Below are 56099 nucleotides of genomic sequence, written 5' to 3'. Positions count from 1 at the left end.
ATCGGGCAGGAAGCGCTGGTCCGCACGCTGCGCAACGCCTTCGCGCGCGGCCGCGTGCACCACGCCTTCCTGCTGACCGGCGTGCGCGGCGTGGGCAAGACCACCACCGCCCGCATCATCGCCCGCGCGCTGAACTGCGTGGGCGTGGATGGGAAGGGCGGCCCCACCGCCGACCCTTGCGGCGTCTGCCCCGAATGCGTCGCCATCCTGGCCGACCGCCACCCCGACGTGGTGGAGATGGACGCCGCCTCCAACCGCGGCATCGACGATGTCCGCGAGCTGCGCGAGGCGCTGCGCTTCCGCCCCGCGCAAGGGCGCCAGAAGGTCTTCATCCTGGACGAGGTCCATATGCTGACGGAGCAGGCCTTCAACGCCCTGCTCAAGTCGCTCGAGGAGCCGCCGCCCAACATCACCTTCATCCTCGCCACCACCGAATTGCGGAAGGTGCCCATCACCATCCGCAGCCGCTGCCAGACCTTCTCGCTGAAGCGCGTGCCCGAAGAGCGGCTGCGCGGGCATTTTCAGAACATCGCGGCGAAGGAGCATGCGAGCCTGGAGGAGGGGGCCGTCGCGATGCTGGCCCGCGCCGCCGATGGCTCGGTGCGCGACGGGCTTTCGCTGCTGGACCAGGCGATCGCGCTCGCCGGCGATTCCGGCGCGGTGACGACCGAATCCGTGCGGGACATGCTGGGCCTCGCTGATCGCGCGCTGGTCTTCGACATCCTGGAAGCGGTGATGAACGCCGATCTGCCGCTCGCCATGCAGCGCATGGCCGAGGGGCATGAGCGCGGGGCCGAGCCGCTGACCATCATGCAGGATCTGCTCGAGCAGACCCACATGTTGACGCGCTTCGCCGCCATCCCGGCGCTGGCCGAGGATATGGGCCTGCCGGAAAACGAGCGCGTGCGCGGCGCGGCGCTGGCGGCCCGCCTTTCCGTGCCCATGCTGACCCGCGCCTGGCAGATGCTGCTGAAGGGCCTGGAAGAAGTCATGGCCGCGCCCGACCGGCGTGCGGCGGCCGAGATGGTGCTGATCCGCCTCGCCCATGTGGCAGAGCAGCCGACGCCGGGCGAGATCCTGAAGCGCCTGGAATCGGGCGGCGCCGTGCCGGCGGGCGGTGGCGCGCCCGCACCGGGACCGAATGGCGGCGGCGTGCGGATGGTGGCGGGCGGCGGCGCCGTGGCGGCCGTCGCGACCGCGCCGCTGCCGACGCAATGGCGGGAGATCGCCGCCATCGCCTCAGCCGCCAACCAGGCGCTGCTGCACGCGCATCTGCTGCATGACGTGCATCCCGTGCGTATCGCGCCGGGGCAGGTGGAGATCCGCGTGCGGCCCCAGGCGCCGCGCGATTTGGGCGCGCAGCTCAAGGCGCTGCTGGAGGAACGGACCGGCGCGCGCTGGACGGTGGCGCTCAGCAATGCCGAGGGCGAGCCGACGCTCGCCGAACAATCCCGCGCCGCCGAGACCGACCGGCGCAGCGCGGCACAGAGCCACCCCATCGTCCAGGCCATCCTGCTGGCCTTTCCCGGCGCGCAGATTGATACCGTGCGCGACGAGACCGTGGATGAATACGGCCTCAAGCCGATCATCCGGGACGAAGAACCCGATTTCCCCGAATTCGCGCCGCCCGAGGCGGAATCCGCGGGGTTTGACCTTCCAGAGGAGGATTGAGTGAAGAATCTCGGCAATATGTTGAAGCAGGCCCAGCAGATGCAGACCCGCATGGCGGAGATGCAGGCCAAGCTCGAATCCACCGAGGTCGAGGGCCAGGCGGGCGCCGGGATGGTGAAGGTGAAGCTGACCGGCAAGGGCGAACTGCGCCGCATCCAGATCGATCCCTCGCTGATGACCGCCGATGATCGCGAGGTGCTGGAAGACCTGATCGTCGCCGCCCATGGCGATGCCAAGCAGAAGGTCGAGGCGATGATGGCGGAGGAGATGCAGAAGGCCACCGCCGGCATGAGCCTGCCCGCCGGCCTGAAGCTGCCCTTCTGATACTCCCCCAAAAAATCGCTGCGCGATTTTCCGGGGGCCCCGGCTTTGGTCTTGATCCTGGGAGGTGGGCTCTGCCCTCGCGGCGGAGCCGCTTCGGGGCACCGGGGGGCGGAAGGCGGGCCTGGCCCGCGGTGAGGGTTCGGAGGTTTCGTGCGGCCGAATGATCCTGTTGAGCATCTGATCCAATTGCTGGCGAAGCTGCCCGGCCTGGGCCGGCGCAGCGCGCGGCGGGCGGCGTTGCGGATGCTCATGGCGCCGGAGACGCGCATGCTGCCGCTGGCCGATGCCCTGCGCGCGGCGGCCGAGGCGGTGAAGCCCTGCTCGCGCTGCGGCAATCTCGACGCCAGCGACCCCTGCCGCATCTGCACCGAGCCCGACCGGGACCAGGGGCTGATCTGCGTCGTCGAGGGCGTGGGCGAGCTCTGGGCGCTGGAACGCGCGCATGCGCATCACGGCCTGTACCACGTGCTGGGCGGCACGCTCTCGCCGCTGGCGGGCATCGGCCCCGAGGAACTTTCCATCACGCCGCTGCTGGAACGCGCGAGCGCGCCCGGCATCCGCGAGGTGATCCTGGCCCTGCCCGCCACCGTCGAGGGAGCCAGCACGGCGCATTACCTGGCGGACCGGCTGCGGCCGCTCGGCGTGCCCGTCACCCGCCTCGCCCAGGGGTTGCCCATGGGCGGCGCGCTGGATGTGCTGGATGACGGCACCCTCGCCGCCGCCTTCAAGGCGCGGCGCTGACCCCGCCTTCCTGAATTGTCCTGACAATCAAAGCGGGTCTATGCTCCGGGATGGTCGCGCCGCGCGCGCACCAGGAAGGATGCGGCGATGGATATCGGGCCGGCTGATCGCGGAACGCGCGACAGCGTCGGGCAGGTCAGGGGGAGGACGCTGCGCCAGCGGGCGCGGCTCGCGGGCGCCTCGCTCGCCCTCCTCGTCGCGCTCGGCTTCGGCGCGCGCTGGCTGCATTTCCAGTTCACCCATGTCGTCCTCGACGATGCCCGCGTCGCCTCCGACATGGTCATCCTGGCGAGCCGCGTCCCCGGCTGGGTGCAGGCCCTGCCCGTCACCGCCGGCGATTCGCTGCGCGAGGGCGATTTGCTGGTGCAGATCGACGCGCGCGAAGCCACCCTCGCCGTGGAAGAACTCAACGCCCGCCTGGCCGGCATCGCCGCCCGCCGCGGCGAGTTGCAGGCGCGCCTTACCCTGGTGGACCGGCAGAGCGAAAGCCAGCACGCCGCCGCCCAGGCGCGGCTTGACGCCGCCCGCACCACGCTGCCCGCCGCCGAGGCCGAGCGCGACTTCGCCGAAGCCGAACTGGGCCGCGCCGAACGCCTGATCCAGACCGGCGCCGGCACCCGCCAGCGCTTCGAGATGCTGAACGCGGCGCTGCATGCCGCCCGAAGCCGCGCCATCGCCGCCGCCGCCGAGATCCGCAATGCCGAGGCGCTGATGGCGCTCGCCCAGGCCGCGCGGGAGGAGATGCAGGTCATCACCCGCCAGCTCGAAGCCCTCGGCCCGCAGGAGCGCGAGCTCACCGCCGCGCGCGACCGCGCGGCACTCGACGTGGCCGACCGCACCATCCGCATGCCCTTCGACGGCGTGGTGGACCGCATCTTCATGGACCCGGGCGAATATGTGCTGGCCGGGCAGCGCATCATCATGGTGCACTCGCCCGCGCAGATCCGCATCGAGGCCAACGTCAAGGAAACCGACGTCCGGCATTTCCGCCCCGGCGTGCCCGTGACCGTCACGGTGGATGCCTGGCCCGGCCAGGTCTTCACCGGCGTGGTGGACCGCATGGTGGAGGCCGCGACGAGCGAATTCGCGCTGCTGCCCAGCGCCAACCCGTCCGGCAATTTCACCCGCATCACCCAGCGCCTGCCCTTGCGCGTGCGGCTCGACCCGCCGCCCCCGCCCGGCCTTCTCCGCCCCGGCATGCTGGTCCGCGTCACGGGCGAAGCGCGCGGGTGAGGGACGGCGCCACCGTCGAGGCGCTCTTCGCCCGCTTCGGGCCGAATTACCGCTGGTGGGTGACGCTGACGGCGCTGACCGGCACCATCTCCACCATCCTCTCCTCCACCATCGTCGTCGTCGCCCTGCCCGACATCGTGGGCGCGCTGGGCATGGGGCACGAAGAAGGCCAGCTTCTCTCCACCGGCTTCCTCGCGGCGAACACCGGCTTCATGCTGCTGAACGCCTGGGCGGTGGAGCGCTTCGGCTTTCGCCGCACCTATGGCTTCGCCATCAGCGTCTTCATCCTCTCCTCCATCCTCGCCGGCGTGGCCACCTCCACCGCTGTCATGGTCACCTGCCGCGTGGCGCAGGGCGCGGCCGCGGGGCTGCTCCAGCCCCTCTCCATGCAGGTGATCTTCCTCGTCTTCCCGCCCGAGCGGCGCGGCACGGCCATGGGCCTCTTCAGCTTCGGCGTCGTCATGGCGCCCGCCACCGGCCCGGCGCTGGGCGGCTTCCTGGTGGATGAATTCTCCTGGCACGCCGTCTTCTTCCTGAGCCTGCCCACCGCCGCCCTTGGCCTTCTCATGAGCTTCTTCTTCATGCCCGGCCGGCTGGCCACCGGCGCCGCGCGGCAATTCGACTGGCTGGGCTGCGCGCTGCTCGCCATCGCCATCGGCACGCTGCTCTCGGGCCTCACCGACGGGCAGCATGATGGCTGGAACTCCAACCGCGTGGTGGGCCAGCTCAGCGTCGCGGCGCTCGCCACCCTCGCCTTCCTGATCTGGCAGGGCATCACGCCCGCGCCGCTGATGAACCTGCGCGTCTTCCGTCATGGCGGCTTCGCGGCCGCGGCCCTCGTCGCCTTCATCTATGGCGGCGCCATCTTTGGCTCGACCTACCTGCTGCCGCTCCTCGTCCAGATCGTGCAGGGCTACACGCCCACCCGCTCGGGCCTGATCATGATGCCGGGGGGCCTGGTCGTCGCCTTCGTCTTCCTCATGGCGGGGCGCATGGCGGATTTCATCCCGCCCTGGATTCCGGTCTGCCTGGGCCTCGGCATCTTCGCCCTCTCGTGCTGGCTGATGCGCCTGGTGGGCACCGATACGCCCTTCTGGGAATTGGCGATCTGGATCCTGATCGGCCGCGTGGGCCTTGGCCTCACCATGCCCAACATGAATGTGGGCGCCATGCGGGCGCTGCCGCCGGCGCTGTTCGGCCAGGGCGCGGGGACCATCAACTTCTGCCGCATGCTCGGCGGCGCCTTCGGCACCAACCTCATCGCCGTGCATCTCGAACGGCAGACGCAATTCCACGCCGAAACCCTCGGCCCGCTGGTGGATGGCGGCAGCGCCAGCCTCGAAACCCGGCGCCTGCTGGAAAACCTCTACGCCCAGGGCGGGCTGCCGGAGGTGATCCGGCGCGACGCCGCCCACGACTTCATGATGCGGATGGTGGAAGCCCAGGCACAGATGCTGGGCTTCCGGGACGCCTTCCTGATCGTGGGCATCCTCTGCCTGCTCGCGGTGCTGCCGGGGCTGACGCTCAGACAGAAACCGCCGGGGTACAGGCAATAAGGGGCTTTGCCCCTTAGACCCCAGCAGGAAACTCAGTTTCCTGCACCTCCATCAGTCAGAATCCGGGGCGATCACGTTGGTGCGAAGGCCGCGGACCAGCACGTCGCGCATCGTCTCCGCACTCTTCAAACGAATGTCATCCCAGGCCTCGGGGCTGTGGAAGGCGATGTGGGGCAGGATGATCAAACGCCCGCGCAGCCAATCCTCGCCGGCGCGATAGGCCTGCAGCAAAGGCGGCTCCGGCACGGGCGGCTCCACCGGCAGCACGTCCAGCCCCGCCGCGGCGATGCGGCCGGAGCGCAAGCCGGCCTCCAGCGCATCGAGGTCGAGGATCGGGCCGCGCGCGGTGTTGATCACCACCGCCCCCTCCTTCAGCCGCGCGAGCTGCGCGGCACCCACCAGGCCGCGCGTGTGGCGGGTGAGCGGGGTGTGGATGGAGAGCACGTCGCTCGCCTCCATCAGCGCCTCCAGGCTCTCCAGCCGCGTCACGCCGATCGCGCGGTCGGCGCCATTGGGCAGATGCGGATCGTAGAAGACCACGCGGAAGCCGAGCGCCTTGGCCCGCAGCGCCGCCGCGGTGCCGATGCGCCCCAGGCCCAGCACGCCGAAGGTCTGCACGTCGAAGCGGCGGACGATGGGGTTCTGGATCACGCCCCAGGCGCAGGGCGCGGGGCCGCGCATCGCATCGTGATAGAGCGGAATGCCCCGGCGCAGCGTGGCGGCGAGTGTGACGGCCGTATCCGCCACCTCCTGCGTGCCGTAGTCGGGCACGTTGCAGACGGTGATGCCGCGCTCGGCGCAATAGGCGCGGTCCACGCGGTCATAGCCCACGCCCATGCGGATCACGACCTTGAGCTTGGGGAAGCGCGCCAGCGCCTCCTTCGGCACGGCCAGGCGCAGCGTCATCAGGCCATCGGCCTGGGCGCAGAGCTCATCCGGCAGCTCTATCAGGGCCTTTTTGGCCTGGCCCTGGAGGATGCGGACGCCGGGGCCCATCACGCGCTGCTCCAGCAGCGTGTCGGGGTAGAGGGATTCGGGTTCGAGGACGGTGAGTTGTTCGGTCATGTGGCGAGGCTGGCGTGGTGAGGCACTGATGTCTAGACAGCTTGTCGAATTTACGCAGTCTAATTCCAACAAGAAACATCTACATGCTTGGCGACATTATCAAACATTATCTGATCCAAGGCGCGGCCAAGTTTGAGCGTAGACCACAATATGTCCCGCACGTCGATGAATGTCATTTGACCCGCAAATGAATGCGCTAAAGCGGTGCGAGCACTCTGTATCTTTTCAACCAGAGTTTCGGCATCAACTCGAAGTCTAGCGCTTATCTGATTAATTCCTCCCGAAACACCAATTCGCTTCAAAAGACGATCTATATTTTTTGCAGACGGATAAGCAACGTCTTTATGTATAATAGAAACCGCAAATGGAAAATTAATTTCCGATGGTCTACTTAGTATAGGTCTTGCCTTGTGTGTTTTTACAATGTTATTACACAATTCAAGTTCATTTCCGCTAAACGCGTGCTTTCGAAAAGACGTCGAAAAGGCTTCTGCTGCAATATAACCAACGAGCGGATCTGGGATTTTATGCGCAAGTTTATTCTTGTGAGCTTGTTGTAGCCAAGTTTCATTTTGTATTTTTATGAGTATTTCAAGTTCAGCGCTTGCACGAAATATAGCTGCCTGGAATACCATATCACGGAGACGAGTTTGCTGCGACAAATTGCACTCGGCATCTTCGATCGAGCGAAATAATTCCATTATTTGCTGCTGAAATCTCTTGCGAGATGAGCTTTTTTTGTATTGCATTATCTAGCACGATCAAGAATCTGACGAAATAACGCGACACGCGTCTCGACTGCCTGCTCATCACTAGTGGCTCGCGTAACCGCCAAATGAAATTTTTCGTCACTAAATAGTCTAACGATTCGATTTTTTAATTTAGATTTTGGAAATGAGCCATCAATAATTGCCTTGTTTGTTGTTGTTGCAAACGCGATCATCTGAGCGTCGTAAACCGCAGCGTTAAATTGCCCACCAAACTGGCCACTAGAAAGAAGTAGACGAAATGCATCTTTCCCCAAAAAGGAATTTACTCTCTCTAATATTTCAATAAATTCATTTTCCCATTTTTCATCGATACCTCTTTTGACACTTTGATGTACTTCAGCAAATCGATCTAGAAAGCTACTAAGTGGCTTTTTGTAATTCTCTTTCCAGTGCCGAAAAGCAAAATATCTGAGGGCAAGCTCTTGCAGCCTCATGCGCTTGTCGTTCTGAACCCCGGTCATTTCAACAAAAAGATGATTCTTTGCTACCCGATCTAGCAACTTCATTAGCCGTCCATTACTTATTCCATACCTGAGTTCTTGCGCATTTAATTTGACAGAGCCCGTATTTAATCTCTCAAACACATCATATTTGATCTGACTATGAGTATCCCTCAAAATTGTGATGCATCGTAAGGTTCTATTATTTATATGATCTCGAAATCTAGGGTCAAGCTCTGACCAACGGAGGCCATTAAGCTCCGGATAAGTCGTGAGTCCTTGAAGTTGATAGGCATTGGCAAGGAATAGTCTTATACTTTGCAGTCTCTGATTTCCATCAATAACCTGAAGTTTATTATCCGATGTTTGATTGAGATATATAACTGGTATCGGACATTGAATGATAAGCGATTCAATAAGCCTAGAAGCCTGCCCCCTAGTCCAAACGAAGTTCCTTTGAAAATCAGGTACCTGTATTTTATTTTCGCTTAGATAAGAATTGATCGTCGAAATTGTATAATCAGCCGCTTCTGTGTGGAGGCGACGTTGCTCTGGAGGAATATTATGAACTTCAATGTCTTCTTCCTTTGAAATAGGGAAGAGTTTATCTGCGAGTTTTTGCTGAATATCGGTCATTTAAGTCCTCAATCCGTCATCTACTTGACAGAGACAGCAAGCGGCTTGCTCGATGTTCTACATCGTTGCTCCCAACACCCAAGGCGCGAATTCCGCATCACCAAACCCCAGCGCCTCGCTCTTCGTCGGCTCGCCGCTGGCCGTCGCCAGCATATGCCGAAAAATACGTTCACCGCATTCCAAAACGCTCTCCGTCCCGTCCAGCACCGTGCCGCAATTGATGTCCATATCCTCCTCCATGTGGCGGAACATGGCGGTGTTGGTGGCAAGCTTGAGCGAAGGCGCGGGCTTGCAGCCAAACACGCTGCCGCGCCCGGTGGTGAAGCACATCAAATTCGCCCCACCGGCCACCTGGCCCGTCGCCCCCACCGGGTCGTAGCCCGGCGTGTCCATGAAGACGAAGCCGGGTGCCGTCACCGGCTCGGCATAGCGCACCACATCCACCAGATTGGTCGTCCCCGCCTTGGCCATGGCGCCGAGCGATTTTTCCAGGATCGTGGTCAGCCCGCCCGCCTTGTTCCCGGGCGAGGGGTTGGCGTTCATCTCCGCCCCCTCGCGCTCGGTATAGGCCTCCCACCACTTCATCACATCCACCAGCTTCTGCCCCACCTCGGGCGAGACGGCGCGGCGCGTCAGCAGGTGTTCCGCCCCATAGGTCTCGGGGCTTTCGGAGAGGATCACGGTGCCGCCATGCCGCACCACCAAATCGCTCGCCGCGCCCAGCGCCGGGTTGGCGGTGATGCCCGAATACCCGTCCGAGCCGCCGCATTGCAGCGCCACCTTCAGCGCGCTGGCCGGCACCGGCTCGCGCTTCACGGCATTGGCCTCGCCCAGCACCTCCTGCACGAAGGAAATGCCGGCCTCCACCGTGCGCCGCGTGCCGCCGCTCTCCTGGATGTTCAGCGTGCGCAGCCGGCCGGCCAGGCGCTGCTCCTCCAATAATCCGCCCAGCTGGTTCACCTCGCAGCCCAGGCCGATGGCGATGACGTGGGAGAAGTTGGGGTGCCGCGCGAAGCCCGCCAGCACGCGGCGCAGCACGCGCAGGGGCTCGCCCTCCGTCATGCCGCAGCCGGTCTTGTGCGTCAGCGCCACCACGCCATCCACGGCGCCGTAATCCGCCAGCGGGTCATCGCCCGGGCGGAAGGGGTTCTTCGTGAAGCTGCGCGCAATCAGGTCCGCCACATGGGCCGAGCAGTTCACGCTGGTGATGATGCCGATGTAGTTGCGCGTCGCGATCTTCCCATCGGCGCGGCGGATGCCCATGAAATGCTCGGGCACGGAAACGGGCTCGGTCGGCTTCGCATCCACGCCCCAGGCATAGTCGCGGGCGAAATCGCCCATGGCGCAGTTCTGCGTGTGGACCCATTCCCCGGGCGCGATGGGCTGCGTCGCGAAACCGATGATCTGGCCATAGCGGCGGATCTCTTGCCCCGGCGCATGGCCGCGCACCGCCACCTTGTGCCCGGCCGGGATGCGCGCCCGCGCCACCACATTGGGCGCGACCGGCGTGCCCTCGGGCAGCGCGCGGCGGGCGATCACCACGCCGTCTTCCTCATGCAGGCGGATCACGGATTCCATGGCGCGGCCTCTCCCATCGCGTGTTTGCGCCATCCTGCCCCGCGATTCCCCATTGCGAAAGACGCATGAAAACCGGCAGCATCCCGTCCAGAAAACCAAACCGAGGAAGTCCACATGATCAACCGCCGCACCCTGGGCCTCGGCGCCCTGGCTGCCCCCTTCGTCGCCAATGCCGCCCTGGCCCAGGGCACGCGCCTGCGCTGGGCGCATGTCTATGAGGTGAACGAGCCCTACCACACCGAGGCGCTCTGGGCCGCGCAGCAGATCCAGCAACGCACCAATGGCCGCTGGAACATCGAGGTCTTCGCCGCCTCGGCGCTGGGCAATGAGCCGCAGATCAACCAGGCGCTGACGCTCGGCACGGTGGACATGATCTACACCGGCGTGGCCTTCGCCGGCGCCAGCTTCCGCCCCATCGCCATCAGCCACGCGCCCTATGCCCTGCGCGACTATGCGCATTTCCAGGCCTATCGCGCGAGTGACCTGCATCGCGAGCTGGTGGCCGGCTATGACCGGCAGACCAACCATCACGCGGTCGCCCTCACCTACTACGGCGACCGGATGGTGACGGCGAATCGCAGCATCATGCAGCCCACCGACATGCGCGGCCTGAAGCTGCGCGTGCCGCAGGCGCCGAGCTTCCTCATGTTCGCGCGCGCGGTGGGCGCCAATGCCACGCCCATCGCCTTCGCCGAGGTCTATCTCGCGCTGCAGAACGGCACGGTGGATGCGCAGGAGAACCCGCTGCCCACCATCCAGGCCAAGAAGTTCTACGAGGTGCAGAGCCACATCTCGATCACCGGCCACATCACGGACAGCCTGCTGACCATCATCGGCGGCGGCACCATGCGGCGGCTGAACGAGAATGAGCGCGGCATCTTCCGCGAGGTGCTGGCCCAGGCCGCGGACCGCTGCGGCCAGGCGATCCGCACGCAGGAGCAGGAGCTGGCCGCCTGGTTCCGCGCCCAGGGCAAGACGGTGCAGCAGCCCGACCGCGCCGCCTTCCGCGCCGCCTGCGTGCCGCTGCACAATGAGAATGTGGGCTGGACGCGGGCGCAGTACGACCGTCTGCAGGCGCTTTAAGGGCTAAGCCGTGGGCGCGCGCCGCATCCGCGCGATCAGCGCGCCCACCAGGGCCAGTTGCACCACATTGAAGGCGATGCCCGCCCACCAGGCGGCGGCGTAGAAGCCAACGCCGTCATAGATCACGCCGGCCAGCCAGGCGCCGAAGGCCATGCCGGAGAGGCTGCAGAGCAGCAGCGCCGGCACGCGCCAGGTCACCTCCACCGCCGGGAACAGCTCGCGCACGGCCAGCACATAGGCAGGCACCAGGCCCGCGAAGCCCAGGCCATAGGCGGCGGCGGCGAAGAACAGCCCGGCCTCGTCCTGCGTCACCAGGAAGCCCATCATGCCGATGGTCTGCGCGAGGCCGCCGAGCAGCACGGTCCAGAGGCCACCGAGCTTGTCCGAGAGCCATCCCCAGAATTGCCGCGAGAGGAAGGCCGCCAGCAGCAGCACCGAGAGCATGGCGGCACCGCGCGAGCTGGCGATGCCGAGATCCCCGCAGAAGGCAACGAGATGCGCCGCCGGCATCGCCATCGGGATGCAGCAGAGGAAGCTCGCGAAGGCGATGAGGCCGAGTGCGAGATTGGGCGACATCCCCAGCACCTTCGCCCCCGGCACGGCGCGCAGCGTGCCGGGCCCCGTGGGCTGCACCGGCGGCGGGCGCAGCAGCAGGGCGGCGGTCGCCACGATGACGGCCGAGGCCAGCACGCCATAGACCAGCATGGTGCGCTGCCAGCCAAAGGCCGCGATGCTGCGCTCGAAGACGCTCGGCCAGACAAAGCCCGCGATGTATTGGCCGGAGGAGACCAGCGCCAGCGCCGTCCCGCGCCTTTTGTCGAACCAGAGCGAGACATAGGCCAGCATCGGCGGGAACAGCGCGCCATTGCCGAAGAGGCCGACGCCCACGCCGATGCCCAGCAGCAGCGACCAGCGCTCGGCCAGCGAGGCCAGCGCGAGGCCCGCGAAGATGGCCACACCGCCCATCATCGCCACGAAGCGCTGCCCGAAGCGCCCGGCCAGCAGCCCGCAGACCACGCCGCCGATGCCCGTGCCGAAATAGGCGAGCGAGGTGGCGAGCGAAGGCAGCGAACGGCCGGAGCCCAGCGTCTCGGCGATGGGGACGAGGCCGATCACCACCGTCATCGGGCCACCGGCGGCGAGCGAGAGCATGGCCAAAGTGGCGCCCGCGATCACCCAGGAATAGCGGGTCTCGATACTGCCCGCGCTGCTCATTCACGTCTCTCCCTCGGGCCAGTCTCGCTGGCCCGGGGAGGTGCCGCAATCACTCATCCCGCGCAGCAGCTCGTCGTGCTGCGCGAGGGTGGCACGTCGAGCGCCGGGTTCTCGTCGAAGAAGCCGTCCGGGTGCAGGGTGAAGCCGCAGGTGATGACGGGCTGCACCGGGAAATCCTCGGGCCGCGGAATGTGGTGCAGGCCGAAGCTGTGCCAGATCACCACATCCTCGCCGTCCAGCGGCCGGTCCGCCGCGACATAGGCCGGCAGACCGTCGCCGCCCGCGCTCTGGTTCGGGTAGCGGCCGGCGGCGAAGAGCTCCTCGCCATCGAAGGCCGTGACCCAGAGGTGGCGCGTCATGAAGCCGGCGCGGCGCGTCACCATCGCCTCGGGATGGGAGAAGCTGGGCAGCACGTCGCGCGCCAGCAGGCGATAGGCGGTGGGGGCGCCCATCTCGTTGCGGCGCTCCGTGCTCTCGATGCGCCAGCTCCGGCAGGTGTTGAAGTTCGCCATGCGCTGCGCCTCGCTTTCACGCGCCAGCACCTTCTCCTGCACCATGAAGGCGTTGCCGTGCGGATTCTCCGCGCCCATCGGCAGCGCCACCGTGTCCAGCTCGACCACGCGATTCGCCGTGCCGTCCACATCCATGTCGAGCCGCATGTTGAAGACGTGCTGGTGCAGCTGCGCATAGACGCCAGGTGCGACCATGGTGCCGAAGCGCGGCTGCTCGCCCGGCATCAGCGCGGCGGTGTTCATGATGCCCGTGGCCTTCACCTCGAAATGGATCGAGCCATCCATGTGGAAGTACCAGAAGAGCCCGTATTCGTAGTTGCCGATGGTGGAGATGGAGGAGATCACCAGCCGCCGCGCGCGCCGCACCTCCACCTTTCCGGTAAACAGGTCGGTGTGCTTCCAGAGGATGCCGTGATCCTCCTCATGCAGGCAGATCGCGTTCTCGATGCGGTAGGGGTCACCCTTGCTGTCATTCAGCCAGGCATCGAAATAGCGGATGGCGCCCAGGCAGTCGCAGCCCAGCGTGAGCGAATTGGCCAGCACGCCGAAGCCGTATTCGCCGACATCGAAGGCGTTCTTGCGGAAATGCCCACCGCCGGGATGCGCATAGGGCACCACCATTTCCGACAGCGCCGCGCGATGCATCACGCCGCGATCCGCATAGGTGATGGCGTGCAGCGTCAGCCCCTCGCGCGCGTTGAAACCGACGCGGAAGCGCCATTTCTGCCACTGCACCTCGTTGCCCGTGACAATGAAGCTCGGCCCCTCGGGCTGCGTGATGTCGAGCGGCTTGATATCGGTGCGGAAGCTGTCGCGGAACTTGGCGGCGTAGTTGCGATCCCCCATCGGGACCGGGGCCACGCCATAATCATCCACCCGCAGCACCTCGGCGCGGTCGAGGTCGATGACGGCGCAAAGCCCCTCGATCGGGTGCGCATAGGCGTTGTCATCGGGGCTGGTGCGCAGCCAGCAGAAGGTGTGGGAGAGGCGGCGCCCTTCCTCGTCCGGCAGGCCGTAATTCCCGGCGGACCAGGGGTCCACCTGCACGAGATCCACATCGGTGATGCCGCGCCGGGCCAGGGCTTCGAGGAAGCGCGGATCGGCGCGGGCGACACGGCCGACCAGCAGGATGTCGTCGAAGAGGATGCGCGGGCGCACGCCGGGGCGCGGCGTCCAGGAGAGCACGCGGTCCGCCTTCAGGTCCACCCGCGCCTCGAAGACGCGGCCATCGGTGCGGTCGAAGGCGCAGACGAAGGCGATGCGGGGGCAGGTGGTGGGGGCGGCCAGTTCGGCCTTGGCCGGTTCCTGCAGCATGATGGTCTCGAACATCATGCCTGCGCCGAGGTCATGCGCCTGGCGCACCGCGGTGGCGGCGCAACGGATTTCGTCGGGCGTCAACGGATCGAGCGGGTGGGTGGTCGCTGCTGAAACCGTCTTTGCCATGCCTTGAGCCCTCCGCGTCTGGAAGGTCAGGCTAGGGCATGTATCGTCAGCCGCGCCAGCCGAGGCCCGCCCGGCGCATGCGGTGCATCACATAGCCGGCCCAGAGGAGCTGCACGGCCAGTGCCGGCGCCCCCACCCAGGGCTTCGCCTCGGCCGAGACGTTGAGGAACAGGATGGCGAGGGCGGCGTGGAACAGGGTGAAGCCCCAATGCAGGCCCGCCACCACCCGCACCGGCACGCCGGCCCGCTGCGCCATCTGATAGAGATGCGTGCGGTGCGCGGCCCCCACGCGCTCGCCCATCAGGGCGCGGCGCAGCAGCGTGAAGCCGGCGTCGAAGAGCAGGCCGAAGATCAGCAGCGGGACGATGAGGAAGCTCACCTGGCTCTGCTCGAACCCGGCGGCGGCGACGCCGAGGACCGCCAGCATGAAGCCCGCGAACTGGCTGCCCACATCGCCCATGAAGATGCGCGCGCGGTGCAGGTTGAAGGGCAGGAAGCCGAGAAAGCCCGCCACCAGGAAGAGCGAGGCCGCATAGATGAAGCCACCGCCCAGGCTGAGCGCGATGGCGGCGAGCGCCGCGCAGGCGATGACGACGGTGCCACCCACCAGCCCGTCCAGCCCGTCCATGAAGTTCACCGCATTGGTGCAGCCCATGATCCAGAAGAGGGTGATGAGCGTGCCGAAGAAGCCGAGTTGCACGACGCCGATGCCGGGCAGCGAGAGGCTATGGAGGACCAGGCCGGTCAGCACCGCCACCATCGCGGCGCCGAACTGGCAGAAGAGGCGCAGCCGCGCCGAGAGATCGCGCAGGTCATCCAGCAGGCCGACGGCGGCGATGGCGATGGCGGCCAGGATCACGCCGATGAACTGCCGCTCCGCGATGCGCGCGAAATCGGCCATCTGGTAGAGCGCGATCATGCCGACGACGAAGGCCAGAACGGGGCCGAGACCGCCGCCCCGCGGTGTGACCACCGTATGCGCGCTGCGCGCATTGGGCACGTCGAGGATCGGCCAGCGGATCATCGCCCGCACGATCAGCGCGGAAAGACCCACCAACGGCAGGACCAGCAACAGATGGGTGAGGAGGAGCGAGGCCGGCATGGGTGCCGCTGCCTATGCCCCGCACCGCCCCCCGGGGCAAGCGGCCCCTCTCACGCCGCCAGCCAGTTCCCCGGGCCCTGGTAGCGCCGCATCGCCCCGCTCTCGCCCTCCAGCGAGAAGAGGTGCAGCCAGCCATGTTCGACCAGCTGCCGCACGCCGGCATGCTTCCGCAGAATGGCCTCCATGGCATCCTCCGGCGCTTCGATCACGACATGCAGGCGCATCGGCTCATGCCGCCAGGACGTGCCGTCATGCAGGGATTGCATCGGCAGGCCGGTGCGCAGGTCACCCCCCTGCCCTTCCAGCACGCCGAAGCGGCCGGTGACATTGTGCAGCACCTTGTTGCCGCAGCCCATGGCGGCATTGTCCACGGTCGAGCCGTAATATTGCAGATTGATCCAGTTCGCGACGACCATGGGGGCGGTCATGATCAGCTCCAGCACGCCGAAGCCCTTGTCCTCCTGCCAGACATAGGAGTGCAGGAAGGTCCGGCCCTCGAGGTCGAGGCCCTGGGTGCGGTGGCGCGGCGCCACGATGAAGGCGGCATTGTTCACCAGGCCCCATTCCGGCCGCACCTCGGACCAGTCGGTGCTGCGCCGCGCGATGGCGCCATCCGGCGCGCCGCTGATGCCGAGGCTGCCGGCCCGGAAGCGTCGCGCCCGCCTCGACGCCTCATCCAGCCAGCCGCGCAGCTGGCGGATGGCGGGGTTGGTCATGTCGGCGTCGTAGAGCGTCACCTCATCCGTCGTCGTGTCGTGCAGCCCGGCCAGGAAGCGCGTGGCGGGCGGGATGACGATGCCGCGGGAGGCGAGGCCCGCGCGCACCGCCGGGTCGTTCAGCACGGCGGCGGCCACGCGCGCATTGCTCTCGCCCGTATGACCACCGCAGGCACCGCAATCGAGGCCGGCCGCATGCGGGTTGTTCACCGTGCTGCTGCCATGCCCGGCCAGCAGCACGATGGGCGCGAAATCATGCGTGAGCGAGAGCGCGCGCAGCACGCCTTCCGCCGCATCCAGCCGCTTCTCGCTGGCGAAGCCATGCGCGCGGGACTGCCAGGGCCGCGCCTCCAGGCTGGGGGCGAGGCGGGCGAGCAGCGCCGGGTCCAGCCCATCCGCATCGCGCGCCTCGGCCTTGCCCAGCGTGCCGCGAATCAGGGCCGGCGCGGCGAGGAAGCCCGCCGTCTCGACATAGGCAAAGGAGGAGACGGCCGAGTTGCGGAAGCTGTTCCAGAGATCCGCCGCGCGGCGCCTGAGGCCGCGCTGCTGCGCGATCTCCGCCTCCTGCGCCGGCGTGGCGCCCTCCACCGCCTCGCAGATGACAAGGCCGGGCTTGAGCAGCACGGGGCATTGCTCGGCCCCCTTGGCATCGCCCAGGCGCACATATTCCAGGGCGAAGCCGAAGAAGCCGGCGAAGCCGATGGTCTCGGCCTGCAGCGTCACCTCCTCCAGCGCGCGGCGATACACCTCGGAGCGGACGTCGATGCAGAAGGCGGCCTGCACGGCGGGCGGCGGCGCGCTGCGCGGCTTGCGCTGCGCGAGCTTGCCGCCCAGTTCCCGCCGGTAGCCGCGCTCATAGGCGTCGAGCAGCAGGAGGTCCGCCGCGAGGTCCGGCGCTTCGGAGGGCGGCGCCGCGAGGCGCGCCTGCCAGGCGGCGCGGAAGGCGGGCTCCACGTGATGCGCATGGAGCGCCTGTTCCCAGGCGAGGCGGATGGCGAGAAGTTCGATCACGCCGTCATTCGCTTCGCCGCCCAGCTCGTTCAGCCAGCCGCGCTGCCGCAGCGCCGCCCCCCAGCCCGAGAGGCCCAGCAGCGCGCGGTGCAGATAGGCGGCCGGCGAGACGAGGCCGAGGGCCGCGAGACTCGCCGCACAGCTCTCCGCCGCATCGGCCGGCAGCGTCGCGATCAGCCCGCGGAAGCCGGTAAGGCCCGCGATCTCCGGCGCCCGGTCATGCTGCGCCGCCGCGCGCCAGGCGGCATAGAGCCCCTGGCCGCGCCAGGGCATGGACCAGCTCGCCTGGCCGTCATCGGCCCAGGCGGCGAGCCATTTGGCGATCTCCTCCGTCGAGAGGCGGCCCCAATCGGTGCCGAGCGTCGCGTCCAGCACATCGCTCACCGTCATCGCGGCGGGCGAGACGGGCGTGGCCGGGCGCGGCTGCTGTGCGATGGCGCGCAATTCCTCCGGCGTCAGGCTTGCCCCTGCTGCTTCGATGGCGGCGGCGAGGTCGGCCTCAATGATGCGGCCGCGCGCGATGGCCTCGGCGAAGATCGCGCGCTCCGGCAAGGCGGGGCGGCCGCTGACCTGGCCGAGCATGGCCTGGGCCGCGCCGAAGGGCAGCTCGGAGAGGCCAAGGAAGGGGTTCACCGCCACGAAGTCGGCGAGCGGCCAGACGGGCGCGATGCGGTTCGCGGCCTGCCGCAACTGGGTGATCATCATGGTCATCACACGCCTCCCTGCTTGAGCGGCCAGTGCTTCGCCACCAGGCGGTTGCACCAGGCATTGACGTAGAACCCGTTGAAGAGATGGACATAGAAGGCCTGCAGCCCGGGGCCCGGCTGGCCGCGGCGGCGCAGCACGTTCAGCACCAGCAGCGTGGCGAAGGCGAGGACGGTGAGCGCGGCCCAGAAGAGGGCGAAGGGCCCGCGCGGCACGGTCTGCTCCGGCAGCGCGGCGGCGAGGATCCACTCCGCGCCAGCCTGCAGCGCGAAGTAGGCGACGCAGACGGCGAGCGCGAAGCCGCCGACGCGGATGGCGACGAAGCGCGCCTCATCGCGCGCCATCAGCGCGCCGGCCAGCATGGGCGTCAGGCCCATCATCAGCGTGGCGCCGAGAACGGCGACGCCGGGCTTCTCGAAGAAGGGCATGCCGAAGATCACGCCCACCACCAGCACCAGCAGCACGGAAGCGGCGAGTGCGGGAATGAGCATGCGCAGCGGCAGCGGTGGCTGCGTGCCCGGCTTGCGCTCGGCGATGACGGAGCCGGCGGAGAGGAAGGCGTGCGCCTTGTACATGGCGTGCGCCACGATGTGCAGCATGGCGGCGGCGAAAGCGCCCAGGCCGCATTGCAGGATCATGAAGCCCATCTGCGCGACGGTGGACCAGGCGAGCGCCACCTTCACGCTGGTCTGCGTGAGCATCACCGCCGCGCCGAAGATGGCGGTCGCGGCCCCCGCCACCAGCAGCAAGTCCAGCGCCTGGGCCGAGAGCGCCACCAGATCCGCCATGCGGACGACGAGGAAGCCGCCCGCATTGATGATGCCCGCATGCAGCAGGGCGGAGACGGGGGTGGGTGTCTCCATCACCTCGGGCAGCCAGCCATGCAGCGGGAATTGCGCGGACTTCACGACCGCGGCGAAGGCGACCAGGACGGCAGCGAGGTGGATGGCGATGCCCGGATCATCGCTGCCGGAGAGCGCCTTGGTGGCCGCGAAGATCTCGCCGAACTCCAGCGTGCCGAAGCGACCGAGGATGAGCAGCAATGCGGCGATCAGCGCCACATCGCCCAGCCGGCTCGCCACGAATTTCTTGCGGGCGGCGAGCTGCGCGCCATGCCGCTCGGGATAGAAGACCAGCAGCCGGTGCAGGCAGAGGCTCGTCGCCACCCAGGCGGCCGCGAAGAACAGCAGGTTGCCCGAGATGGTCAGCGCCAGCACCGCGGCGAGCGTGAAGCCCAGCCAGCGGAAGAAGCGCGCCTGGCCCGGATCGCCATCCAGATAGCGCCGGCTGTAGAGCGTCACGATCAGACCGATGAAGGCGACCAGCAGGAACATCACGCCCGAGACGGCGTCGAGATGCACGAGAAAGCTGCTGGCCCCGCCATTGAACAGGAGCGCCAGCGCCACCGTCAGCGCGCAGGCGAAGGCGCCCTGGGCGGCCAGGACGACATGGCGGCGCGCATCGCCCGGCAGGGCGGCGGCGAGGATGAGCAGGACGGGGGCGAGTGCCGCGATCCAGGGCATGCGGGAGGACTCCGAAATCAGACGGGGCCCTCGTTAACTGCACGCAATGCTTCTGGAAAATTCAAAGATTGGATGGTATCGTTCGGTTCAGGAGAACAATCCATGGCCAGCCTGAACTACCATCACCTGCGCTATTTCTGGGCCATCGCGCGCGAGGGCGGGCTGACGCGCGCGGCGCAGCGGCTCAATGTCGCGCAATCGGCGCTCTCCACGCAGCTCTCGGCGCTGGAGGCGCAGCTGGGGCAGAAGCTCTTCACCCGTGTCGGCAAGCGGCTCGAACTGACCGAGGCGGGACGCATCGCGCTCGACCATGCCGAGACCATCTTCCGCACGGGCGATGAGCTGCTGGACACGCTGCAAGGGCGCGGCCCCGGCGCACGGCGCGTGCTGCGCATCGGCGCCATCACCACGCTCTCGCGCAACTTCCAGCTCGAATTGCTGCGCCCGCTGATCGGGCGCGGCGATGTGGAGCTGGTGGTGCATTCCGGCCATCTGCGCGACCTGCTGGCGCAGCTCGATGCGCTGACGCTGGATGCCGTGCTCTCCAACGCGCCCGTCGCGCGCGATGCCGAGAAGGACTGGACGTCGCGCCTGCTGGATGAGCAACCGGTCAGCCTGGTCGGCCGGAAGCCCCGGCGCGCCCGCGCCTTCCGCTTCCCGGACGACCTGCACGAGACGCCCATCCTCCTGCCCGCGCTCGGCAGCTCCATCCGCGCGGGATTCGACCTGCTGATGGACCAGGCCGGCATCCGCCCCATCATCCTCGCCGAGGTGGATGACATGGCGATGCTGCGCCTGCTCGCGCGCGAGAGCCCAGGTGTGGCGCTGGTGCCGCCCGTCGTCGTGCGCGACGAACTGCGCTCCGGCCTGTTGGTGGAACGCTGCCAGGTGCCGGGGCTGGTGGAGGGGTTTTATGCGATCACGCGCAGCCGGAGGTTTCCCAATCCGCTGCTGGCGGAACTGTTGAAGTGAGGGGCTCTGCCCCTCAACCCCGGCAGGAACCTGAGGTTCCTGCACCTCCCATCACAGAGAACGAACAGCTCCGGCGAACGCATCCAGCGTGGCCGCGATGTCGTCGGGCGTATGCGCGAGCGAGATGTAGTATTTGCTGTCGCCCTTCAGGATGCCGGCCTCGCGCAGGTGGCGGTTGAAATGCGCCGCCAGCTTCGGATCCGCGCGCTGCATGTCGCGGTAGTTGCGGATCTCCCCCTCGGCGAAGACCACGTCGAACAGCACCGGCTCACCCACCACCTGGCCGGGAAGCCCGGCATCGCGCAGCAGGCGCGTCAGCCCTTCCATCAGGCTCCGGCCCGTGGCGAAGGCGCCCTCATAGGCGCCGGGCCGCTGCAGGATGTCGAGCGTGGCGAGGCCGGCCACCGAGGCGATGGGATTGCCCGAGAGCGTGCCCACCTGCATCAGGAAGCCATCATCCCCCACCCGCGCGCGGTCGAAATGCGCCATGATGTCGGCACGCCCTGCGATGGCGGCGAGCGGAAAGCCGCCGCCGATGATCTTGCCCAGCGTGCAGATATCGGGCGTCACGCCGTAATACTCCTGCGCGCCGCCATAGGCGAAGCGGAAGCCGGTCACGACCTCGTCGAAGATCAACGGAATGCCATGGCGCGCCGTCACCTCGCGCAGCGCCTCCAGGAAGCCGGGCGCGGGCGGCAGCAGTCGTTGGAAGGGCTCGACGATGACGCCGCCCAACTCATCGTGATGCGCCTCGATCAGCGCCACCGCATGCGCCGCGTCATTGTAGGGCGCCACCAGCATGTCATCCCGCACGCGGGCCGGGATGCCGGCGCTGTCGGGGATGGCGGTCGGGAAATTGGCGGGGCGCTTGGGCGAAAGGCTCATCAGCCCGTGATCGCTCATGCCGTGATAGCCGCCCTCGAACTTCAGGATCTTCTCCCGCCCGCGGAAGGCGCGCGCCAGGCGCATCGCGTACATATCCGCCTCGGAGCCGGAGCTGACGAAGCGGATCTGGTCCGCGCAGGCCATCGCTTCCACGATGCGCGCCGCAAGTTGGATGCCGGCCGGGTTGTTGGCGAAGAAGGTGGTGCCGAGCGGCACCTGCGCCAACACCGCCGCCGTCACCTCCGGATGCGCGTGGCCGACGAACATGGGGCCGGAGCCCAGCAGGTAGTCGATGTATTCGCGGCCCTCGCTGTCCCAGACATGGCCGCCCTCGCCGCGCACCATGGCGAGGTCGCTCGCGAGGTTGCCGAAATGCCCGGCGGGCAGGACGCGGTGGGCGATGGCGGTCAGCGTGCGATCGTCCGGGCGCTCTTCCGCCCGGGCGTGAATCGCCCGCTCCGAGATGATCTCGTTCATGGCATCACCGCCTCGCCCAGCGTCTGCATCAGGCGGTTGGCGTTGGCGAACATGGCGACCGAGAGGATGATGTCGAGGATCTCGGCATCCGCCATGCCTTCATCACGCAGGCGCTGCACATCCGCCTTCGTGGCTGCGGAGGGCGTGGCGGCGAGCTTCACGGAGAAATCCACGATGGCGCGCGCGCGGGGCGGCATCTCGACCTCCACGCCATCCTTCATCAGGCGCGCCATCAGATCCGGATCGCCCTTCATCTGCACGTAGCGCAGCGCGTGAACGCTGGCGCAATAGGGGCAGCCATTCAGGCGGGATTCCGCCGTCGCCGCCAATTCGCGCTCGGCGCGGGAGGCGCCGCGCGGGCCGTACATGATGGTGTTGAAGAGCTTGGAGCGCTGGCGCAGCACCTCCGCCTCCTGCACCAGCAGCAGGTAGTAGGGGTTCTCCTTTGCCTTGGGGTGGCTCTCCTCCAGCACCTTGATCTCATCCGGCGTGGCCTTGGCGATGTCGAGAACGGGCGCCCAGGCCTTCCAGTTCAGGCTCTGCATGGGGAAGCCGAAATCATGGGTGGATTTCATGGTCATGCCCCCGATGGCTGGAGCGCGCTTGTCGCGCGGAAGGCTGAATCGGTGGCACGCATCATACGTCCTCCAAAAGGCGAAGCCCGGCGAGCAGCCGGGCCTGCATGTTCACATGCGCGATGAGCTGGCCGAGCATCACGACGTCGCGCGGCGCGAGGCCGGCCTGCATCAGCGTCTCGATCGCCTCGGGCGAGGCGCGGTCCGGCGTGCGGGTGATCAGCGTCGCGTAGTCCAGCAGCGTGGGCAGGCGCGCGGAATCGCCGGCGCGCGCCGCGTGATGCGCGGCCAGGGCCCCTTCGGCATTCAGCTCGGCCACGTGGCGGGCCACGGCATGGCGCTCGCCCGTCGAAAGCCCGCTCGCGCCCGCGAAAATCGCGGCCTCGTAGCCGGCCAGGCTGCCGCGGACATCGGGGCGCAGCGCGCGCAGCCCGTCCAGCCTGCTGCCGGGCGCGATGCCCGCCAACTCGTCGATCAGATCGCGCATCGGCGCCTCCCCTTTTTTATGATCGCGGCACGAAGAACGGCGTGCCTTCCAGCTCCGGCTCGTCGAAGGCTTCCAGCTCGCGCCGCAGCGCGCCGATCTCGGCCTGGAAGAGATGGCGCAGAATGGCGGTGGAGACCTTCTCGCCCGCCACCATGACGCCCGGAATGTCGCTCGCGATGCCGCCATGCGTGGCGTGGGCGCCGTAGTTCATCAGATGGATCAGCCCGAGTTCCGGCGGGGCCGAGGCGTCGCGCGGCTGCAATTCAAGGCCGGGGCCAAGGAAGGGGAAGGCCGCCATCTCGGCGCGCTGCATGCCCTCGGGCGGCGTGTAGCGGTCCTGCCAGCGGGCGATGTGGGGGGCGAAGTCCACCAGCTCCGGCACGCGGTCCATGTCCACCACGAAGCCGGTGCCCACGATGAGGAAGTCATGCGTCACCTCGCGATCCGCCAGCTCGATCACCACGCCCTTGCCACCGCGCCGCGCCGCCTTGGTCGGGCTCGCGAGGTGGATGTGGAAGCCAGGGAGCTTCAGCGCGCGATGCACCGTCTCATGCGGCGGCGGCGCCTGGGCGTCATGCATGTAGACGATGAGGTTCCAGCGCTCCTCGAGGCTCAGCGCGTCCCAGCCCATGTGGAAGGCGGGGCCGGCGCTGCCGCGGCCCTTGTTGATCTGCGGCAGGGTGGCGCGGCGCACATACATGTGGGCCTCGGCCGCACCGCGCTCCAGCGCCGTCGCCGCATTGTCCCAGGCCGAGGCGCCGCCGCCGATCAGGCCGAGGCTCTTGCCCCGCAGCGCCGCGAAATCGATCGGCGTGGGCGCGAGCGCCGCGAGCTCGGGGAAGAGGTCGGGTGCCACGAAATCGGGCGTATGCAGCCCGCCCGCGCCGGCACGGCCGGTCGCCATCACGACGCGGCGGGCGAGCAGGCTCTGGCCATCGCTCAGTGTCAGCCGCAGCAGCCCCTCGGCCGGGCTGATGCGCGCCACGCGCACGCCATGGGTGACGGGCAGGGCCAGCACGCGCTGCAGCCAGCTCAGATAATCCTGCCAGGTGGCGTTGTGGATCTTGTAGAGCGCCTCCCAGGCCTCGGTGCCGAAGCTCGCCTCGTACCAGGCGCGGAAGGTGAGCGAGGGGAGGCCGAAGCAGGGGCCGGGCAGCGTCTTGGGCGAGCGCAGCGTGTCCATCCGCGCCGTCGTCACCCAGGGGCCTTCCTGGCCCGGCGCGCTTTCCTCCAGCACGGCGATGTTGCGGATGCCCTTGAAGATGAGCGCGCCGGCCGCGGCGATGCCGTTCATGCCGGCGCCGATCACCACCACATCCCGCACCGCCACGCCATCGCGCATCAGCGGCGGCACCCAGCTGCGGGGCGGGAGGTTCAGCGTCTCGAGGTCCCGCGCCACCTGCGCCTCATGTCGCGCAAGGCCCTGGGGGATGATCTGGTTCATGCGGCGCCACTTTGCTGCATTGCGGAAATGATGGTGTCACCCGTCAGCCTCACTGTCCATTGTGGCGCGCGGCGCGGCTCTGCGGGAAGATGGGTTCCCCCCATGAATTCGCCATCATCCCAGGGGAACTTGATCGCCATGCCCTTCCCGTCGCGCCGCCTCATGCTCACCGGTCTCGCCGCCATGCCCGGGGCTGCGAAGGCCAATGTCACGCTCCCCGCCGGCTGGCCCGAGCGGCCGCTGCGGATCATCCTGCCGGCGGCCGGCGGCGCCGGCACGGCGGATACGCTGGCCCGCATTCTGGCGCAGGAGATGGACAAGCGCCTGCCGCAGCGCACGCTGGTGGACAACCGCCCGGGTGCGAACGGCAATGTCGGCGCCACGGCGGCCGCGCGCGCGGCACCCGATGGCCACACCATCCTCTTCACCTGGGCCGGCACCATGGCGACGAGCCCGGCGCTCTATCGCGACCTCGCCTTCAACCCGCAGCGCGATTTCGAGCCGGTGATCCTGCTGGGCAATGTCCCGAACATCCTGGTGGTGAACAACAGCCTGGGCATCCGCGACCTGGCCGCCTTCACGGCCTATGTGCGGGCCAATCCGGGGCGGCTTTCCTTCGGTTCCTCCGGCAATGGCAGCTCCATGCATCTGGCGGGCGAGCTGTACCGCCAGGCGACGGGGACGGAGATGGTCCATATCCCCTATGCCGGCATCCAGCAGGGCTTCACGGACCTCTTCACCGGCCGCATCCAGGTGATGTTCAACCTGGTCACCGGGGCCGCGCCCCAGGTGCGGGCGGGGCAGGTGACGCCCATCGCCGTGCTGAGCGACCAGCGCTCCGCCGTGCTGCCCGATGTGCCGACCATGGCAGAACTCGGCATGCCGGGGATGGAATTCGGCAGCTGGTTCTGCCTGATGCTGCCGAAGGGGACGCCCGCGCCCATCGTCCAGGCGTTGAACGCGCTGGCGAACGAGATCCTGACCGAGCCCGAGAGCCGGGCCCGCTTCACGGCCCAGGGGCTCGACATCATCGGCGGGCCGCCGGCGCGGCTCGCCACGCTGCTGGACGCCGAGATCAAGCGCCACGCGGAGCTGGTCCGCGTCTCCGGCACCACCCTCCAGTAAAGGGGTCCGGGGCCTTTTGGCCCCGGCCGCCGGAGGCCCTTTTTCCCTTACTCCAGCCGGATATTCGCCCGGCGGATCACATCCCCCCATTTCTGCGTATCGGCGGCCAGCGTCCGCCGCAGCACCTCCGCGTCGCCGGTGAGCATTTCCACCCCCTGCTCGGCCATACGCGTCCGCAGCTCCGGATCGCTTGTCGCAGCGGCCAGGGCGGCGCCCGCTCTCGCAAGGACCGGCGCCGGCGTGCCGGCGGGCGCGAAGAGGCCCTGCCAGAACACCACCTCGAATCCCGGCAGGTCATTGGCGATGGGCGGCAGCTCCGGCATTTGCGGGATCGGCGTGGTGAGCGAGACGGCGATGGCGCGCGTCGCCCCCTCGCGGATCGCAGGCAGCGCCTCCTGCACCCCCTGGAACACCGCCTGCACCCGGTTCTGCCGGAGATCCAGCAAGGCGGGGATGCCGCCGCGATAGGGCACATGCAGGATGTCGATGCCGGCCTGGGCGCGGAACAGCTCGAGGCAGAGATGGCTGACCGAGCCCGTGCCCGGCGAGCCGAAGGAAAGCTGACCCGGCCGCGCCTTCGCCAGCGCGATCAGCTCCGCCACGTTCCGCGCCGGCACCGAGGGGTGGAGATGCAGGATGAAGGGCGTGCGGAAGATCATGCCGATGGGCGCAAGCTCATTCGCCGGGTCGCGCGGCGTCAGCGTGGGTTGCAGCGTCTGGTTGATGGCCAGCGTGGTGGTGCCCGCCCCCAGCGTGTAGCCATCCGGCCGCGCCCGGGAGAGGGCGGTGAGAGCCACCGAGGTGGCAGCGCCGGGCCGGTTCTCGACCAGCACGGTCTGCCCCAGCTCCCGCCCCATGCGCTCGGCGACGGTGCGGCTGGCCAGGTCGGTCACGCCGCCGGGCGGGAAGCCCTCCAGCAGGGTCACGGCGCGGCTCGGCCAGCGCTCCTGGGCCTGCGCGGTGGGGATGAGGGCGGTTGCGGCCAGGCTGGCCGAGAGCAGGGCGCGGCGCGGGAACATGGGCTTCCTCCGGGTTGTTGGGGCCGGAGCCTGCCGCAGCGCTCACCGAAGCGAAAGCCTGCCCCAGACATAAAGACATGCTTATGCCTCTAGCCAGCCCCCCCGCCCCATGCTACGGCCCCGCCCACCGAACACTGCCAGATGAGGAGCACCGCATGCCGGTCGCCGCTGAATACATCGTCAAGGATCTCTCGCTCGCCGATTGGGGCCGCAAGGAACTCAACATGGCCGAGGATGAGATGCCCGGCCTGATGGCGACCCGCGCGGAATACGGCAAGGCGCAGCCCCTCAAGGGTGCCCGCATCGCAGGCTGCCTGCACATGACCATCCAGACCGGCGTGCTGATCGAGACGCTGGTGGCGCTCGGCGCCGATGTCCGCTGGTCCTCCTGCAACATCTTCTCGACGCAGGACCACGCCGCCGCCGCCATCGCCGCCGCGGGCGTGCCGGTCTTCGCCAAGAAGGGCGAGACGCTGGAGGAATACTGGGACTATGTCCGCAAGACCCTCGAATGGGGCGATGGCGGCGAGCCCAACATGCTGCTGGACGATGGCGGCGACATGACGCTGCTGGTCCATTACGGCCTGCGCGCCGAGCAGGGCGACGTGGCCTTCCTCGAGAAGGCGACCAACGAGGAAGAGACCGTCTTCTTCGCGCTGATCAAGAAGTGCCTGGCCGAGAAGCCGGGCTGGTTCGCCAAGCTCGCCAAGGCGATCCGCGGCGTCTCCGAGGAGACGACGACGGGCGTGCACCGCCTCTACAACATGGCGAAGGAGGGCAAGCTGCTCTTCCCCGCCATCAACGTGAATGACAGCGTCACCAAGTCGAAGTTCGACAACCTCTATGGCTGCCGCGAGTCGCTCGTGGACGCCATCCGCCGCGGCACGGATGTGATGATGGCCGGCAAGGTCGCCGTGGTCTGCGGCTATGGCGATGTGGGCAAGGGCTCCGCCGCCTCGCTCCGCAATGCCGGCTGCCGCGTGCAGGTGACGGAGATCGACCCGATCTGCGCGCTGCAGGCCGCGATGGAGGGCTATGAGGTCGTCACCATGGAAGACGCGGCGCCCAAGGCCGACATCTTCGTGACGGCGACGGGCAATGTGGACGTCATCACCGCCGACCACATGCGCGCGATGAAGCACCGCGCCATCGTCTGCAACATCGGCCACTTCGACAGTGAGATCCAGGTGGCCGCGCTGCGCAACTACAAGTGGGACAATGTGAAGCCGCAGGTGGACGAGATCGAGTTCCCCGACGGCAAGCGCATCATCCTGCTCTCCGAGGGCCGCCTGGTGAACCTCGGCAATGCCACGGGCCACCCCTCCTTCGTGATGTCGGCCAGCTTCACCAACCAGACGCTCGCGCAGATCGAGCTCTGGACGAAGCCCGGCGCCTACGAGAAGAAGGTGTACGTGCTGCCGAAGCACCTGGATGAGAAGGTGGCGATGCTGCACCTCGAGAAGGTGGGGGCGAAGCTGACCAAGCTGCGCGCCGACCAGGCGAGCTATATCGGCGTGCCGGCCTCCGGCCCCTTCAAGGCCGAGGCGTATAGGTATTAAGCCCTCAAGCGCCGGGCGCCGCCTCCGGCGGCTTGGCTTCGCCGCGCTACGCGTGCGCTGAAGCCAGCGCGCGGTTGGGCGGCGCCGGCCGCTTTGCGGCCGGATGGGCTTGGGAACACATCAGGGCGCGCCTCGCGAGGGGCGCGCCCTTTTTCTTTCCGCGAAACACCCCAGGTGGCGGCCATGGAAACGACGCTCGCGCTCATCGCGCTCTTCTCGCTCGCGCTCGCCCTGGGCGGCATGGTGTTCTTCGCCGCCGTGGTGGCGCCCATGGTCTTCACCAGGCTGCCCTTCGAGCATGCGGGGCGCTTCATCCGCGCCCTGTTTCCCAATTACTACCTCTGGGTGCTGGCCTGTTCGGCGGCCGCCGCCGTGGCGCTCTTCCCCTTGGCGAAGGAGGCGGCGGGCATCATGGCCGCTTCGGCCGGCCTCACCTTCTGGCTGCGCCAGGTGCTGATGGTGCGGATCAACCGCGCCTCCGACCTCGCCCAGGCCGGCGACGCCGCGGCCAAGCGCGAGTTCGACCGGATGCACCGGCTCTCGGTCATCGCGAACCTGATCCAGATGCTGGCCATCGCGGCCGTGCTGGCGATGTTCGGCGTGGGTTAGCCCGCGTCTGATCGGCTTCGGCGCAAGCCGAGGGCGTGAATCAGCCGCGTTGCGCGCTCAGCGCGCCGTCAGCGTCAGCCCGAACATGTTGCGCCAGCCCTCGATGCTGGATTGCGGCTTGGCCGTGACCATCGAGAAGGCGAGCGGCGCGCGCGGCTGTGCGGCCAGTTCCAGCACCGTCGCCTCACCGCGGATGAAGCGCGCCAGCCCCGCCCGCGCATCGGCCAGGCCCTGCCCCGGCAGGGCGGCCGCCGCTTGCTGCACCAGCCGCTGCCGCAGCGCCGCCTCGCTGATGCGCTCCTGCGCCGCCTGCGTCGCGACCCAGCGCCGGAACAGCGAGAGATCAGCATAGCGCAGCCGCGCGCCCAGCAGCCGGGCGTTCGGCGCCGTCGCCACACCCATGCCCTCGGGCACGCGATCCGCGCGGAAATCCAGGTGCAGTTCGCCCACGTCGCGCAGTTCGATGTCGAATTCGCGCAGCTCCAGAATCTGCCGCTGCACGTCATGCGCGCCACGCAGCCGCGCCTCGGCCGCAATGGTGGAATAGCCAAGGCGCTCCATCCATTCGGCATGCGGGGGCGCGGGCATCACCTCCAGGCCACGCAGCGCGATCTCACCCGTATGAGCACGGTCCGCCGCGATCTCGCCGCGCAGCGTGAGGCCGGAGAGCCTGGCCACCGCCTCGCCGCCTTGGTTCAGCGCCACACCTTCGATCTCCAGGCTCTGCCGCCCCGCCTCCCAGCGCGGCGCGCGCTGCTCGATCGTCGCCGTCAGCAGATCCGCCGCGTCCAGCCCCGAATAGGCGACGCGCGCGATGGTGAGGCGGTCGGCGATGCCCATGCCGGCGCGCACCTCGATGGCGGTCAGGCTGGCCTGTCCGCTGCGGCCGCCGCCGAAGCGCTCGATCGAAATGGCGCCGATATTCACCGGCACCTCGCCCGCGCTGCGCCAGCCCTCCAGCCGCAACAGGTCCACCCGGACATCATTGGGCATCAGCTGCTTGCCGGCGGAGGGGCGGGGCACCGTCACGCCCTCCAGGTCCAGCCGGTCCAGCGTCAGCGGCAGCTCGCCGCCCTCCAGCGCCACGCCGCGCAGCGAGAGGCGGGCGATGCCGTCCTCGCGCAGGCCCTCCAGCCGCGCCTCGGTGATGCGGATCGTCTCCTCCCGCCGGCGCAGCACCGCACCGTTCAGCACGGCGCTGCCGGCCACATCCGTCGCCGTCGCGCGGTCGAAGGTCAGTGTCACATCGGCGCCGAGCATCCGGCGGAGCTGCGTGACGGCGGCGGGCTCCTGCGCGCGGGCCAGGCCGGGCGCGAGGCTGAGGAGGGCGAGCAGAAGGATCTTGCGCATGGTGCAAGGCTAGCGCGGCCGGATTGCACGACGCCAGGGGCGGATGCTGCCTCTGGCGAAAACCGCCCCCATGGCCCACATCTGCGGCATGAGCCAGCTTCCGGCCAAGCCCGCCAACGCCGCCGTCGCCGCCTTCCTTGCGAAGATGGAGGCGATGCCGGCCGTGCGCCCCGTCTCCGCCCGGCGCGGCCGGCTGATCTTCGCGGTGGACGCCACCGCCTCGCGCCAGCCCGCCTGGGACACCGCCTGCCACCTGCAATCCGAGATGTTCACCGCCACGCGGGACTTGGGCGGCCTCGCCGTCCAGCTCGCCTATTGGCGCGGCTACATGGAATTCGCTGCTACCCCCTTCCTGACCGACACGGCCGAGCTCGCGCGGCGCATGTCCGGCGTCACCGTCCTGGGCGGCCAGACCCAGGTGCTGCGCGTGCTGGAACACGCGCTGCGCGAGACCAAGAGCGAGCGCGTGAACGCCCTGGTCCTGGTGGGCGACGCGCTGGAGGAGGCGGTGGACCCGATCTGCCACCTGGCCGGCCAACTGGGCCTGCACGGCACACCCATCTTCTGCTTCCAGGAAGGTCAGGACCGCGTGGCGGAGATGGGCTTCCGGCAGATCGCCAAGCTCTCGGGCGGCGCCTGGGCGCCCTTCGATGCCGGCAGCGCCGAGGCGCTCCGCGCCCTGCTGCGCGCCGTCGCCGTCTTCGCCGCCGGCGGGCGCGCGGCGCTGACGCGGCTGCCGGGGCGCGAGGCGCAGCGCATCGCGGGCCAGCTGCCCGCCCCCAAGGGCTGAACGCATGTTCGCCGTGGCGCTGGGCGCCGCCATCCTGCTGGCGGTGCTGCTCCTGCTCTACGCCTTCGCCAATGCCCGGCCCGCGGCGGTAAAGACGGCGCTGGTCTGGGGCCTGGGCACGCTCGGCGCGGTCGGCGTCACGGCCATGCTGCTGACGGGGCGCGGCGCCAATGCGCTCTGGGCGCTCATCATGTTCGGGCCGGCGCTGATGCAGGCCTGGCGCGGCTGGCGCGCCCGCCAGACCTTCGGCCGCCCGGCCGAGAGCGGCGAAGCCAGCGGCGTGGAGACCGAGACGCTCGAGATGCGGCTCGACCTCTCGAGCGGCGCCATGTCCGGCCGGGTGCGGCGCGGCGCCTTTGCCGGGCGGGACCTCGCCTCGCTCGACCGCGCCGAATTGATGACGCTGCTCAGCGACTGCCAGGCGATGGATGCGGAGAGCGTGCCGCTCATCGAAGCCTGGCTCGACCGCACCGACCCGGAATGGCGCGACGCGGCGCCGCCGCCCCCGTCTTCCTCGGGCGGGAAGATGACGCGGGCCGAGGCGCTGTCCGTGCTGGGGCTGAGCGAGGGCGCGAGCGTGGAGGAAATCCGCGCCGCGCATCGCCGGCTGATGCAATCGGCGCATCCCGACCGCGGCGGCAGCGACTGGCTGGCCAGCCGGGTGAACGAGGCGCGGGATCTGCTGCTGGGATAGAAGATTGCGGTGCCCGACCGAGGGGCCAGCCCCTCGGGCTCCCCGGCAGGGAACCAGTTCCCTGCACCCTGGTCAGAAAGAGGGGGAAGCCACTGCCCGTTCAGGCCCCCGCCAGCGTCATCCCATCCACGCGGATCGTCGGCGCATCCGTGCCGCGCCGGAACTCCAGGTCATTCGCCGCGCGGATCGCCAGGAACATCTCCGTCAGCTTGCCCGCGATGGTGATCTCGCCCACCGGCTCGGCCAGTTGCCCGTCGCGGATCATGAAGCCCGCCGCACCCCGAGAGTAATCGCCCGTGATGCCGTTCACGCCCATGCCGATCAGCTCGGTGACATAGAGGCCTTCCCGGATATCGGCCATGAGCGCGGCGGGCGTTTCGGCCCCCGGCTCCATCCAGAGATTGGTGGGCGCGGGCCCCGGCGGGCCGCCCGTGCCGCGCGAGGCATGGCCGGTGGTGGCGAGGCCCAGCTGCTTCGCACTCCGCCCATCGAGCAGCCAGGTGGTCAGCACGCCATCCTCGATCAGCGCGCGGCGCTGGCCGGGCTGGCCCTCGCCATCGAAGGGGCGGGAGCGGGGGCCGCGCGCGCGCAGCGGGTCATCCACCACGAAGACGCCGCGCGGCAGGATCCGCTGCCCCATCGCATCCTTCAGGAAGGAGGTGCCGCGCGCGATGGCCGCGCCATTGATCGCGTTCACCAGATGCCCGAGCAGCGAGGAGGCCACGCGCGGGTGATAGACGACGGGGATGCGCGCGCTCTTGGGCCGCGTCGGGTTGAGCCGCGCCACCGCCTGCTCGCCCGCGCGCCGGCCCAGCAGGGCCGCGTCATCCAGGTCCGCGAGATGGGCGGCGCTCGCATAATCATAGTCGCGCTGCATGCCCGTGCCGGTGCCGGCCAGCGCCGTCGCCGAGACGGAATGCGAGGCGCGCGTGTATTCGCCGAAGAAGCCGCGCGAGGTGGCCAGCGCGCGCGTGGCGCGGGACCAACTGGCGGAGGCGCCTTCGCTGTTGGTCACGCCCGGTACGGCGAGTGCGGCTTCCTCCGCCAGCGCCGCACGCGCCAGCAGGGCATCGGCGTCGGGCTCCAGCGCATCGCCAAGGTCGAGCGCGGCGCCGGGCGCCGGCGCGTCCAGCAGCGTGGCCATCGCATCCTCCGGCACCACGCGCGCCATGGCGACGGCGCGTTCGGCCAGCGCCGCGAAGCCGGCGGGCGAGGCATCCGTGCCGCTGACGATCGCGACCCGCTGGCCGATGAAGACGCGCAAGCCGAGATCCGTGCTCTCCGCGCGCTCCAGCTCCTCGATGGCGCCGAGGCGGCGCTGCACGGAGAGCGAGGCGGAATGCACCAGCAGCGCATCGGCCTGCTCGGCCCCCGCGCGGCGGGCGGCCTCCAGCAGGGCGGAGAGGGTCGCCTGGTTGCTCATGCCGCCATCCTCTCCGCGATCTCCGAAAGCCGCATCACCTTGCCGATGGGCCCCATCGTCGCCAGCGTCGGCTTGCCGCGGAAAATGCGGGCCGCGGCGCGGCGCACATCCTCCACCGTGACGGCGGCGATGCGCTGCTTGGTCTCCTCCGTGGGGATGATGCGGCCATGCACCTGCAGATGCCGCGCGATCTGCTCGCAGCGTGACCCCGTCGATTCCAGCGACATGAGCAGCGAGGCCCGCAGCTGCGCCTTGGCCCGCGCCAGCTCCTCCTCCGTCACGTCGAGCTGCACGCGGCGCAGTTCCTCGATGGCCACCGGCAGCAGCTCCGCCACCTGGTCCTCGCCCGTGCCGGCATAGAGCGCGAAGACGCCCGCATCATCATAGGGGTGCGCGAAGGAATAGATGGAATAAACGAGGCCGCGCTTCTCGCGGATTTCCTGGAACAGCCGCGAGGACATGCCGCCGCCCAGCAGCGTCGAGAGCAGCATCACCGGGAAGTGATCGGGGTCGGTGTAATGCGTGGAGGGGAAGCCCAGCACGAGATGCACCTGGTCCAGCTCGCGCTCCTCGCGGAACTCGGAGCCCACATAGCGCGCGGGCTCGGGCGCATGCGGCGTCACGGCCGGCAGGTCGCGGAAATGCTCGCCCACCATCGTGAGCAGCGCGTCGTGATCCAGCGCGCCGGCGGCGGCGACGACCATGCGCGAGGGGCCGTAATGCCGCGCCATGTATTGCGTCAGCGCCTCGCGCGGCATCTTCGCGATGATCTCCTCCGTGCCCAGCGTGGGGCGGCCCATCGCCTGGTCGGGGAAGCAGGCATGCTGGAAGTGATCGAAGATGATGTCGTCCGGCGTGTCGTTCGCCTGGCCGATCTCCTGCAGGATCACGCCGCGCTCGCGCTCCAGCTCCTCGGGCGTGAGGGTGGAATGGCAGAGGATGTCGCCGATGATGTCGGCGGCCAGGCCCACATCCTCCTTCAGCACCTTGCAGTAATAGGCGGTGTTCTCGCGCGCCGTGTAGGCGTTGATATGGCCGCCCACATTCTCGATCTCGCGCGCGATGGCGGGCGCGTCGCGTCGCGCCGTGCCCTTGAAGGCCATGTGCTCGAGGAAATGGGAGGCGCCGTTCTCCTCGGCCGTCTCGTTGCGCGTGCCGGCATGCACATAGGCACCGATCGAGACGGTCTCGACGCGGGGCATATGCTCGCTGGCGACGATCAGGCCGCTGGGCAGGCGGGTGAGGCGGACGGTTTCGTTCATGCGGTTCCTTGAAGGGTTACGCGGCGTTGCGGCGGCTGTGCTGGCGCACGAAGCCCTGCGCATCGGCAAGGTCATTGGGCAGGACGGTGAAGCGCTCGGGGCGCTCATAGAGATCAGCCAGCGCGGGCGGCAGCGGCGGATGCACGCCGGTGGCGCGCTGCACCGCATCCGGGAATTTCGCCGGATGCGCCGTGGCGGCGATGATCACCGGCATGTGCGGATCCGCCGGCGCGCAGGCCCGCGCGGCCGCGGTGCCGATGGCGGTGTGCGGATCGGCCAGATAGCCCGCGGCCTGATGCAGATGCGCGATCTCGGCCAGCGTGCCGGCATCATCCAGCATGAAGCCCTGGAAGTGCTGCGTCGCTTCCCGCCAGGCCGCATCGGGGATGGGCATGCGGCCCGTCGCGCGGAAGCCCTGCATCTGCGCGGCGGTGGCCTTGGCGTCGCGGCCCAGCAGCTCGAAGAGCAGCCGTTCGAAATTGCTGCTCACCTGGATGTCCATCGACGGCGAGAGCGAGGGCTCCACCGCCCGCGCGCTCATGTCGTTGGAGACGAGGAAGCGCGTCAGGATGTCGTTGCGGTTGGACGCCACGATGAACTTCGCGATGGGCAGGCCCATGCGCTTCGCCGCCCAGGCGGCCAGCACATTGCCGAAGTTCCCGGTGGGCACGGAGACCGCCACCTCGCGGTCCGGCGCGCCGAGCGCGAGCGCCGAGGCCACATAATAGGGAATCTGCGCCGCGATCCGCGCCCAGTTGATGGAGTTGACGGCGGCGAGCTTCATCTCGGCCCGGAACGGCGCATCCACGAACATCGCCTTCACCAGGTCCTGGCAGTCGTCAAAGCTGCCCTGGATGGCGAGGTTGGCGACATTGGGTGAGAGCACCGTTGTCATCTGCCGGCGCTGCACCTCGCTGGTGCGGCCCTCGGGGTGGAGGATGACGATATCCACCGCCGCGCGGTCGCGGCAGGCCTCGATGGCGGCGGACCCCGTGTCGCCGCTGGTGGCGCCCACGATGGTGATGCGCTCGCCGCGCTTGGCCAGCACGTGATCAAACAGACGGCCGAGCAGCTGCAGCGCCACATCCTTGAAGGCGAGCGTCGGCCCATGGAACAGCTCCAGCGCGAAGTCGCGCGGCCCGAGCTGCACCAGCGGCACCACGGCCGGGTGGCGGAAGCTCGCATAGGCGGCGGTGGTCAGGCCGCGCAACTCCTCAAGCGTCAGGGCATCGCCCACGAAGCGGTGCAGGATGCGGGCCGAAAGCTCCGCATAGGGCAGGCCGCGCAATTCGCGCCATTCGGCGGGCGAAAGCTGCGGCCAGGATTCAGGCAGGAAGAGACCGCCATCCTCGGCGAGGCCGGCGAGCAGGACATCCTCGAAGCCGCGCGGGGCGGCTTCGCCACGGGTGGAGACATAGCGCATGGGAGAGAGGTTTAGTCCCTGGCCGCGCCCAAGGGTAGCTAGGCCTTCTTCGCCAGCTTGCGCGCCAGCAGATAGCCGAGGCCCCCACCGATAGGCCCGGCCGGCAGGACCAGCAGCCAGCCCATATGCACCCCCTGCGCGATGGCGATGAAGCCAAGGCCGAGCAGCAACCCGCCCACCAGGCTGCCCACCACGCCGGCCGTCAGGCCCAGGACCAGGATTTCTTCGCGCGTCGCCATGGCCCCGAGTAGGGGTTGCGCCCCCGGTTTGACAAGGGCCGGCGGAGGACCTAGACCGCCCCCATTCCTGGGAACGAGGACGCGCCTTCGGGGCGTGCGCCCGCTTTTGCCCGCCAGGGCGAAGGACTACCGGGACAACCCGCTGGGCTGAGAACGGCCCCGCCTGATGAAGAAGGCCGGACGCCGCAATGGCGCCGGGAAGCAGCGCATGACCAAGCGCCTTGCCAGCAAGTACAAGATCAACCGCCGCCTGGGCGAGAACCTCTGGGGCCGCGCCAAGAGCCCGGTCGTCAAGGCCCGCAAGGGCGAGCAGGGTGCGCGCACCTACGGCCCCGGCCAGCACGGCCAGCGCCGCAAGAACAAGCCGACCGATTTCGGCATCCAGCTGATGGCGAAGCAGAAGCTGAAGGGCTACTACGCCAATATCGGCGAGAAGCAGTTCCGCAAGTATTACGACGAGGCCGTGCGCCGGAAGGGCGACACCTCCGAGAACCTGATCGACCTGCTGGAGCGCCGGCTGGACACCATCATCTACCGCATGAAGTTCGCGGTGACCCCCTTCGCCGCCCGCCAGTTCGTGAACCACGGCCATGTGCTCGTGAACGGCAAGCGCGTGAACATTCCGAGCTACAGCGTGCGCGACACCGACACCATCGAGGTGAAGGAGAAGTCGAAGCAGCTGACCATGGTGCTCGACGCCGCCCAGGAAGCCGGCCGCGACGTGCCGGAATATATCGAGGTGGATCACCGCGCGATGCGCGGCCGCATCCTGCGCACGCCGAAGTTCAGCGACGTGCCGTATCCGGTCCAGATGGAACCGAACCTGGTCGTCGAGTTCTACTCGCGCTGATGAGTGTCGGGGCGGGGGCTTCGGCGCCCGCCCCCCTCCACCATGGCCACCGAGAAGCAGCGCATGCTCGCGGGCCAGAACTACCGGCCCGATGACCCGGAGTTGCAGGCCGAACAGGCCGCGACCCTCGCCTGGCTCGGCCGCTACAACGCCTCCCACACGCTCACCGCCGAAGCGCGCCACGCCCTGCTGGCCGAGCGCCTCGCGCATGTCGGCCCCGGCGCCGTCATCCGCCCGCCCTTCCATTGCGACTACGGCTTCAACATCCGCCTCGGCGCCGGCGCCTTCCTCAACTTCAACGTGGTGATCCTCGACGTGGTGGAGGTCACGATCGGCGATCGCGCGCAGATCGGCCCCGCCGTGCAGATCTACGCCGCCGACCATCCGCGCGATGCCGCCACGCGCCGCGCCGGGCTGGAGTTCGGCCGGCCGGTGCGCATCGGCGCCGATGCCTGGATCGGCGGCGGCGCCATCCTGCTGCCAGGTGTGACCATCGGCGAGGGCGCGGTGGTGGGTGCGGGCAGCGTCGTCACGCGCGACATCCCCGCCGGCGCCATCGTCATGGGCAACCCCGCACGCTCCCGGAGCGGTTGACGCGCCCCCCGCTTCGGCGGCACACGCAGTCCATGCCCATCCCGCAGCAGATCCCGCAACGCGATGTCCTCGAGGCGCTCGTCCGGGCGACCCATATCAGCTTCCTGGGGCGCTCGGTGGACGCCACCTGGCTCGCCGCCTTCACCGAGGAATTGCTGCGCCGCGGCGCCACGGAATCCCTGGACGAGGTCGTCACCGACTTCATCCGCATCATCTACACGAGTCCCGAGGCGCAGAACCGGCTGATGACGACGCTGGGGGGCCGCGGCATGGAGGCGATCATCGCCCCCGGCCTCGCCTCCCGCCCCTCGCCGCTCGCCTGCATCGGCGCTGGCTGCGTGCCGCGCGTCGCCGGCATGCTCAAGCGCGCCGGGCTGCGCCGCTGGGCCGGCCCCTTCGACTGGATGACCATCCCGGCCGAGGCGGTGCGCGACTCCATCGTGGATGACTGCGCCGGGCTGCTCATGGCCTCGGAATACGAGCCCATCCCGCTGGAGGACCGCCCGCCCGAGAGCGACGGCCATCTCTGCCGCCACATGCGCCTCTCCGACCTCTACGGCGAGACGATCTTCCACCATTTCGACCCCTCGGAGCCCACGGGCTATGCGAGCCTGGAGCGCGCGACGCTGCGCTTCCGCGAGGCGCTGCGCGGCCTGCACGGCAAGCTGCTGCTGCAGGTGGTGGAGGAGAATGCGAACAGCGTCGCCACCTTCGCCGACACGGCCGACATGCTCGACCGTTCCGCGCGCGGCGTGATCCTGGTGACGATCGCGCTGGTGGAAGGCGCCCCGCCCGGCCCCTTCCCGGAGATGGAGCTGGGCCAGGCGCGCGGCGTGCACCGCTACCTGCGCGCGCGCACGGTCTCCGAGCAGGAGGGCATCGCCTTCACCGACCCGCTGGATGAGATCGTCCTGCTGCGCGGCGCGCTCGCCGCCCCGCAGATCAGCAAGATGTGAGCGCCCCCCTCATGGAGCGGGCGCACCTACGACGAATGCGAGGCGAATAGCCGAGCCGGATCGCTTCAGCGATCCGAAGCCCAGGCGGCGGAGCCGCCGCGTCGTGCCGAAGGCACGCCTCCGGCGTGACGCGCCTGAGGGCGTAGATTAAGCCTCAGCCTTGGTCGCGATGCCCTTTTCCTTCAGCATCGCCTGCAGCTCGCCCGACTGGAACATCTCCATCACGATGTCGCAGCCGCCCACGAACTCGCCCTGCACATAGAGCTGCGGGATGGTCGGCCAGTTGGTGTAGGCCTTGATCCCCTCGCGGATCTCCATGTCCTCCAGCACGTTCACGCCCTTGAAGGGCACGCCCACATGGCTGAGGATCTGCACGACCCGGGCCGAGAAGCCGCATTGCGGGAAGACCGGCGTGCCCTTCATGTAGAGCACCACGGGGTTGCCCTTGATGTCCGCCTCGATGCGGGCGGTGACGTCGTCGCTCATCCTGGAAGTTCCTTTTCGCGGTTCATTCAATCGGGCGCGCTGGTCTGCAGCGCGAGGGCATGCAGCACGCCGCCCATGCGGCCTTGCAGCGCGGCATAGACGATCTGGTGCTGCTTGACGCGGGAGACGCCGCGGAAGCTCTCCGAAATCACCTTGGCGGCATAGTGGTCGCCATCGCCGGCCAGATCCTCGATCGTCACCTGGGCATCGGGCAGGGCCGATTTGATCAGCGCCTCGATTTCGGCCGGTTGCATCGGCATGGTGTTCAGACCCCCTCCATCAAGCGCGGCAGCGTCGCCTCATGCGCCGCCACCAGATTGGAGACCGATATGGTCCCCTTTCCGCTGAGAACCAAGTCCCCTCCGCCCGATTCTCCGAGCTTGCGCGCCGGCACCCCGGCGGCCTTGGCGGCGGCGAGGAAGCCGGCCGCATCGGTGACGGCGACGACGTAGCGCGACTGGTCCTCGCCGAACCAGAAACCGTGATCGCCCGCACCCTCCAGCGTGGCCCCCACGCCCGAGGCCATGCACATCTCGGCCACGGTCACCAGCAGCCCGCCATCCGCGCAGTCATGGCAGGCACGCACCGCGCCCGAGAGGATCTGCCCGCGCACGAAATCGCCATTGCGGCGCTCGGCCGCCAAATCCACCGGCGGCGGCGCGCCCTCCTCCCGGCCCGCGATCTCACGCAGCCAGAGGGATTGCCCGAGCCAGCCTTCCGTCTCGCCCACCAGGATGATGCTGGCGCCCTGCGGCATGCCGAGGCCCACCGCCTGCGCCACATCCTCCAGCACGCCCACGCCGCCGATGGCCGGCGTCGGCAGGATCGCGCGGCCCTCCGTCTCGTTGTAGAGCGAGACATTGCCGCTGATCACCGGGAAGTCGAGCGCATTGCAGGCCGCTGCCATGCCGCGCACGGCCGAGGCGAATTGCCCCATGATCTCGGGCTTCTCCGGATTGCCGAAATTCATGTTGTCGGTGATGGCGCGCGGCAAGGCGCCGACCGCCGTGATGTTCCGCCAGGCCTCCGCCACAGCCTGCATGCCGCCCGCATGCGGGTCCGCCTGGCAATAGCGCGGCGTGCAATCCGTGGTCATCGCGAGCGCGCGGACATGATCCTCGATGCGCACCACGGCGGCATCGGCCTGGCCAGGCCGCTTGGCCGTCTGCCCGCCCACCTGGGCGTCATACTGGTCCCAGATCCAGCGGCGCGAGCAGAGGTCGGGGCTCGCCACCAGCTTCTCCAGCGCGGCGATGGGGCCGATCGGGTCCGCGATCTCGCTCGCCTTCAGCACCGGCAGCTTGGGGGTCTCGGCGGTCGGGCGGCGATAGAGCGGTGCTTCGGATTCGAGCGGCGCCAGCGGGATATCGGCCTCGATCTTGCCGTGATGCGTGATGACGATGCGCCCAGTATCGGTCAGCTTGCCGACGACGGCGAAATCCAGTTCCCACTTGCGGAAGATGGCCTCGGCCTGCGCCTCGCGCCCGGGCTTGAGCACCATGAGCATGCGCTCCTGGCTTTCGCTCAGCATCATCTCATAGGCGGTCATGCCGGTCTCGCGCTGCGGCACGGCGCCCATGTCCATCTCGATGCCCATGCCGCCCTTGCCGGCCATCTCGACGCCCGAGCTGGTCAGCCCCGCGGCCCCCATGTCCTGGATCGCGACGATCGCATCCGTCGCCATCAGCTCCAGGCAGGCCTCGATCAGCAGCTTCTCCGCAAACGGGTCGCCGATCTGCACCGTGGGCCGCTTCTCCTCCGAATCCGCGCTGAATTCGGTGGAGGACATGGTGGCGCCATGAATGCCGTCCCGCCCCGTCTTGGAGCCGACATAGACCACCGGATTGCCCACGCCGGTCGCCGCCGCCGTGAAGATCCGGTCCTCCTTCAGGATGCCGACCGTCATGGCGTTCACCAGCGGGTTGCCATTATAGGCCGGGTGGAAATTCACCTCGCCGCCCACCGTCGGCACGCCCACGCAATTGCCATAGCCGCCAATGCCGCGCACCACGCCATCCAGGATGCGCCGCGTGCGCGGCAGGGCGGGATCGCCGAAGCGCAGCGCGTTGAGGTTCGCGATCGGCCGCGCCCCCATGGTGAAGACATCGCGCAGGATGCCGCCCACCCCCGTGGCCGCGCCATTATAGGGCTCGATGAAGCTCGGATGGTTGTGGCTTTCCATCTTGAAGACGGCGGCCAACCCCTCGCCGATCGCGATCACCCCCGCATTCTCGCCCGGCCCCACCAGCACCCAGGGCGCCTTGGTCGGCAGCTCCCGCAGCCAGACGCGGCTCGACTTGTAAGAGCAATGCTCGCTCCACATGACCGAGAAGATGCCAAGCTCGGTCAGCGTCGGCGTGCGGCCGAGAATGGCCAGCGCGCGCTGGTATTCATCCGGCTTCAGGCCGAATTCGCCGGCGAGCTGGGCGGCGCGCTCGGGCGCGAGAGGGGGGACGCGGTCGGTTGTCATCCGGCGTTTGTCATGCGGGGCGGGCGGCTTGTCCAGCCGCCTCACGGCATGGCGAGCCTGACGCAGCGCGGGATATGGCGCCGCCCGGTCGCGGCGCTGAAGAGGCGGATATAGGTGCGGCCCATCTTGCGCCACCAGCGGCGGAAGCGGCGGGGCTCCGGATCTTCGAACTTGCGTTGGAACAGCTCGACCAGGGTTTTGGACAAATCCGGATCGGGCAGCAGCCAGGGCGGCCCAGGCAGGGCTTCGAGAAGCTGCAACCGTCTCGCCAGCACAATGATGCGCAATCCGACGAGCTTCGCCGCCCGTCGCGCGCCCCGGAAGATCAGCCGGCGGAGCTGCTGCAACGGGTGGCGGGGACCCAGGTCATGCAGCGCCTCCAGCAGATGCTCCCAGAACCCGCCATGGCATAGCCTGCGGAAATGCCGCGAGACGGTGCCGGGCGGGCCATAGCGTTCGGGCAATTCCCGCCACGGGCTGTCGGTGGAGAGCAGGAAGAGGATGGCGTTCATGCGCTCGCGCAGATCCACCATCTTGCGGCCTGCGGGGCTGGCCTTCTGCGCCAGGACATAGGGGCGCAGGGCGTCCCATTGTCGGTCTGAGAGGGCGGAGAAGGGGACGCGCTGTTGCATCCCAGGAAACTATGCCTAATCAACCGCAAAAGTCAAGGAAATCGGGGAGCCACGGGCTCCCCGAACCCCTGCGGCAACCGGCGCGCTTGCGGTGCGGCTCGTTCCGGAGATCAGCGATATTCGGAAAGCGGGGGTGGGTGGTGGAGCCAGGCGGAATCGAACCGCCGACCTCTTGAATGCCATTCAAGCGCTCTACCAACTGAGCTATGGCCCCCCAAGGCTTCCTTGCGGAAGTCACCCCGTCGGGAGTGCGGCCGTATAACCACCCCGCGCGCGCCCCGCAACCCACCCCCCAGCGCTTTTTCGCATGCCTCCCCTGTGCCCTTTCGCACACCTCGCGGCGAAGCTACTTTCCCGCCACCCCATGATGAGGAAGTGACGATGCGAAAGGTTTACGCCGACGCCACGGCCGCCCTGGCCGGGCTGCTGCGCGACGGGATGGTGATCCATTCCGGCGGTTTCGGACTCTGCGGCATCCCCGCGATGCTGATCGACGCCGTGAAGGAATCCGGCGTGAAGGACCTCACCGTCGTCTCCAACAATTGCGGCATTGACGATGTCGGCCTCGGCAAGCTGCTCCGCACCCGCCAGATCAAGAAGATGATCGCGAGCTATGTGGGCGAGAATGCGGAATTCGCCCGCCAGTTCCTCGCCGGCGAGCTCGAGATCGAGTTCAACCCCCAGGGCACGCTGGCAGAGCGCATCCGCGCCGGCGGCGCGGGCATCCCCGCCTTCTTCACCAAGACCGGCGTCGGCACCGCCGTCGCCGAGGGCAAGCCCACCCAGGTGTTTGACGGCGAGACCTATCTGATGGAGCGAGGCATCTTCGCCGACCTCGCGCTGGTTCACGCCTGGAAGGGCGATACCGAGGGCAATCTCGTCTACCGCCGCACCGCGCGGAACTTCAACCCGATGATGGCGACCGCGGCCAAGGTGACGGTCGCGCAGGTCGAGCACCTGGTGCAGCCGGGCGAGATTGACCCCGACCACATCATCACCCCCGGCGTCTTCGTGAAGCGGATCATCCAGCTGCCCAGCGGCTATGAGAAGCTGATCGAGAACCGGACCGTCCGGCCCAAAGCCGCTTGATGTTGTTGATGCCCTCAAGCGCCGGGCGCCGGCTCCGCCGGCTTGGCTTCGCGCCGCGACTGGCGCGCCAGCCCCGCGCGCGGTCTGGGCGCGGCGGCCGCTCTGCGGCCGCATCCTTCCTGTTCGGCGCCTTGGCCTGCCCTGGCGCCCTTCCCCATCTCTCTCCCTGAGGACCCCTCCCATGCCCTGGACCCGTGACCAGATGGCCGCCCGCGCGGCCCGCGAATTGCAGGATGGCTTCTACGTCAATCTCGGCATCGGCATCCCGACGCTGGTCGCCAACCACATCCCGCCCGGCATCTCCGTGCAGCTGCAAAGCGAGAACGGCATGCTCGGCATCGGCCCCTTCCCCGAGGAAGGGACGGAAGACGCCGACATCATCAATGCCGGCAAGCAGACCGTCTCCATGCTGCCCACCACCAGCATCTTCAGCAGCGCCGACAGCTTCGCGATGATCCGCGGCGGCCACATTGATCTCTCGATCCTCGGCGCGCTCCAGGTGGCCCAGAATGGCGACCTCGCGAACTGGATGATCCCGGGGAAGATGGTGAAGGGCATGGGCGGCGCCATGGACCTCGTCGCCGGCGTGAAGCGCGTCATCGTGCTGATGGAGCACACGGCCGGCGGCAAGCCCAAGCTGCTCAAGTCCTGCCAGCTGCCGCTCACCGGCCAGCGCGTGGTGGACATGGTGGTGACCGAGCTCGCGGTCTTCTCCATTGATCGCCGCGGCGATGCCGGCATGCGCCTGGTCGAGCTCGCCCCCGAGGTGACGCTGGACGAACTCCGCGCCAAGACCGAGGCGGATTTCCACGCCTGACACACGCATGGCCTGGCTGAGGCGCTATTGGCTGGAGGTGACGCTGGCAACCCTGCTGGCGTTGCCCTGGCTCTCGCTCTTCGGCCTGGGCTCGCTCTGGCTCTGGCAGAATGGCCGGGTCATTGACTGGGCGCTGGCGGCGGCGGCGCTCAGCATCCTCGGCGTGCCGCTGCGCATCCTGGTGCGCCGCCGCGCCGAGCGCCGCATGGCGGAAATGAAGGCCGAGGACGCCTTCCCCACCGATGCCTGGAACACCGAGGAAAGCGAGGCCTGGGCCAAGGTCCAGGCCCTCGCCCAGCGCACCGAGCCGCTCGACCTCGATGACCGCGCCCGCGCGGAAGCCCTCGCCTGGGAGGTGGTGGAACTCGTCGCCAATCATTTCCACCCGGGCCAGGCCGACCCCATGGCCCGCGTCACCCTGCCCGAGGCCCTGCTGCTGACCGAGCAGGTGGCCCGCCGCCTGCGCCGCTGGGTGATGCAATGGCCGGGTGCGACCCGGATTCGCATCAGCGATGCCCTCTGGGCGCAGCGCATGGTGGACCGCTACGGCGCCGGCGCCAGGGCCGCCTATAATATCGGCGAGACGCTCTACCGCGTCGGCCGCATGATCAATCCGCTGCAGGCCGCGGCGCAGGAGGCCGCGCGCTACGCCGCCGGCACCACCGGCAGCTTCCTCAGCGAGAACATGCGCCGCCGCGCCACCACCCAGCTCATCCAGGAGACCGGCCGCGCCGCGATCGATCTCTATTCGGGGCGACTCCGCCTGTCCTCCAGCGAACTCGCCGCCCTGGCCCGCGCCGATGCCGAGACGGCCGAGCCCGAGGCCCCGCTGCGCGTCCTGCTCGCCGGCCAGGCCGGCGCGGGCAAGTCCGCGCTGCTCAACGCCCTGGCCGGCACGCCCCGCGCCCGCCCCGGCAAGCGCGTGCTGGAACATCTGGTCGAGTCGCCCGGCCGCCCGCCGCTGAACATCGCCGACATGCCCTCGCTCACCACGCCCGCGGCCTTCCTGCGCGAGGCGGTGCGGGCGGATGTCATCCTCTATGTCGCCGCCGCCGATGCGCCCGACCGCGCGCCGGACCAGGCGGCGCTGGCGGCGCTGGCCGCCTGGGCCGGTCAGAAGACCCGCCTGCGCCCGCCGCCGCTCCTGGTCGCGATGACGCGGACCGATCTTGCCCCACGCGCGACGGCGGAGGCCCTGGCCGAGACCCTGGCCGTGCCGGAAGCGGGCATCATCCCCCTCGCCCTGCCCGCGACGGGCCTGGAGCGACTCTGGGCGGCGCTGGTCGCGGCGCAGGATGCGGGCCGCCTCTCGCGCCATGAACGCCTGCTGGAGGAGGCAGCCTCGCCCGGCCTGGCCGCGGAAGCGGGGCAGGCGCTGCGCGGCGGCTGGGGCCTGGTGCGCGGCCTGCTGCGGCGCGACGAAACACCGCGAAAATAACGCCGCGCGACACGCCTGAATCCGCGTCCCGCTTGGTTGCGGTGCGGAAAAGCCTGTGGTAGTGCGCCCTCGCCTTGCCAGGATGCTCTTGGCGGCTAACCCCAGGAACAGGACCGGGACCCCAGGTGGCTGCCGAAACCATTTCCTTGAACGCCCACCAGACCGGTGGAGTTGCCGAGCGTTACGCGCTCGCCCTCCTCAGCATCGCCGATGATGCGCGCGCGAGCGACCCGTCTGCCGTGGACCGCATCGCCGCCGACGTGGAGGGCCTGCTTTCCCTCTGGCAGAACGATGCCGATTTCCGCGCCTTCCTGGCCGATCCGCGCAACGGCGCCGCCGTCCAGCAGGCGACCGTCTTCGCCATCATCGAGAAGGCCGGCATCGGCGCCGAGGTGCGCAAGCTGATGGGCGTGCTCATCGCCAATCGCCGCCTCAGCCAGTTCCCGGCCGTCGCCACCGCCTTCGGCGCCAAGCTCGCCGAGCGCCGGGGCCAGCAGGTCGCCGCCGTCACCACCGCTTTCCCGCTGACCGACACGCAGCGCGCGCAGATCACCGCGCGCCTGACCGAGGCCGGTTTCTCGGGCGTCAAGCTGGCCGAGACCGTGGACAGCAGCATCCTGGGCGGGCTCATCGTCCGCATCGGATCGCGGCTCTACGACAACAGCCTCAAGTCGAAACTGCAGCGTTTGCAATATGCCATGAAGGGAGCCGCCTGAGATGGAAATCCGTCCGGCCGAAATTTCCGAAATCCTGAAGCAGCAGATCGCGAGCTTCGACGCTTCCGCGAACGTTGCCGAGGTCGGCACCGTGCTGACGGTGGGTGACGGCATCGCCCGCGTCTATGGCCTGCAGAACGTGATGGCCGGCGAGCTGGTGGATTTCCCCGCCTCCGGCGTGAAGGGCATGGCCCTGAACCTCGAGACCGACAATGTCGGCGTCGTGATCTTCGGCTCCGACCTCTCGGTGCGTGAGGGCGACACGGTCAGCCGCACCGGCGCCATCGTGGACGTGCCCGTCGGCAAGGGCCTGCTGGGTCGCGTCGTGGATGGCCTCGGCAACCCGATCGACGGCAAGGGCCCGCTCACCGATGTGACGCGCCAGCGCGCCGAGCTGAAGGCCCCGGGCATCATCCCCCGCAAGTCCGTGCATGAGCCGATGCAGACCGGCATCAAGGCGATTGACGCCCTGATCCCCATCGGCCGTGGCCAGCGCGAGCTGATCATCGGTGACCGCCAGACCGGCAAGACCGCCGTCATCGTGGACACCATCATCAACCAGAAGACCATCAACGCCGGCGATGACGAGAGCAAGAAGCTCTACTGCATCTACGTCGCGGTCGGTCAGAAGCGCTCCACCGTCGCCCAGCTCGTGAAGACGCTGGAAGAGCAGGGCGCCCTCGAATACTCCATCATCGTCGCCGCCACCGCCTCCGACCCGGCGCCGATGCAGTTCCTGGCGCCCTACACCGGCTGCGCCATGGGCGAGTTCTTCCGCGACAACGGCATGCACGCGGTCATCTTCTACGACGACCTGTCCAAGCAGGCCGTCGCCTACCGCCAGATGTCGCTGCTGCTGCGCCGTCCGCCGGGCCGCGAGGCCTATCCGGGCGACGTGTTCTACCTGCACTCCCGCTTGCTCGAGCGTGCGGCGAAGATGGGCGATGAGGCCGGCAACGGCTCGCTCACCGCGCTGCCGGTCATCGAGACCCAGGCCGGTGACGTCTCGGCCTACATTCCGACCAACGTGATTTCGATCACGGACGGCCAGATCTTCCTGGAGACGGAGCTCTTCTTCAAGGGCATCCGCCCCGCCGTGAACGTCGGGCTCTCGGTCAGCCGCGTCGGTTCCGCCGCGCAGATCAAGGCGATGAAGCAGGTGGCCGGCAAGATCAAGCTGGAGCTGGCGCAGTACCGCGAGATGGCCGCCTTCGCCCAGTTCTCCTCGGACCTCGACGCCTCCACCCAGGCCCTGCTGAACCGCGGCGCCCGCCTGACCGAGCTGCTGAAGCAGCCGCAGTTCAAGCCGGTTCCGGTCGAGGAGCAGGTGATCGCCATCTTCGCCGGCACGCGCGGCTATCTCGACAAGCTGCCGCTGAACAAGGTGGGCGAGTTCGAAGGCCGTCTGCTCTCCGAGCTGAAGGCGACCGCGCCCGACATCGTGGCCAGCATCCGCAACGACCGCGAGATCAAGAAGGACACGGAAGCGAAGCTGGTGGCCTTCCTCGACGGCTTCGTGAAGACCTTCGGCTGAGCCACTGACATGGCCACGTTGAAAAGCCTGCGCCTGCGGATCAACAGCGTGAAATCCACGCGGAAGATCACGCAGGCCATGAAGATGGTGGCCGCCGCCAAGCTGCGCCGCGCGCAGACCCAGGCCGAGGCCGCCCGTCCTTACGCCGAGCGCATGGAGCGCATGCTGGCCTCGCTCGGCGCTTCCGTTGCCGGCTCGCCGGATGCGCCGAAGCTGCTCGTCGGCACCGGCGCGGACAAGGTCCACCTGTTGGTCGTCGTCACGGCCGAGCGCGGCCTTTGCGGCGGCTTCAACACCAATGTCGGCCGCTTCACCCGCACCACGGTGCGTGCGCTGGAGGCCGAGGGCAAGACGGTGAAGATCATCACCGTCGGCCGCAAGGGCGCCGTCTACCTCAAGCGCGAATTCGGCAGCCGCTTCGTGGGCGAATACAGCTTCGCCAACAAGAAGCGCATCGGCTTCGAGGACGCGTCGGAGGTCACCTCCCGCATCAGCGAGATGCTGGAGGCGGGCGAGTTCGACGTCTGCACCCTCATCTACAACCGCTTCAAGAACGTCATCAGCCAGACCCCCGTGGGCCAGCAGCTGATTCCGGCCCCCATGCCGGAAGCGACGGGCGACAGCGGCATGCTCTACGAGTTCGAGCCGACGGAAGAAGAGATTCTCGCGCGCATCCTGCCGCAGAACCTCGCCATCCAGCTCTATCGCGCGCTGCTCGAGAACCAGGCCGGTTTCTACGGCAGCCAGATGACCGCCATGGACAACGCCACGCGCAATGCGGGCGAGATGATCAACAAGCTCACGCTGAACTACAACCGGACACGTCAGGCCAACATCACCAAGGAGCTGATCGAGATCATCTCCGGTGCCGAAGCCGTCTGATCACGCCATAAAGGATTTCGCCCGATGAAGAACAATGTCGGTCAGGTGACGCAGGTGCTCGGCGCCGTGGTGGACGTGCAGTTCCCCGCCGAACTTCCCGCGATCATGAACGCGCTGACGCTGCAGATCGGCGAGCAGAAGCTCGTCCTCGAAGTGGCGCAGCATCTGGGCGAGCGCACGGTGCGCTGCATCGCCATGGACACGACGGACGGCCTGGTGCGCGGCACGGAAGTGACCGACACGGGTGCGGGCATCTCCGTCCCCGTCGGCCCCGCCACGCTCGGCCGCATCCTGAACGTGATCGGCGAGCCGATCGACGAGCGCGGCCCCGTCGGCTCCACCATGTTCTACCCGATCCACCGCGAAGCGCCCGCCTTCGAGGAGCAGGCCACCGCGGCCGAGATTCTCGTCACCGGCATCAAGGTGATCGACCTGCTGGCCCCCTACCTGAAGGGCGGCAAGATCGGCCTCTTCGGCGGCGCCGGCGTGGGCAAGACGGTCACCATCCAGGAGCTCATCAACAACATCGCCAAGGGCCATGGCGGCGTGTCCGTCTTCGCCGGCGTGGGTGAGCGCACGCGCGAGGGCAATGACCTCTACCACGAGATGATCGACGCCGGCGTCATCAAGCTCGGCGACGGCAACACGGACGGCTCCAAGGTGGCCCTCGTGTACGGCCAGATGAACGAGCCGCCGGGTGCGCGCGCCCGCGTCGCCCTCTCCGGCCTCTCGATGGCGGAATACTTCCGCGACGAGCAGGGCCAGGACGTGCTCTTCTTCATCGACAACATCTTCCGCTTCACCCAGGCCGGCGCGGAAGTGTCCGCGCTGCTGGGCCGTATCCCCTCCGCGGTGGGCTATCAGCCGACGCTGTCGACGGACATGGGCGCCCTGCAGGAGCGCATCACCTCCACCAAGAAGGGTTCGATCACTTCGGTGCAGGCCATCTACGTGCCCGCCGACGACCTGACCGACCCGGCGCCCGCCACCTCCTTCGCGCACCTGGATGCCACGACGGTGCTCAACCGCTCCATCGCGGAGCTGGGCATCTTCCCGGCGGTGGACCCGCTCGACTCCACCTCGCGCGCCATGGACCCGCGCATCGTGGGCGAGGAGCACTACAAGACCGCCCGTGAGGTGCAGAAGATCCTGCAGACCTACAAGTCGCTGCAGGACATCATCGCCATCCTGGGCATGGACGAGCTCTCGGAAGAGGACAAGCTGATCGTGGCGCGCGCGCGCAAGATCCAGCGCTTCCTCAGCCAGCCCTTCCATGTGGCCGAGGTCTTCACCGGCACGCCGGGCGTCTTCGTGAAGCTCGAGGACACGATCCGCAGCTTCGCCGCGATCTGCAACGGCGAGTATGACCACCTGCCGGAAGCCGCCTTCTACATGGTCGGCACGATTGAAGAGGCTGCCAAGAAGGCGGAGACGTTGAAGCAGGCGGCCTGAGGCAGCCTCTTCAATCGTTGTTTTCTGGCGCCCTCAGGCGCCGGGCGCGGCCTCCGGCCGCTTGGCTTCGCCGCGCGACTGTCGCGCGGATGGGTAACTCAGTTGGGCGGCGCCGGCCGCTTTGCGGCCGGATCCTCCTGGGGCAGTGCGCAGTTGGCAGCTGCCCCGTTTGACGGGGAAGATTGATGGCCACGTTTCAGCTTGAACTCGTCTCGCCGGAGAAGCTCCTGCTCTCCCGTCCGGTGGAGATGGTCGTCATTCCCGCCGCCGAGGGCGAGATGGGCGTGCTGCCCGGCCATGCGCCGATGATCGTCGCACTCCGCGGCGGCACCATCCGCGTCACCGAGGGCGGCCGCGAGACCGATCGCCTCTTCGTGGCCGGCGGCTTCGCCGAAGTGACGCCGGAGCGCGTCACCGTCCTGGCCGATGAAGCGACCCCCGTGGCCGAACTCTCCAAGGCCGAGGCCGATCGCCGCATCGCCACCGCCGAAGCCGCCTACAACGCCGCCGCGATGGACACGCCCGAGAAGCGCGACGCCGCCATGGCCACGCTGCTCGCCATGCGCGCCATGCGCGAGGTCGCCGAAGCGGCGTGATTTAACGGCATCGAGGCGAAGCCTCGATGCCCCTCAGACGCCGGGCGCGCGGCCTCCGCCGCGCTTGGCTTCGGAATGCTGAAGCATTCCGCCGGCCGCACGTGCGGCCGGATTCTCGCGGGGCAGTTTCCACAATTGGAAGTTTGTGCCGCGGCCCGCGTCCCCCACGCCACATCCCGTGGCTTTTCCGCCACCTGCCGCTTGATCTCATCCCTCGGGGCGCGCATGTCTCGCCCATGGAGGCCGCGACGCAGCGATGAAGCATTGGCATATCGAGCAGATCGCCTGGGATAGCTTCGACCCCGGCAAGGTCGAGCCCGAGGTCGTCCCCCTCGTGAAGGCCGCCGCCATGGTCGAGCGCAATGGCGACGACTACGCGGCCTACCTCAAATCCGTCTTCCATGACGACCCCGATTTCCAGGCCGCCGCCGACAATTGGGCCGTCGAGGAAAACCAGCACGGCGATGCGCTGGGCCGTTGGGCCATGCTGGCCGACCCCAGCTTCAACTACATGGAATCCTTCGCCCGCTACCGCGCGGGCTACAAGATCGATGTGAAGGCCGATGCCTCCATCCGCGGCTCCCGCACCGGCGAGCTCATCGCCCGCTGCATGGTCGAGACGGGCACCTCCTCCTACTACACCGCCCTCGGCGAAGCCTCGGACGAACCCGTCCTCAAGCAGATCTGCCGCCTCATCGCCGCCGATGAATACCGCCACTTCAAGCTCTTCTACGACCACATGAAGCGCTATCTCGGCCGCGAGAAACTCTCCTTCCCGCGCCGCCTGCGCGTGGCCTTGGGCCGCGTCGGCGAGACGGAGGATGATGAGCTCGCCTTCGCCTTCCATTGCAGCAATGACCCGCCGGGCGTGGCCTATGAACACGCCCGCTGCTCGGCCGGCTACATGGGCCGCGCGATGGGTTACTACCGCCAGCACCACATCGAGCGCAGCATGGGCATGATCTTCAAGGCGATCGGCCTCGAGCCGCGCGGCCGCATGTCGGACCTCGCGGCCCGCGGCGCCTGGCGCCTGCTCTGCTGGCGGCGCGAGAAATTCCGGCAGCAATTGGCCCGGGAGGCGCAGCCCATCTACGCCCGCGCGGCGTGAGCACGCCCCGCCGCACCCTGCTGGCCGCGCCGCTCGCCGCCGCCCTGCCGGCCGCCGGCCAGGCGCAGCCCCTTGCCGCCCAGCCGCTGCGCCAGATCGCCCGCAGCCGTGGCCTCAGCTTCGGCACCGCCGTCCGCGGCCAGGTGCTGGAGAGCGACCCGCCGCTGGCCGCCCTGGTCGCGCGTGAGGCCGATGTCATCGTCCCCGAATGGGAGGGCAAGTGGGACGCCCTGCAGCCCGAGCGCGGCCGCTTCGACTTTTCCCACCTGCGCCCCATCCTGCGCTTCGCCCAGCAGAACAGCCAGCGCGTGCGCGGCCATGCGCTGATCTGGCACATCGCCATGCCGGCCTGGCTGGCGCCCGCCATCGCCGAAGGGCCGCAACAGGCCAATGCCATCATGGAGGAGCACATCACCACCGTGCTCCGCGAAACGCGCGAGAGCATCCGCGACTGGGACGTGCTGAACGAGATCATCAGCAACCCGCCCGGCAGCGACCATCCGGACCCGACGGATGGCGACCTCCGCCCCACCCCCTGGCTCGCCGCCCTTGGCCCCTCCTACCCCGAGCGCGCGCTGCGCATCGCCCGTTCGGTGGACCCGACGCTGCGGCTGACGATGAACGACTACGGGATCGAGGCCGATACGCCCGCCGCCGCCACCAAGCGCGCGCGGCTGCTGCGCGTGGTGCGCGGCCTGCTCGACCGCCGCTGCCCGCTGGATGCCATCGGCATCCAGGCCCATCTGCAGATGCGCGAGCCTTTCCGGGCCGAGCCCTTCGTGGCCTTCCTGCAGGAGCTGCGCGGCCTCGGCCTCGCCACCCTCGTGACCGAGCTGGATGTGCGCGAGCCCGACATCCTGGCTCCCACCATCGAGCAGCGCGACGCGGCGGTGGCCGACTACACCGGGCAATTCCTCCGCGCGGCGCTCGAGGGCGGCGCCCGCAGCATCCTCACCTGGGGCCTGACCGACCGCGATTCCTGGCTGATCCGCGAACCCGGCGTTCTGCGGCAGGACGGCCAGCAGACGCGCGGCCTGCCCTATGATGCCGAACTCCGCCCCAAGCCCATGCGCGAGCGCATCGCCCAGGTGCTGGCGGGGGGCTGACTGCGCCTAGGCCGCGACGCGCCGCCCCAGGAAGCCGTGTACCGCCTCGGCCAGCGCGCCCGCGATTCGCGCGCGGTGCTCCGGCCGGCGCAGCAGCGCCTCCTCCGCCGGGTTGGAGAGAAACCCGCATTCCACCAGGGCCGAGGGCACGTCCGGCGCCTTCAGCACCACGAATTGCGCGCGGCGCAGCGGCTGGTTCAGCAGCGGCACGTCGCCATCCAGCGCGTTCACCGTCAGCCGCGCCAGCCGCTCCGAGCCCGCCCGCGTCTCCTGCCGCATCAGGCTGAGCAGGATGCGCTGCACCTCGGGCGAGACCGAGGGCAGCCGCAGCCCGCCCGCGCGGTCGGCCAGGTTCTCGCGCCGCGCCAGGGCGGCGGCCAGCGGGTCCGTCGCCGTTTCGGCCAGGGTATAGACCGAGGCGCCGCGCAGCCCGTTCCCCTGGCCCGCCGGCATGGCATCGGCATGGATGGAGAGCAGCAGCGCGGCCTCACGCTCACGCGCCAGTTCGACCCGGCGGGCCAGCGGCACGAAGACATCCCGCGTGCGGGTCATCGCCACGCGGCAGCGCCCGCCCTGCTCCAGCAGGCGCTTCAATTCGAGGGCGAGCGGCAGAGTGATGCGCTTCTCCTGCGTGCCACCGGGGCCGATGGCGCCGGGATCGGCCCCGCCATGCCCGGGGTCGAGCACCACCAGCGGCAGCGGCGGACGCGCGCGCGCAACCTGAGCGTGTGCGGGCGCTGCCAAGCCAAGCCCGGCAAGCCCCGCGAGAAAGGAACGGCGATGGAACCCCTGCATCATGCCGCGACCCCCACCGCGACGCCGCCCTTCTAGCAAAATCCGCACGAAAATCCAGCATTCCGTGCCGCGGGCTTGGGCAGCCGGCGGCCATATTCCGCCATTCCAGCCGATCCGCGGGCGACATATCGTAACGGGCGGGTTGTGAGGCCCCCCCATTCCGCGTAGGGTGAGATGCCCCAGCGATAGGTGCTGCGGGCGGAACAGGGGCCGTGGGCGCGTGTGGTTCGCGCCCGGCCCTGGCCGAACCCCGCCGGACGGACCCCCCATGGGTGGCCCCTGGCGGCCAGCCGGCCGGTTTCGCCAGCGCGCCAGCGGTGCAGCCCGGCCCGCGACGTCCCCCCGACCTCTCCGTGCCCCAGGACTGCCGCGATATCGCCCGCCCGTGAAGGGCGCACATCCGTGGGGGTGGAGCCATTGGGCACGACGCCCCGCCCCTGACGCCCCATCGGGCGCAGGTTCCAGCGGGCGCCACGCCCCCGAGTGAGGACGAAAGCGCATGTCACCGACATCGCCGCCCATCGGCCCCCGCCCGGAATCCCTCTCTCTTTTCCGCCGCCGGCCGGAACCGGGCCCTGCCCGTCCCCGCCGCGGTGCGGAGTGTTCCTTGCATGACCAAGCGCATGTTGATCGACGCGGCCCATCCGGAAGAAACCCGGGTGGTCGTGATGGATGGTCACCGGGTTGATGAATTCGACCTGGAGGCCGCCAACCGCCTCCCCCTGAAGGGCAATATCTACCTGGCCCGCGTGGTCCGGGTGGAACCCAGCCTCCAGGCCGCCTTCGTGGAGTATGGCGGCAACCGCCACGGCTTCCTCGCCTTCGGGGAAATCCACCCCGACTACTACCAGATCCCCGTCGCCGACCGGCAGAAGCTGATCGAGGCGCAGCAGCAGGAAGCCCGCGAGGAGGCCGAGGCCGAGGCCCGCGAGGATGAGCGCCGCGCCCAGGCCCAGGCCGCCGCACAGGCCGCCCGGGCCGCCGCCGCCGCCAAGGCCGGCCAGCCCGTCCCCGCCGAGGAAGCCGAGGAGGCCGACCCGCGCGAGGTGCAGGACGACGCCGTCCTCGAAGCGCCCGAGGACCTGGCCGGGGAAGTCGCCCCCACCGCCGCCGAGATCGCGGCCGACCTCGCCGCCGAACTGGAGGCCGAGCAGGCCGCCCGGGCCGAGGAGGCCGCCCAGGAAGCCGAATCCGCCGCCGCCGAAGCCGAGGCCGACGAACCCCCCGCCCCCGCGCCCGAACTTGTCGGCACCCCCGATGGCGAAACCGAGGCCGACACCGAGGAGCGGATGCGCGAGCGCCGCCCCACGCCCCGCTTCCTGCGCAACTACAAGATCCAGGAGGTGATCCGCCGCCGGCAGATCATCCTCATCCAGGTCGTGAAGGAGGAGCGCGGCACCAAGGGCGCCGCACTCACCACCTACATCTCGCTCGCCGGCCGCTTCTCCGTCCTCATGCCGAACAGCCCGCGCGGCGGCGGCGTCTCCCGCAAGATCACCTCCTCCTCCGACCGTCGTCGTCTCCGGGAGGTGATCGACGAGCTGGACATGCCGCCCGGCATGTCGCTCATCGTCCGCACCGCCGGCGCGCAGCGGCCCAAGCCCGAGATCCGGCGCGACTGCGAATACCTGCTGGGCCTGTGGAACCACATCCGCGAGCGCACGCTGGCCAGCACCGCGCCCGCGCTGATCTATGAGGAAGCCGACCTCATCAAGCGTTCCATCCGCGACGGCTATGCGCGCGACATGGACGAGATCCTGGTCGAGGGCGACGAGGCCTATTCCCAGGCCCGCGAATTCATGCGGATGCTCATGCCCGAGCATGTCCGCAAGATCCAGGCCTATCGCGACGGCACCGTGCCGCTCTTCTCGCGCTACAATGCCGAGGCGCAGCTCGATGCGATGCATGAGCCGACGGTGCAGCTGCGCTCCGGCGGCTATATCGTCATCAACCAGACCGAGGCGCTGGTCGCCATTGACGTGAACTCCGGCCGCTCGACGCGCGAGCGGAACATCGAGGACACGGCGCTGCGCACCAATCTGGAAGCGGCGGAGGAAATCGCCCGCCAGCTTCGCCTGCGCGACCTCGCCGGCCTCATCGTCGTCGACTTCATCGACATGGACGCGAACCGCCACAACGCGATGGTGGAAAAGCGCATGAAGGATGCGCTGCGCAATGACCGCGCGCGCATCCAGGTGGGCCGCATCAGCCATTTCGGCCTGCTCGAGATGTCGCGCCAGCGGCTGCGGCCCTCGCTGGCCGAGACCACCTTCGTCACCTGCCCGCATTGCCTGGGCCGCGGCACCGTCCGTGGCCTGGAGAGCAGCGCGCTCGCCGTGCTGCGCGCGGTCGAGGAGGAATGCGCCAAGCGCCGCGCCGCCGAGATCACGGTGCGCGTGAACTCGCCCGCCGCCCTCTATCTGCTGAACAAGAAGCGCGACCGGCTCGCCGATATCGAGAGCCGCTGGGGCGTCACCGTCCTCTTCGATCCGGATGACACGCTGCACGGCGCCGAGACGCGCATCGAGCGCAGCAAGACCCCGCCCGCGCCGGTGAGCGAGCGCCCGGCCGCGCTCCGCATGGATTACGCCGAGGAGGAGCCCGAGGAGCAGGGCGACGACACGGCCGAGGAGACCGCCGCCGAGGCCAGCGAGGGCAGCGCCGAGGAGCGCAGCCGCCGTCCGCGCCGCCGCCGCCGGGGCCGCAGCGGCCGCCGCGAGGGGGGTGCGCCCGAGCAGGGCCAGACGAACGAGGCCGAGGCGCCGCGCGATGAGGCCGAGGCTGATGCCGAAGGTGAGGGCGAGGCCGAGCCCGATGCCGAGGCGCCCGCCAGCGCGGAGGAGGCGGCGGAGACGCCCGCCGCCGAGCCCGGTGAAGGCGAGGATCGCGGCCCGCGCCGTCGTGGCCGCCGCGGTGGGCGC

Annotated in this window: 50 protein-coding genes and 1 tRNA gene (1 of these 51 running past the window's edge); 26 read left to right on the top strand and 25 right to left on the bottom strand. The window is 68.8% G+C overall.

The window, feature by feature from the left end; all coding sequences use genetic code 11:
• The 5 genes from KTR66_RS21630 to KTR66_RS21610 all read left to right on the top strand — a co-directional run.
• Nucleotides 1–1671, top strand: the 3' portion of a protein-coding gene (locus KTR66_RS21630; RefSeq protein ID WP_213616351.1) for a DNA polymerase III subunit gamma/tau. 219 nt of this gene lie to the left of the window's left edge; only the last 1671 of its 1890 coding nucleotides appear in the window; its start codon lies beyond the left edge, outside the window; its stop codon occupies nt 1669–1671.
• Nucleotides 1672–1995, top strand: a complete 324-nt coding sequence (locus KTR66_RS21625; protein ID WP_213616349.1) for a YbaB/EbfC family nucleoid-associated protein — start codon at nt 1672–1674, stop codon at nt 1993–1995.
• A gap of 150 nt (nt 1996–2145) precedes the next feature.
• A complete protein-coding gene (gene recR, locus KTR66_RS21620; RefSeq protein WP_213616347.1) occupies nt 2146–2736 on the top strand; it encodes a recombination mediator RecR in 591 nt (196 codons plus the stop codon).
• Nucleotides 2737–2823: 87 nt separating this feature from the next.
• Nucleotides 2824–3969, top strand: coding sequence for an HlyD family secretion protein (locus KTR66_RS21615; RefSeq protein WP_213616345.1), 1146 nt, complete (start codon nt 2824–2826; stop codon nt 3967–3969).
• Nucleotides 3966–5525: a DHA2 family efflux MFS transporter permease subunit gene (locus KTR66_RS21610; protein WP_213616343.1), complete on the top strand. Its 1560-nt coding sequence runs from the start codon at nt 3966–3968 to the stop codon at nt 5523–5525. Before KTR66_RS21615 ends, KTR66_RS21610 begins: the two co-directional genes overlap by 4 nt.
• A 51-nt stretch (nt 5526–5576) precedes the next feature.
• Here the strand turns inward: KTR66_RS21610 and KTR66_RS21605 are convergent, their stop codons facing one another.
• The 4 genes from KTR66_RS21605 to KTR66_RS21590 are packed head-to-tail and all read right to left on the bottom strand — an operon-like array spanning nt 5577 to nt 10014.
• On the bottom strand, nt 5577–6590 hold the full coding sequence (locus tag KTR66_RS21605) for a C-terminal binding protein (protein ID WP_213616341.1): 1014 nt from the start codon (nt 6588–6590) through the stop codon (nt 5577–5579).
• A gap of 59 nt (nt 6591–6649) precedes the next feature.
• A complete protein-coding gene (locus tag KTR66_RS21600) occupies nt 6650–7291 on the bottom strand; it encodes a hypothetical protein (RefSeq protein ID WP_213616339.1) in 642 nt (213 codons plus the stop codon).
• A 47-nt stretch (nt 7292–7338) separates the two neighbouring features.
• The gene (locus KTR66_RS21595) at nt 7339–8436 is read right to left on the bottom strand and encodes a DUF262 domain-containing protein (protein WP_213616337.1); all 1098 of its coding nucleotides are present in this window, start codon (nt 8434–8436) and stop codon (nt 7339–7341) included.
• A gap of 57 nt (nt 8437–8493) precedes the next feature.
• On the bottom strand, nt 8494–10014 hold the full coding sequence (locus tag KTR66_RS21590) for a UxaA family hydrolase (protein ID WP_213616335.1): 1521 nt from the start codon (nt 10012–10014) through the stop codon (nt 8494–8496).
• Nucleotides 10015–10128: 114 nt separating this feature from the next.
• Here KTR66_RS21590 and KTR66_RS21585 point away from each other — a divergent pair, with 114 nt between their 5' ends.
• The gene (locus KTR66_RS21585) at nt 10129–11097 is read left to right on the top strand and encodes a sialic acid TRAP transporter substrate-binding protein SiaP (protein ID WP_213616333.1); all 969 of its coding nucleotides are present in this window, start codon (nt 10129–10131) and stop codon (nt 11095–11097) included.
• 3 nt (nt 11098–11100) lie between these two features.
• Here KTR66_RS21585 and KTR66_RS21580 read toward each other — a convergent pair whose 3' ends face one another.
• From KTR66_RS21580 to KTR66_RS21560, 5 genes are read right to left on the bottom strand one after another with little or no spacing between them, the layout of a single operon-like run.
• Nucleotides 11101–12312, bottom strand: coding sequence for an MFS transporter (locus KTR66_RS21580; protein WP_213616331.1), 1212 nt, complete (start codon nt 12310–12312; stop codon nt 11101–11103).
• 53 nt (nt 12313–12365) lie between these two features.
• Nucleotides 12366–14267: a primary-amine oxidase gene (locus KTR66_RS21575; protein ID WP_213616329.1), complete on the bottom strand. Its 1902-nt coding sequence runs from the start codon at nt 14265–14267 to the stop codon at nt 12366–12368.
• A 46-nt stretch (nt 14268–14313) separates the two neighbouring features.
• Nucleotides 14314–15369, bottom strand: coding sequence for a glycosyltransferase family 4 protein (locus tag KTR66_RS21570; protein ID WP_213616327.1), 1056 nt, complete (start codon nt 15367–15369; stop codon nt 14314–14316).
• A gap of 50 nt (nt 15370–15419) precedes the next feature.
• A complete protein-coding gene (locus KTR66_RS21565; RefSeq protein WP_213616325.1) occupies nt 15420–17807 on the bottom strand; it encodes a YbcC family protein in 2388 nt (795 codons plus the stop codon).
• On the bottom strand, nt 17807–19324 hold the full coding sequence (locus KTR66_RS21560; RefSeq protein ID WP_213616323.1) for an NADH-quinone oxidoreductase subunit L: 1518 nt from the start codon (nt 19322–19324) through the stop codon (nt 17807–17809). The genes KTR66_RS21565 and KTR66_RS21560 overlap by 1 nt, the downstream gene beginning before the upstream one ends.
• A 102-nt stretch (nt 19325–19426) precedes the next feature.
• Between KTR66_RS21560 and KTR66_RS21555 the strand changes: the two genes are divergently transcribed.
• A complete protein-coding gene (locus tag KTR66_RS21555) occupies nt 19427–20296 on the top strand; it encodes a LysR family transcriptional regulator (RefSeq protein ID WP_213616321.1) in 870 nt (289 codons plus the stop codon).
• Nucleotides 20297–20347: 51 nt separating this feature from the next.
• Here KTR66_RS21555 and KTR66_RS21550 read toward each other — a convergent pair whose 3' ends face one another.
• From KTR66_RS21550 to KTR66_RS21535, 4 genes are all read right to left on the bottom strand, one after another.
• A complete protein-coding gene (locus tag KTR66_RS21550) occupies nt 20348–21658 on the bottom strand; it encodes an aspartate aminotransferase family protein (protein WP_213616319.1) in 1311 nt (436 codons plus the stop codon).
• A complete protein-coding gene (locus KTR66_RS21545; RefSeq protein WP_213616317.1) occupies nt 21655–22233 on the bottom strand; it encodes a peroxidase-related enzyme in 579 nt (192 codons plus the stop codon). The genes KTR66_RS21550 and KTR66_RS21545 overlap by 4 nt, the downstream gene beginning before the upstream one ends.
• 61 nt (nt 22234–22294) lie before the next feature.
• Complete coding sequence (locus KTR66_RS21540) at nt 22295–22720, bottom strand: hypothetical protein (protein WP_213616315.1); 426 nt, start codon at nt 22718–22720, stop codon at nt 22295–22297.
• Nucleotides 22721–22736: 16 nt separating this feature from the next.
• On the bottom strand, nt 22737–24164 hold the full coding sequence (locus KTR66_RS21535; protein ID WP_213616313.1) for an FAD/NAD(P)-binding protein: 1428 nt from the start codon (nt 24162–24164) through the stop codon (nt 22737–22739).
• 138 nt (nt 24165–24302) lie between these two features.
• On the opposite strand from KTR66_RS21535, the gene KTR66_RS21530 reads away from it, so the two are divergent.
• Nucleotides 24303–25289, top strand: coding sequence for a tripartite tricarboxylate transporter substrate binding protein (locus KTR66_RS21530; protein ID WP_213616311.1), 987 nt, complete (start codon nt 24303–24305; stop codon nt 25287–25289).
• Nucleotides 25290–25336: 47 nt separating this feature from the next.
• On the opposite strand, the gene KTR66_RS21525 is transcribed toward KTR66_RS21530, so the two are convergent.
• Complete coding sequence (locus KTR66_RS21525) at nt 25337–26308, bottom strand: tripartite tricarboxylate transporter substrate binding protein (RefSeq protein WP_213616309.1); 972 nt, start codon at nt 26306–26308, stop codon at nt 25337–25339.
• A gap of 155 nt (nt 26309–26463) precedes the next feature.
• Here KTR66_RS21525 and ahcY point away from each other — a divergent pair, with 155 nt between their 5' ends.
• Nucleotides 26464–27867, top strand: coding sequence for an adenosylhomocysteinase (gene ahcY, locus KTR66_RS21520; protein WP_213616307.1), 1404 nt, complete (start codon nt 26464–26466; stop codon nt 27865–27867).
• A 183-nt stretch (nt 27868–28050) separates the two neighbouring features.
• The gene (locus tag KTR66_RS21515) at nt 28051–28476 is read left to right on the top strand and encodes a DUF4149 domain-containing protein (RefSeq protein WP_213616305.1); all 426 of its coding nucleotides are present in this window, start codon (nt 28051–28053) and stop codon (nt 28474–28476) included.
• Between the two features lie 57 nt (nt 28477–28533).
• Here the strand turns inward: KTR66_RS21515 and KTR66_RS21510 are convergent, their stop codons facing one another.
• Nucleotides 28534–29826: a hypothetical protein gene (locus tag KTR66_RS21510; protein ID WP_213616303.1), complete on the bottom strand. Its 1293-nt coding sequence runs from the start codon at nt 29824–29826 to the stop codon at nt 28534–28536.
• A 70-nt stretch (nt 29827–29896) separates the two neighbouring features.
• Between KTR66_RS21510 and KTR66_RS21505 the strand changes: the two genes are divergently transcribed.
• The gene (locus tag KTR66_RS21505; protein WP_249732333.1) at nt 29897–30616 is read left to right on the top strand and encodes a VWA domain-containing protein; all 720 of its coding nucleotides are present in this window, start codon (nt 29897–29899) and stop codon (nt 30614–30616) included.
• A 4-nt stretch (nt 30617–30620) separates the two neighbouring features.
• Nucleotides 30621–31310, top strand: a complete 690-nt coding sequence (locus KTR66_RS21500; RefSeq protein ID WP_213616301.1) for a hypothetical protein — start codon at nt 30621–30623, stop codon at nt 31308–31310.
• Between the two features lie 100 nt (nt 31311–31410).
• Here KTR66_RS21500 and KTR66_RS21495 read toward each other — a convergent pair whose 3' ends face one another.
• Genes KTR66_RS21495 through KTR66_RS21480 form a run of 4 tightly spaced genes read right to left on the bottom strand, consistent with a single transcriptional unit; the run spans nt 31411 to nt 35657 of the window.
• On the bottom strand, nt 31411–32733 hold the full coding sequence (locus tag KTR66_RS21495; protein ID WP_213616299.1) for a TldD/PmbA family protein: 1323 nt from the start codon (nt 32731–32733) through the stop codon (nt 31411–31413).
• Complete coding sequence (locus tag KTR66_RS21490; protein WP_213616297.1) at nt 32730–33995, bottom strand: pitrilysin family protein; 1266 nt, start codon at nt 33993–33995, stop codon at nt 32730–32732. The genes KTR66_RS21495 and KTR66_RS21490 overlap by 4 nt, the downstream gene beginning before the upstream one ends.
• Before the next feature lie 16 nt (nt 33996–34011).
• A complete protein-coding gene (gene thrC, locus KTR66_RS21485) occupies nt 34012–35418 on the bottom strand; it encodes a threonine synthase (protein WP_213616295.1) in 1407 nt (468 codons plus the stop codon).
• Between the two features lie 38 nt (nt 35419–35456).
• Nucleotides 35457–35657 (bottom strand): hypothetical protein, encoded by a 201-nt coding sequence (locus tag KTR66_RS21480; RefSeq protein WP_213616293.1) that lies wholly within the window; start codon nt 35655–35657, stop codon nt 35457–35459.
• Nucleotides 35658–35865: 208 nt separating this feature from the next.
• On the opposite strand from KTR66_RS21480, the gene rpsD reads away from it, so the two are divergent.
• The 3 genes from rpsD to KTR66_RS21465 all read left to right on the top strand — a co-directional run bounded on the left by rpsD (nt 35866) and on the right by KTR66_RS21465 (nt 38057).
• Nucleotides 35866–36507, top strand: a complete 642-nt coding sequence (rpsD, locus tag KTR66_RS21475; protein WP_213616291.1) for a 30S ribosomal protein S4 — start codon at nt 35866–35868, stop codon at nt 36505–36507.
• Between the two features lie 63 nt (nt 36508–36570).
• Nucleotides 36571–37101, top strand: a complete 531-nt coding sequence (locus KTR66_RS21470) for a sugar O-acetyltransferase (protein WP_305799140.1) — start codon at nt 36571–36573, stop codon at nt 37099–37101.
• Between the two features lie 32 nt (nt 37102–37133).
• Entirely contained in the window at nt 37134–38057 is a 924-nt protein-coding gene (locus KTR66_RS21465; RefSeq protein WP_213616287.1) for a DUF1796 family putative cysteine peptidase, read from the top strand.
• 147 nt (nt 38058–38204) lie between these two features.
• Here KTR66_RS21465 and grxD read toward each other — a convergent pair whose 3' ends face one another.
• From grxD to KTR66_RS21440, 5 genes are all read right to left on the bottom strand, one after another.
• Nucleotides 38205–38543, bottom strand: a complete 339-nt coding sequence (gene grxD / locus KTR66_RS21460) for a Grx4 family monothiol glutaredoxin (protein WP_213616285.1) — start codon at nt 38541–38543, stop codon at nt 38205–38207.
• A 26-nt stretch (nt 38544–38569) separates the two neighbouring features.
• On the bottom strand, nt 38570–38803 hold the full coding sequence (locus KTR66_RS21455; protein WP_213616283.1) for a BolA family protein: 234 nt from the start codon (nt 38801–38803) through the stop codon (nt 38570–38572).
• Nucleotides 38804–38808: 5 nt separating this feature from the next.
• Nucleotides 38809–41013, bottom strand: coding sequence for a phosphoribosylformylglycinamidine synthase subunit PurL (gene purL / locus KTR66_RS21450; protein ID WP_213616281.1), 2205 nt, complete (start codon nt 41011–41013; stop codon nt 38809–38811).
• 41 nt (nt 41014–41054) lie between these two features.
• Nucleotides 41055–41645 (bottom strand): transposase, encoded by a 591-nt coding sequence (locus KTR66_RS21445; RefSeq protein WP_213616279.1) that lies wholly within the window; start codon nt 41643–41645, stop codon nt 41055–41057.
• Between the two features lie 138 nt (nt 41646–41783).
• Nucleotides 41784–41859, bottom strand: a tRNA-Ala gene (locus tag KTR66_RS21440).
• Between the two features lie 167 nt (nt 41860–42026).
• Here KTR66_RS21440 and KTR66_RS21435 point away from each other — a divergent pair.
• The 10 genes from KTR66_RS21435 (at nt 42027) to KTR66_RS21390 (ending at nt 52383) form a co-directional block, all read left to right on the top strand.
• Complete coding sequence (locus KTR66_RS21435; RefSeq protein WP_213616277.1) at nt 42027–42734, top strand: CoA transferase subunit A; 708 nt, start codon at nt 42027–42029, stop codon at nt 42732–42734.
• 181 nt (nt 42735–42915) lie between these two features.
• On the top strand, nt 42916–43551 hold the full coding sequence (locus KTR66_RS21430) for a CoA transferase subunit B (protein ID WP_213616275.1): 636 nt from the start codon (nt 42916–42918) through the stop codon (nt 43549–43551).
• A gap of 7 nt (nt 43552–43558) precedes the next feature.
• Entirely contained in the window at nt 43559–44989 is a 1431-nt protein-coding gene (locus KTR66_RS21425) for a GTPase domain-containing protein (RefSeq protein WP_213616273.1), read from the top strand.
• A 146-nt stretch (nt 44990–45135) separates the two neighbouring features.
• Nucleotides 45136–45705 (top strand): ATP synthase F1 subunit delta, encoded by a 570-nt coding sequence (gene atpH, locus KTR66_RS21420; protein ID WP_249732332.1) that lies wholly within the window; start codon nt 45136–45138, stop codon nt 45703–45705.
• Nucleotide 45706: 1 nt separating this feature from the next.
• Nucleotides 45707–47239, top strand: a complete 1533-nt coding sequence (atpA, locus tag KTR66_RS21415; RefSeq protein WP_213616268.1) for a F0F1 ATP synthase subunit alpha — start codon at nt 45707–45709, stop codon at nt 47237–47239.
• Between the two features lie 9 nt (nt 47240–47248).
• On the top strand, nt 47249–48121 hold the full coding sequence (locus tag KTR66_RS21410; RefSeq protein ID WP_213616266.1) for a F0F1 ATP synthase subunit gamma: 873 nt from the start codon (nt 47249–47251) through the stop codon (nt 48119–48121).
• A 24-nt stretch (nt 48122–48145) separates the two neighbouring features.
• Nucleotides 48146–49573: a F0F1 ATP synthase subunit beta gene (gene atpD / locus KTR66_RS21405; protein WP_213616264.1), complete on the top strand. Its 1428-nt coding sequence runs from the start codon at nt 48146–48148 to the stop codon at nt 49571–49573.
• A gap of 185 nt (nt 49574–49758) precedes the next feature.
• The gene (gene atpC, locus KTR66_RS21400; protein ID WP_213616263.1) at nt 49759–50169 is read left to right on the top strand and encodes an ATP synthase F1 subunit epsilon; all 411 of its coding nucleotides are present in this window, start codon (nt 49759–49761) and stop codon (nt 50167–50169) included.
• Between the two features lie 256 nt (nt 50170–50425).
• Nucleotides 50426–51277, top strand: coding sequence for an acyl-ACP desaturase (locus KTR66_RS21395; RefSeq protein ID WP_213616260.1), 852 nt, complete (start codon nt 50426–50428; stop codon nt 51275–51277).
• Complete coding sequence (locus tag KTR66_RS21390; protein ID WP_371819190.1) at nt 51274–52383, top strand: endo-1,4-beta-xylanase; 1110 nt, start codon at nt 51274–51276, stop codon at nt 52381–52383. The genes KTR66_RS21395 and KTR66_RS21390 overlap by 4 nt, the downstream gene beginning before the upstream one ends.
• Before the next feature lie 6 nt (nt 52384–52389).
• Here the strand turns inward: KTR66_RS21390 and KTR66_RS21385 are convergent, their stop codons facing one another.
• Nucleotides 52390–53181 carry an N-acetylmuramoyl-L-alanine amidase gene (locus KTR66_RS21385; protein ID WP_213616258.1) on the bottom strand — a complete coding sequence of 264 codons (792 nt, stop codon included), beginning with the start codon at nt 53179–53181 and terminating at the stop codon, nt 52390–52392.
• 608 nt (nt 53182–53789) lie between these two features.
• Between KTR66_RS21385 and KTR66_RS21380 the strand changes: the two genes are divergently transcribed.
• Nucleotides 53790–56099: ribonuclease E/G (locus tag KTR66_RS21380; RefSeq protein ID WP_213616256.1), on the top strand; the 2310-nt coding region annotated here is incomplete at its 3' end.

The sequence above is a fragment of the Roseococcus sp. SDR genome, from assembly GCF_019083995.1.
Classification (GTDB): Bacteria; Pseudomonadota; Alphaproteobacteria; order Acetobacterales; family Acetobacteraceae; genus Roseococcus.
Note: the sequence above shows the minus strand (reverse complement) of the source record. Positions and strands in the feature narration are given on the sequence as shown.

What these genes read in the sequence shown, in the direction of transcription:
- KTR66_RS21615 (WP_213616345.1), top strand. Translation starts at nt 2,824, where the DNA reads ATGGATATCGGGCCGGCTGATCGCGGAACGCGCGACAGCGTCGGGCAG.
- KTR66_RS21605 (WP_213616341.1), bottom strand. Translation starts at nt 6,590, where the DNA reads ATGACCGAACAACTCACCGTCCTCGAACCCGAATCCCTCTACCCCGAC.
- KTR66_RS21600 (WP_213616339.1), bottom strand. Translation starts at nt 7,291, where the DNA reads ATGGAATTATTTCGCTCGATCGAAGATGCCGAGTGCAATTTGTCGCAG.
- KTR66_RS21595 (WP_213616337.1), bottom strand. Translation starts at nt 8,436, where the DNA reads ATGACCGATATTCAGCAAAAACTCGCAGATAAACTCTTCCCTATTTCA.
- KTR66_RS21590 (WP_213616335.1), bottom strand. Translation starts at nt 10,014, where the DNA reads ATGGAATCCGTGATCCGCCTGCATGAGGAAGACGGCGTGGTGATCGCC.
- KTR66_RS21585 (WP_213616333.1), top strand. Translation starts at nt 10,129, where the DNA reads ATGATCAACCGCCGCACCCTGGGCCTCGGCGCCCTGGCTGCCCCCTTC.
- KTR66_RS21580 (WP_213616331.1), bottom strand. Translation starts at nt 12,312, where the DNA reads ATGAGCAGCGCGGGCAGTATCGAGACCCGCTATTCCTGGGTGATCGCG.
- KTR66_RS21575 (WP_213616329.1), bottom strand. Translation starts at nt 14,267, where the DNA reads ATGGCAAAGACGGTTTCAGCAGCGACCACCCACCCGCTCGATCCGTTG.
- KTR66_RS21570 (WP_213616327.1), bottom strand. Translation starts at nt 15,369, where the DNA reads ATGCCGGCCTCGCTCCTCCTCACCCATCTGTTGCTGGTCCTGCCGTTG.
- KTR66_RS21565 (WP_213616325.1), bottom strand. Translation starts at nt 17,807, where the DNA reads ATGACCATGATGATCACCCAGTTGCGGCAGGCCGCGAACCGCATCGCG.
- KTR66_RS21560 (WP_213616323.1), bottom strand. Translation starts at nt 19,324, where the DNA reads ATGCCCTGGATCGCGGCACTCGCCCCCGTCCTGCTCATCCTCGCCGCC.
- KTR66_RS21555 (WP_213616321.1), top strand. Translation starts at nt 19,427, where the DNA reads ATGGCCAGCCTGAACTACCATCACCTGCGCTATTTCTGGGCCATCGCG.
- KTR66_RS21550 (WP_213616319.1), bottom strand. Translation starts at nt 21,658, where the DNA reads ATGAACGAGATCATCTCGGAGCGGGCGATTCACGCCCGGGCGGAAGAG.
- KTR66_RS21545 (WP_213616317.1), bottom strand. Translation starts at nt 22,233, where the DNA reads ATGAAATCCACCCATGATTTCGGCTTCCCCATGCAGAGCCTGAACTGG.
- KTR66_RS21540 (WP_213616315.1), bottom strand. Translation starts at nt 22,720, where the DNA reads ATGCGCGATCTGATCGACGAGTTGGCGGGCATCGCGCCCGGCAGCAGG.
- KTR66_RS21535 (WP_213616313.1), bottom strand. Translation starts at nt 24,164, where the DNA reads ATGAACCAGATCATCCCCCAGGGCCTTGCGCGACATGAGGCGCAGGTG.
- KTR66_RS21530 (WP_213616311.1), top strand. Translation starts at nt 24,303, where the DNA reads ATGCCCTTCCCGTCGCGCCGCCTCATGCTCACCGGTCTCGCCGCCATG.
- KTR66_RS21525 (WP_213616309.1), bottom strand. Translation starts at nt 26,308, where the DNA reads ATGTTCCCGCGCCGCGCCCTGCTCTCGGCCAGCCTGGCCGCAACCGCC.
- ahcY (WP_213616307.1), top strand. Translation starts at nt 26,464, where the DNA reads ATGCCGGTCGCCGCTGAATACATCGTCAAGGATCTCTCGCTCGCCGAT.
- KTR66_RS21515 (WP_213616305.1), top strand. Translation starts at nt 28,051, where the DNA reads ATGGAAACGACGCTCGCGCTCATCGCGCTCTTCTCGCTCGCGCTCGCC.
- KTR66_RS21510 (WP_213616303.1), bottom strand. Translation starts at nt 29,826, where the DNA reads ATGCGCAAGATCCTTCTGCTCGCCCTCCTCAGCCTCGCGCCCGGCCTG.
- KTR66_RS21505 (WP_249732333.1), top strand. Translation starts at nt 29,897, where the DNA reads ATGGCCCACATCTGCGGCATGAGCCAGCTTCCGGCCAAGCCCGCCAAC.
- KTR66_RS21500 (WP_213616301.1), top strand. Translation starts at nt 30,621, where the DNA reads ATGTTCGCCGTGGCGCTGGGCGCCGCCATCCTGCTGGCGGTGCTGCTC.
- KTR66_RS21495 (WP_213616299.1), bottom strand. Translation starts at nt 32,733, where the DNA reads ATGAGCAACCAGGCGACCCTCTCCGCCCTGCTGGAGGCCGCCCGCCGC.
- KTR66_RS21490 (WP_213616297.1), bottom strand. Translation starts at nt 33,995, where the DNA reads ATGAACGAAACCGTCCGCCTCACCCGCCTGCCCAGCGGCCTGATCGTC.
- thrC (WP_213616295.1), bottom strand. Translation starts at nt 35,418, where the DNA reads ATGCGCTATGTCTCCACCCGTGGCGAAGCCGCCCCGCGCGGCTTCGAG.
- KTR66_RS21480 (WP_213616293.1), bottom strand. Translation starts at nt 35,657, where the DNA reads ATGGCGACGCGCGAAGAAATCCTGGTCCTGGGCCTGACGGCCGGCGTG.
- rpsD (WP_213616291.1), top strand. Translation starts at nt 35,866, where the DNA reads ATGACCAAGCGCCTTGCCAGCAAGTACAAGATCAACCGCCGCCTGGGC.
- KTR66_RS21470 (WP_305799140.1), top strand. Translation starts at nt 36,571, where the DNA reads ATGCTCGCGGGCCAGAACTACCGGCCCGATGACCCGGAGTTGCAGGCC.
- KTR66_RS21465 (WP_213616287.1), top strand. Translation starts at nt 37,134, where the DNA reads ATGCCCATCCCGCAGCAGATCCCGCAACGCGATGTCCTCGAGGCGCTC.
- grxD (WP_213616285.1), bottom strand. Translation starts at nt 38,543, where the DNA reads ATGAGCGACGACGTCACCGCCCGCATCGAGGCGGACATCAAGGGCAAC.
- KTR66_RS21455 (WP_213616283.1), bottom strand. Translation starts at nt 38,803, where the DNA reads ATGCCGATGCAACCGGCCGAAATCGAGGCGCTGATCAAATCGGCCCTG.
- purL (WP_213616281.1), bottom strand. Translation starts at nt 41,013, where the DNA reads ATGACAACCGACCGCGTCCCCCCTCTCGCGCCCGAGCGCGCCGCCCAG.
- KTR66_RS21445 (WP_213616279.1), bottom strand. Translation starts at nt 41,645, where the DNA reads ATGCAACAGCGCGTCCCCTTCTCCGCCCTCTCAGACCGACAATGGGAC.
- KTR66_RS21435 (WP_213616277.1), top strand. Translation starts at nt 42,027, where the DNA reads ATGCGAAAGGTTTACGCCGACGCCACGGCCGCCCTGGCCGGGCTGCTG.
- KTR66_RS21430 (WP_213616275.1), top strand. Translation starts at nt 42,916, where the DNA reads ATGCCCTGGACCCGTGACCAGATGGCCGCCCGCGCGGCCCGCGAATTG.
- KTR66_RS21425 (WP_213616273.1), top strand. Translation starts at nt 43,559, where the DNA reads ATGGCCTGGCTGAGGCGCTATTGGCTGGAGGTGACGCTGGCAACCCTG.
- atpA (WP_213616268.1), top strand. Translation starts at nt 45,707, where the DNA reads ATGGAAATCCGTCCGGCCGAAATTTCCGAAATCCTGAAGCAGCAGATC.
- KTR66_RS21410 (WP_213616266.1), top strand. Translation starts at nt 47,249, where the DNA reads ATGGCCACGTTGAAAAGCCTGCGCCTGCGGATCAACAGCGTGAAATCC.
- atpD (WP_213616264.1), top strand. Translation starts at nt 48,146, where the DNA reads ATGAAGAACAATGTCGGTCAGGTGACGCAGGTGCTCGGCGCCGTGGTG.
- atpC (WP_213616263.1), top strand. Translation starts at nt 49,759, where the DNA reads ATGGCCACGTTTCAGCTTGAACTCGTCTCGCCGGAGAAGCTCCTGCTC.
- KTR66_RS21395 (WP_213616260.1), top strand. Translation starts at nt 50,426, where the DNA reads ATGAAGCATTGGCATATCGAGCAGATCGCCTGGGATAGCTTCGACCCC.
- KTR66_RS21385 (WP_213616258.1), bottom strand. Translation starts at nt 53,181, where the DNA reads ATGATGCAGGGGTTCCATCGCCGTTCCTTTCTCGCGGGGCTTGCCGGG.